This window comes from Saccharopolyspora thermophila (assembly GCF_014646075.1).
In the GTDB taxonomy this organism is placed as follows: domain Bacteria; phylum Actinomycetota; class Actinomycetes; order Mycobacteriales; family Pseudonocardiaceae; genus Saccharopolyspora; species Saccharopolyspora thermophila.
On sequence record NZ_BMMT01000001.1, the window covers coordinates 228,940 to 273,832 of the forward strand.

Below are 44,893 nucleotides of genomic sequence, written 5' to 3' on the forward strand. Positions count from 1 at the left end.
CGGGCTTCGTCAACACGGCGGCCTGCACCTCCGGCATCACCTACATCGACGGTGCCGCCGGCATCCTTCGCTACCGCGGTTACCCGATCGAGGAACTCGCGGCCAAGTCGAACTTCATCGAGGTCAGTTACCTGCTGATCTACGGTGAGCTGCCGACCCAGCAGCAGTACGACGCCTTCGCCGAGCGGATCCGCCGACACACCCTGCTGCATGAAGACCTCAAGCAGTTCTTCGACGGGTTCCCGCGTGACGCGCACCCCATGCCGGTGCTGTCCTCCGCGGTGTCCGCGCTGTCCACCTTCTACCAGGACAGCCTCAACCCGTTCGACAAGGACCAGGTGGAGCTGTCCACGGTCCGCCTGTTGGCGAAGCTGCCCACGATCGCGGCCTACGCCTACAAGAAGTCGGTCGGCCAGCCGTTCCTGTACCCGGACAACTCGCTGGGCCTGGTGGAGAACTTCCTCCGGATGACCTTCGGTTTCCCCGCCGAGCCCTACGAGGTCGACCCCACCATGGCGCGAGCCCTCGACCTGCTGTTCATCCTGCACGCCGACCACGAGCAGAACTGCTCCACGTCGACCGTGCGGATGGTCGGCTCGTCCGAGGCGAACCTGTTCGCCAGCATCTCGGCCGGCATCAACGCCCTGTTCGGGCCGCTGCACGGCGGCGCCAACAGCGCGGTGCTGGAGATGCTCGAGGGCATCCAGCGCAACGGTGGGGACGTCGACTCCTTCGTCACCCGTGTCAAGAACAAGGAGCCCGGTGTGAAGCTAATGGGCTTCGGGCACCGGGTGTACAAGAACTACGACCCGCGCGCGGCGATCATCAAGAAGACCGCCGACGAGGTGCTCGGCAAGCTGGGTGCCAACGACCCGCTGCTGGACATCGCCCTGAAGCTGGAGGAGAAGGCGCTCGCCGACGACTACTTCATCGAGCGCAAGCTGTACCCGAACGTCGACTTCTACACCGGCCTGATCTACAAGGCCATGGGTTTCCCGACGAAGTTCTTCACCGTACTGTTCGCGCTCGGTCGGCTGCCCGGCTGGATCGCGCACTGGCGGGAGATGCTGGAGGACCCGGCCCGCAAGATCAGCCGTCCGCGGCAGGTGTACACCGGCTCGACGGAGCGCGCCTACAAGCCGATTAACCAGCGCTGAATCGAATTCTGAATCCTGTCGGTGGCGACCTGCTGCCACCGGCGCATCCGCGGCCCCGGACGCCGGCCACCACGGCCGGTCCCCGGGGCCGACCCGTACCTGCGGGTGCCCCGGACGACCGCGGTGTCAGGTGCAGCGTGGGCACCGGTCAGCTGGGGTCCCGGACGCCTTCCAGAGCCCGCTCGACGAGTCGTTCGACCGCCGGGCGGGCCGCTTCGCGTTCCGCCGGGTTCAGGCCGATGCGGCTGCGCCGGTCGAGGACGTCCGCGGCGTCCAGGGCGCCCTCGTGGCGGACGGCCCACAGCACCTCCGCGGCGGTCAGCCGCAGGCCGGGGCCGACCGGGGCCGCGAGGTCGGCGTCCAGTTCGGCCAGCGCCGCCACCCGGGCGGCCTCGGTGCCGTACCTGGCCACCAACCGCGGCGGCGCTTCGACATCGGTCAGGTGCCGCCGCGGAGCCGCGCCGACGAGGGCGATCGCGGTGGTGCGCGACGGCCCGGCGGACAGGCCGCTGACGCGGACCGCGGCGTCCACCGCGTCGGCCGCCATCTTCCGGTAGGTGGTGAGCTTGCCGCCGACGACCGTCACCACGCCCTCCGGCGAGGTGAGCACCGCGTGCCGCCGGGACAGATCGGCGGTCTCCGTGCGCCCGGGTTGTTCCAGCAGCGGGCGCAGGCCGGCGAAGGACCCGAGCACGTGGCTGCGGTCCAGCGGCTGGCCGAGCAGGTCGCGGACCGCGGCCAACAGGAAGTCCACATCGGACGGCGGGACGTCCGGCACCGACGGGATCGGCCCGGGCACCGGCTCGTCGGTCAACCCGAGCAGGGCCCGGCCATCGGGCTGCGGTACGAGCAGCAGGAACCGCCCGCAGCCGCCGGGCATCGGCGCGATCAGCGCGGTCCCGGCGATCCCGGCGGCGTCGGCGTCGACCAGCAGGTGCGAGCCGCGCGACGGCCGCAGCCGCACGTCCGGCGCCAGTTCCCCGGCCCACACGCCGGTGGCGTTGACCACCGCCCGCGCGCGGATGCGCAGCGACTCGCCGCTGACCTCATCGACGGCGTCCGCGCCGCCACCGTCGAGCCGGTTCACGCGCACGCGCGTGAGGACGCGCGCCCCGAATCCGGCCGCGGTGCGCGCGAGCGCGACGACCAGGCGCGCGTCGTCCACCAGCTGCCCGTCGAAGCCCAGCAGGCCGCCGCGCAGCCCGGCCGGGCGCAGGCCCGGGACCAGGGCGAGCGCCTCGGCGGCGGGGATGCGCCGTGGGGGCGGGAGCACGTCAGCCGGGGTGCGGGCGCTGCGGCGCAGCACGTCCCCGGCGCGCAGCCCCGCGTTGAGGAGGAGTTCGCTGCGTCGGGACACACCGTCGTGCAGCGGGATGAGCTGCGGGAGCGTGCGCACGAGGTGCGGTGCGGTGCGCGTCATCAGGACGTTGCGCTCGACGGCGCTCTCCCAGGCCAGCGCCACGTCGCCGTGCGCGAGGTAGCGCAGCCCGCCGTGCACGAGCTTGCTGGACCAGCGGGACGTGCCCCACGCCAGGTCCTCGGCCTCCACCAGCGCAACCGACAGGCCCCGGGCGGCCGCGTCGAGGGCCGCTCCGGCGCCCGTCACGCCTGCGCCGACGACCAGCACGTCCAGCACGTCGTCGGCCGCCGCGGACAGCTCGGCAGCGCGGCGCGCGGCGTTCAGCGAGGTGGCGCGCAACGATCCAGCGGGCAGCGGGGTGGTGATCATCGCGACTCCGGTCGGGTCGGGGGCTCCGGACGCAGTGCGGCGTCCAGGACCCTGGCCAGTTCGTCGGTCAGCGCGGACGGGTCGACGCCCGCGGCGGCCGGTCCGATCGAGACGACGAAGGACTGCGCGAGCAGCAGCAGCGCGCGTGCCTGCACGTCGGGGTCGCCGGGGCGGATGGAGCCGTCGGCGTGGCCCTGCACCACGTACTCGCGCAGAAAGCCTTCCGCGGCGAGCTGTGTGCTGCCGAGCCGCTCCACCAGGTAGGGCAGCAGGAGTTCGGCGTCGGTCTCCAGGACCCGCTGCAGCAGCGGCGCGGACTGCAGCAGTCGGACGCCGTGCGCGGTCGCCGAGACCAGACGGTGCCGGACGGTGCCGCTGGTGGCCTCGGCGCGGGCCTGCCGCAGGATCTCGCCGAACTCGGCGGTGATCAGCGCGGTGACCACGCTGCCGACGTCGGGGAAGCGCCGGTACAGCGTCATCCGGCTGACCCCCGCGCGGCGGGCGATCTCGGTCAGGGTGGTGCGCCGGACGCCGTGGGCGAGCACGCAGTCGCGCGCGGCGCGCAGCAGGTCGGCGTCGCCGACCCGATTCCCCGTGCGGGTGCCGCCCGGGGAGCTGTGACACTGCGATGTCATGTGTAACACTGTACTGGTGAGCGGCCTGATCGAGCACACCCTCCGCGGCAGCTGGACCCCATCGGGTGCCGCCGCGGCGCCGTTGTCCCCGCACGCCCTGCGCTGGCTGCGCCAGCGCATCGGGCTGGCCGAGACCACGACGCCGGCGGTGCCCGCGTCGCTGGTGGAGGCGCCCGCGAGCGCACTGCCGGACGCGGCCCGCGCCGAGCTGGCGGATCTGATCGGCGAGCAGCACGTGCGCACCGACGCCGCGGCCCGCCTGGGACGAGCAGGCGGCATGTCCTACACCGACCTCGTGCGCCGCCGCAGCAGCGCGGAGTTCGCGGTGCCCGACGCCGTGCTCCTGCCAGCCGACCCGGAGCTGGTGCAGCGGGTTCTGGAGGTCTGCGTCCGGCACGACGTCGCGGTGGTGCCCTTCGGCGGCGGCACCTCGGTGGTCGGTGGCGTCGATGCGCTGCGCGGCGGGAAGACCGCCGTGGTCGCGCTCGACCTGGCCCGCCTGGACCGTCTGGTCTTGCTCGACCCCGGTTCGCGGATCGCCGTGCTGCAGGCCGGGATGCGCGCCGCGGAAGCGGAATCCCTGCTGGCCGCACAGGGTTTCACCCTCGGCCACTTCCCGCAGTCCTTCGAGCGCGCCACCATCGGCGGGTTCGCCGCGACCCGCTCGGCGGGCCAGGCGTCGGCGGGCTACGGGCGCTTCGAGGACATGGTGGAGGGCGTGCGGCTGGCCACTCCGGTGGGTGAGTGGCGGATCGGTGTGGCGCCCGCGTCGGCCGCGGGCCCCGACCTGCGGCAGCTGGCGATCGGCAGCGAAGGCGCGCTCGGCGTGATCACCGAGGTCGCGCTGCGGGTGCGCCCGGCTCCCGCGTACAGCAGGTACGAGGCGGTCGTGGTCGACGGCTGGCAGGCGGGGCTCGACGCGGTCCGCGCGCTGGCGCAGGGCCGGGTGCTGGCCGACGTCACCCGGTTGTCCGATGTGGAGGAAACCGCGGTGCAGTTCGAGCTTGCCGGTTCGACCAAGGCACGCGCCCTGCGAACACTGCTGCGCGCCAGCGGGGTCCGCCAGCCGTGCCTGCTGGTGCTCGGCTGGGACGCGGCGTCGCGCGACGAGCTCCGGCGGCGCCGGGCCGCGGCCGCGCGAGCGCTGCGTGGCTTCCGGGCGGTGCGGCTGGGACGCCCGGTCGGCGAGTCCTGGCGGGCGCACCGGTTCTCCGGACCCCGGCAGCGCGACGCGCTGCTGGACCGCGGAGTCTGCGTGGAGACGCTGGAAACCGCCGCGCACTGGAGCGGGCTGAGCGAACTGCGGTCTGCGGTGCGGACCGCGCTGCACCGCAGCCTGCGGGTCGACGGCCGGGCGCCGGTCGTGATGTGCCACGTTTCGCACGCCTACGAAACGGGTGCCTCGCTGTACTTCACGGTGCTCGCCGCCCGCGACGAGCAGGACCCGATCGGCCAGTGGCGGCGGGCGAAGCACGCGGCCTGCGACGCCATCGCCGGGCGCGGCACGATCACGCACCACCACGCCGTCGGCGCCGACCACCTGCCGTGGTTGGGCGCGGAGATCGGCGACGTCGGCACGGCGGTGCTGGCGGCGGCCAAGGACGCCGTCGACCCGACCGGCATCCTCAACCCCGGCAAGCTCATCCGGCCAGCGCGGTGATCGAGCGGTAGCGGAAGCCGAGCCTGCGGTACACCTTCAGCGCGGGCGCGTTGTCCGCGTCGACCATCAGCGCCACCGCGCCCTCGCGCGCGAGTTCCCGGGCCAGGAACGCGCACACCTGCGTCGACAGGCCGGTGCCGCGGTGGTCCGGGTGTGTCGCCACGCCGGAGATGAAGCGCAGCCCGGGCGCGGGCCAGGAGTCGCCGCCGACCGCCACCAGCGTGCCGTCGGCGTCGCGGACCCCGGCCCAGCGCCGTGCCCCGGGGTCGTCGGGGAACACGTAGGAGCGCGGGTTGGCCTTGTGCAGCAGGCTGCTGATCGCCTGCTCGTCGTCCGGGGACAGCCACTCGACCCGCGGCGTCGGCGCGGTCGGCGGTTCGGCGGCCAGATGCATCCACCCGAAGGTCGCCCGCACGTCGAGGCCGAGGAGCCGGCCGACGCGGTGGGCGAGCGCGGTGCTGGCCAGCGGCCGCAACTTCGGGCTGTCCAGGGCGGGGAGCACCCGCGCGAGCAGCTCCGCGGCGTCGTCGGCGGTGCCGGTGAACAGTAGGCGGTCGTTGCGGTTGAGCGCGGGCGCGAACACGGCGACCGCGCTGCCGTGGCGCCACGCGGACCCGGCCGCGTGCGGATAGTCCGGCAGCAGCGCCTGCGCGCCCCAGCGCACCAGCAGGTCATCGGTGGCGGCGATGACCTCGTCGGCGGAATGCAACTCGTGCATGCCTCGATCATGCCGCGCGCATTCCCCGCGGTGGAAAGGGTTTTCGCGCAGCCCAGCCGGTGCCCCAGCGCCGGGTGGCGGTCACTTCCTGCGGCGCGGGCGGAAGCTCACCGAGAAGCGTGGTTTCTCCAGGGCGGTCTGCAGCGCCGCACGCGCCTCCTTGACCACCTCGACCGCCTCGTCGACCTGGGCCGTGGTGGCGCGGTTGGGCGTCGGCTTGCCCCTGACCTGGAACCAGCGCTCGTCCCACAGCCCCTTGACGGCCTCTTTCCACTCCTGCAGCACGAACTCGACGACTTCGTCGCGCTTCTTCTCGGCCTCCTCGCGGCGCTGTCGCGCGGCCGCGACCACCTCGCCGAGTTCGCGCACCCGCTCGGTCTCGTGCCTGCGCATCCGCTCCGTCGCGGCGTCCGCCAGCCCGGTGATCTCCCGGTAGCGCACCGACGCCGGGGTCTGCTCAGTCACCGGCTTCCTCCCGGATCTCGTGCCGCAGGTCGGGTGCCGAGCGCTGGGCGGGCACCGCGGGCGCGGGCTCCGGCCCGCCGAGGTCGAACGGCAGCACCACCTCCGGCCGGGAGTGCACCGCCCGGTCGAAGAACAGCCCGCGCCGTTCCCGCGGCGACCAGCTGACCATCTGACCGGCCGCGAACTGCGACAACTCCTGCCCGTGCACGTCGAACGCGACCCACGCGCCGATGTCGTCGACCGGTCCCATGCTGAGGGTGTTCTTCACCCGCTGGACGCTGCGCCACCAGCCCACGACGTGCACCCGCAGCTCCGGGCCCTGCTTGAGGATCTTCCGCAGGTGGTCGAGCCCGCTCGTGCGGGTCGTCGGGTCCTTGCGCTCCAGCGTCGTCTGCGCCGCGTCGGCCGCGTAGAGCACCAGGACGTGGGGCACGTCCAGACCGGTGCGCTGGTCGATCTTCGCGGCCACCTCCGCCAGCGCGCCCTCGATGTCGTCCAGGCCCACCAGGTCCACGTCGTGGCCGTGGCCGCGCAGCGCCTCGACGACAGCCCGCACGTCGTGGTCGACGTCGTCCAGCAGGCCCGCCACGGTGAACTTGATGTCACCCGGCACGTGCTGCCGGGCCAGCGACAGTGCCGCCGCGCCCAGCACGCTCGTCGCGTCCCGCCGGACCGAGCCGATCACCGCGATGTTGCGGCCCGGTGAGCGGGCCAGCCGCACCGCCGCCGCGGTGCCGTTGACGTCGATGATCTGCCCCAGCAGCGCCTTGGGCGTGGACACCGGGGCGCGCAACCGCGCGTAGTCGTCCAGCGCGGACAGCACCGGCAGGTTCGAGCCGTCGAACAACCGCGGCGGCCTCGCGCCGGGAGGAAGCCGCCGCCACAGCTTCTCCTGCAGCGCGTCGAAGGTGCCCCTGGCCGTGGCGTCCGGGATGCGGGCGATCACGTTGCCGTGCTTGACGCCGGACTCGTGGTTGACCACCGCGTGCCAGCGCGGCAGCTCCAGTGCCGCCTGGTTCTGCTCGGCCAGCACCCGCCGCGCCTTCGGCAGCGCGATCCGCAGGATGAACTGCTCGAAGATGGCCGGTTTGCCCCAGAACGCCTCGATGCCCGACACGTCCTGGCTGGCCAGCACCAGGTGGATGCCCTGTGACCGGCCGCGGCGGGCGACGTCCTCCAGCAGCGCGGTGGCCTGCGCGGTCACCGGGTCGCGTTCGGCGAACAGGTACTGGAACTCGTCGATCACCGCGACGATCCGCGGCCACCGGCCGGTCGGGTCCTCGGCGCGCAGCTCCTCCAGCTTGGTGACCTCGTGCTTCTTGGCGGCTTCCGCGCGGCGGCGCATCTCGTCGGACAGAAACCGCAGCAGCGCCAACCCGAACTCGCGGTCGGTGTTGACGTTCACCCCGACCAGCTGCGCGTGCGGCAGCCAGCTCGGGTCCCGCCTGCCCGGTGTGAACTGGGCGAACGACACGCCTTCCTTGAAGTCCAGCAGGTACAGCTCCAGCTCGTCGGGCGAGTAGCGGGCGGCCAGCCCGCCGAGCATGCCGTACAGGAAGTTCGTCTTGCCGGAGCCGCTGGGCCCGCCGATCAGGGTGTGCGGGCTGCTGTCGCCGAGGGTGACCCACACCGGTTCGCCCTCGCTGAACCCGACCGGCGCCTGCAGGCCCGAGGCCGACCTGTGCGTCCAGAACTCGCTCGGCACCAGGTCCTGGAACGTGCGCACCCGGGCGCGGCGGGCCAGGAACGCCTCGGCGATCGCCGCGCACGCCCGGGTCACCTCGGCCCGCGACGGCGAGTCGTCCAGCTGCACCACGGCGTGCTCGCCGGTCATGCTGGTGCGCGCCCGGTTCTCACCGAGCAGCGTGATCGACTCGATGGCGCTGTTCACGCTCAGCGGCAAATCGACAAGGATGAGCACCACGCCGCAGGCCGGCCCGTTGCGGGCGATGCGCAGCAGCTGGTGGTGCTGCTCGTCGCGCAGCGGTTCGTTGTTGCCGAACAGCACCGCGATCCGCCACGGTTCCGAGCGGTGCCCGTTCTCGGCGGCGAGTGAGCGCAGCGACGGGTGGCCCCCGTCGGCCAGCGCGGTGTTGTGGATCCGCCGGATGTGGTCGGACAGCGACTCCAGCATCTCGTCCAACCGCGTCGGGTCGTGCGCGGTGAGCAGCCCGGCCCGGGCCAGCGGGTGCAGGCCGGGCAGAGTGCCGGTCAGCTGCGCGACGTCCCACACGTGGATGCGGACCATGCCGGGCGGGAAGTGGCTGAGCATCCGCAGCAGCAGGTTCTGCACCAGCGCCTCGGCCGGTTCCGGGTCCTTGCGGGTGGCGGTGGTGATCCGCAGGTGCGACTCGTCCAGCAGCGGCACCGCGGCCGGGAACGGTTGCGGGTTCGGGGAGTCCGGGAACGTCGCGGTGCCGATGCGCCACAGCCCGGGCGGGGTCGTGGCGTCCTGCGCGCCGATCTGCCCGAGCCACTCCGGCCAGGGCCGGCCCGCGGTGCCGGGTGCGGCGTCGGCCACCAGCGCGGTGAGCTGATCGGGGCCCTGCGCGCTCCACTCGGCGAAGATCTCCTCGCGGACCCGCTGCGCCTCCCGCAGTGCGGCGGCGAAGTGGGGATCGCCGGGCGGGGCGATCTCGTCCGGTTCGCGTTCCGCCGCGGCGACGCCCTGCTGCGCGATGCGCAGCGCGTACTCCTGCTGGGCGCACTCCGCGACGACCCGGTCGTGCTCGTTCTCCGCGGCGCCGAGCGCGGTGCCGACGCTCGAGCGCAGGCGCTCGAAGGCTGCTTCGACGCGACTCCGCCGCTCGTTGCGTTTACCCACACCCCACCTCGGAACGATGTGTTACGGACCGTGAGCAAAGTACCACCCGGAGGCGCGTCGAGCAGGACCCATGTGGGCCGGTCCACGTGGTGGAATTCGGCGCAGTGCGGGGCCGAACGCCGGATCACCCGGCTGCACTAGAGGCGGGTGACGAAGTCGCGCAGCGTGTCCGTGACGTGCTCCAGCATGCCCTGGATTCGCTCGACCTGGTCGTCCGCGCGGTGCAGGCCCGGTGGTACCACGGTCTCCGGATGGTCGGGGTCGAGCTTGGTCAGCGCCCGCTCCGCCTCGGTCAGCGCCGTGCGGCAGGTGACCAGGTGGGTGCCTGCTTCAGCCAGACGCTCCTCGACGGCCCGGATCGCCTGGGCCAGTTCCTCCAGTGCCGACACGGCGCTACAGCCGACCCGCGTAGCCCTCGGTGGAGGCGATGGTCGCCTGGAGCGTGCCCTGCACCCCGTTGATGGTCTGCATGGCCTCGGCGAGCATCCCGTGCGCGTGCTGCATCTCCTCCTGGGTGCTGCCCTGCGTGGCCGACACCAGCGCCTGTTGCGCCTCCTCCAGCACCAGGTTGGTCTGCTGCAGGGCGGCGATGCCCTCCTGCATCTTCTGGTTGGCCAACGCGATGCCTGCGCGAACTTCTTCCACGCCCGCCATCTGGTTTCCGGACCTCCGAGGTGCACGAGCCTGCTGCTGTACTGGTCCACACAAGTTAGCGCCCGGCACCGCCCCGCCCGCAGGCAGGTCGGCACCGTTGAGCATCGCCCGGTCGCGGTGCGTGACCGGCCCCGCGCCTCAGTGCCGGCCAGCCACGTCCACAGTGGAATCCGTGACGGCGGAGACCTCGATGGCGGCCACGCCGGACGGCGGCATCGGCGCGGCCGCCCAGCGGGCCACCGCGCGGCCCTGCTCGACCCGCACCCGCGTCCAGCCGTTGCCGCCGAGCGCGGCGGTCGCGGCCGCCACGACCTCCTGCGGCTCGCCCACCGCCGGCCCGAGATCCATGGCGACCTGCACCACCGGCGGGTCGATCGTGTACTCGGTGATCAGCGCGCTGCGGGACAGTCGGCTGGCCACCGCGCGCGCCGGCCACTCCGCGCCCGCGCGGCGCTCGGTGACCACGTCCACCAGCAGCCGCAGACGCGGCCGCGGCCTGCCCTGCTCGTCGACGTCCCCGATGCCTGCCGGGATCTGGGCGGCCGGCTCGTCGGGGTCGTCCGAACGGCCGAACAGGACCGGACCGCCGGCCCACGCCTCGACCAGAATCCGCTCGCCGCCGACGACCAACGCCTCCACCAGGTCCGGGTGCTCCACGACCGTCCACGCCGTCGGGGGCTCGCAGGACACCCGGTGCCGCGCGTAGTCCGGGCCGAGTTCGCGCAGGAAGTTCCGCACCGCGCGAGACAGTCCGGCCACGTGGTGCCCGGTTTCCGCGCAGCGGCGGCTGATCGTCACCGACCAGCAGCCGGGTTCCTCGTCGGAGCAGTCCCCGGCCGCCACGATCCGGCCGCCGATCCGGTTCACCAGGTCGCGGCACGCGGCGTGCGCCGACCGGCCGTCGTCGGCCCCGACGACCACGGTGATCAGCAGTTCGAGCTCGCTGTTCTCAGCCATCGCGGCAGGATTCTCCCGCATGATCACCGGGCGGCGGAATCTCTGCCCCGACAAGGACGCTGACGTGCCGTACCCGTCGCCGGCGCCGCTGCCGGGCCGGGCGCCGACTACTGGTTCGCGCTCTGGTCGAGGCCGTAGTAGTGGTAGAGGTTGCGGCCTTCCTCGTCGGAGAGGTGGCCGTGCTCGGCTTCAACCCGCGGGGCGTTCTTCACGAGGTCCTTCGTCACCCCCAGGTCGAGGCGGTTCTCGCCGGTGGTCGCGCCGTTGAGGGGGACGAAGGTCTCTCTGATGCCGAGCAGGCCGATCCGCACCGTGATCCACTCCGGCTGCAGCGTCGTGTCGTCGACGTAGACGTTGCCGACCCGGCCGATCCGGTCCCCGTTGCGGTCGAACACCGGAGTGCCGATCAGGTCCTGCGCGCGCTCGACGTCCATGGCAACCTCGCTCGTTCCACCCCCGTCCCGGCGGCCACCGCCGGGCGGCCGACGTACGCCGGCGTTCTCAAGCTGCCTGCGCCAGGGTGGGGCTGCAACTGCGCAAGCGACACGCCTCACCCGGTCGAGTATTAATGGCAGCTATTGTCGACGCGCACCGCTGACCGAGATGACGTGGATCGACTGCACTCGCGCGGAGACCACCCCGTCAGGTGTTGAGGGTGCGGCCGATGAAGGTGAGGACGTCGTTCATCACCTCGGCCTTGTTGGTCTCGTTGAACAGCTCGTGCCGCGCGCCCGGGTAGATGTGTTCGTGGAAGTCGTCGCCGCGGATCCGGTCGATGCCGGTGCGCGTGTCCGCCTCCGGCACCAGCTCGTCGTCCTCGCCGTGCACCCACAGCGTCGGCCTGTCCAGCGTCGGCCCCTCGTTGATCGCCAGCAGGCACTGGTCGATCGCCTGCAGAGTGGGGCGCCTGAACGGGCCGTGCCACACCAGCGGATCCGCCAGGTATGCGGCGCCCACCTCCGGGTCGCGGGACAGCGTCGCCGGGTCGATCGGGGTGTCCGGGATCTCGTCGTGCTCCAGCAGATCCAGCACATGCCAGGTGCCCAGCACCGGGGCGGACAGCACGACCGCCGCCAGGTGCTGCTGGTGGAGCTGCGCGTGGCGCGCCGCGAGCAGCCCGCCCATCGAGTGGCCGATCAGGACCACCGGGAGGTCCGGGTGCTCGGCGGTGACCCGCTGCCGCACGGTCTCCAGGTCGGCCACGATCGTCTCCGCGTCCTCGACGAGCACGCGCTCCCCGGGCGACCGCCCATGCCCGATATGGTCCGGGGCCCACACCAGCGCCCGCGCGCCGACCAGCTGCTCGGCCACCCACTGGTACCGGCCGGAGTGCTCCCCGTAACCGTGCGCGATCAGCGCGATCCAGCCGGGGTGGGGAGCCGACCACTCCCGCACCGCCAGCTCGCCATGACATCCGGTGATCTGTCGATCCGTTGGCTCGATCATGCGATCACCCCAGCACATCCTGGACCCGGCGGGCCAGCGGACTGGCGCATTCCGTGGCCCGTGGGTGGCCTACTGGTGGTATGCGCTTCCGTCGATCGAACCGAAACCGCACACCGGGCCGCCCTGCCAGGTGATGCTGAGCGGGTCGGTCTCGTCCGGCGGGATGACCTCGACGCGGGCCGGGGTCGGCTGGCAGGGGCCGTCCGCCGGTTCGCCCTCGTGCGGCACCGCCGTCCAGTGCAGCGTCTTGCTCGCGGTGGCACCGGGGGCCAGCGTGATCAGCGAGGGGCCCAGGTTCGGGGTGCGTTCCAGTGTGGTGGGCAGCGGCTTGCCCGACGCGTCGATCAGCTGCAGACCGCCGTAGCCGTACAGGGTGCAGGTCTCGTTGCTGGAGTTGCGCAGCACCAGCTCCGCGTAGCGCTGGCCGGCTCCGGCTTCCGTGGGCTGCAGGGAACCGGTGAGCATCGAGGTGTGGCAGCGCTCCACGCGGTTGGCCTGGGCCTGCGCGGTGGAGGTCCGCGGTGTCGCCTGGGCACCGGTGTTCTGCGCGGTCGTCGTCGCGGGGCGCTCGGCGGGCGTCGTGTCCTGCGTGACGCTCGTGCCCGGCGCGGTGGCCGGGGGCAGGCCCGGCTCGGCGTGCTGCGCCGGAGCCGTGATCACGTGTCCGGACTGACCGCCGCAGCCGGTCATCAACGCGGCGAGTAGCACTGCCCCGGACACCTGCATCGCCCGCAGGCCGAGGGTCCCCAGTCGGTGGGGGGTCACGGTGACCACCTCCCATTCCCCGCGCCGCCCGGCGACGGGGTCGTCGGAATTGCTCTGCTGTTGGGAAGACGTCCGGTTGCAGGGAGGGTTGCCCGGGAGCCGACGATTTCTCACCACCGCGGGTCCGCCTCCACTCTGCCTGCCGCCCGCGGCCCGCGCGACCAGGGTTCGAGTGCCCGGTAGATCACCCGAATAGCGGCACACCGGGGATCGCGGTGAACTCGATGTGCGCAATTCAGTGCGGCAGGAATGGGCTACCACTCGTCCGGATATAGACCGATTGGGTGGGTATCTTGACCCTAACGGCGGGAGTGCCCCTTTGCCCAACTTCGGTAGTTTGTGGCAACCAGCAGAAGGCCGCAGTCAGGGGGTCGATCATGGCCGAGCGAATTCCCGGCATTGACGTCGCGAGATATCAGGGGGAGCCCGACTGGGGAGCGGTTCGTGCGGCTGGGTACGTGTTCACCTACATCAAGGCGACCGAAGGTGTCGGCTACGTCAGCCCGACGCTGGATGCGCAGCTCGCCGGTGCGCGGGGCGCGGGGATGGCGACCGGGCTGTACCACTTCGCGCGCCCGGACACGAATTCGCCGCAGCAGGACGCCGCTGATTTCGCCGCCCAGTTGGCGCGGTTGAATTCCAGCGCGCCCGGGAATCTGCCGCCATGCCTGGACATCGAGACCGACGCGCCGAATCTCCCGGCCTGGGTCAAGGGTTTCATCGACGCCATCCGCGGTCACACCGGACGCAACGAGGTCGCCGTGTACGCCTCGACTTCGTGGTTGCAGAGCAAACTCGCCCCGGAAACCTGGGTGGACCCCGGTGTGTTCCTGTGGGTCGCGCACTACGGCCGGCCGCCGGGCGAGCCGGGGTACCTGACCGACCGCGTGGTGCTGCACCAGCACGCCTCCGACGGCAAGGTGCCGGGCGTCGCCGGGAACACCGACGTCAACGTGGCGATGGTGCCGTTGGAGGTGCTCACCGGCGCCGCGCCCCCGCCGCCTCCGCCGCCTCCGCCACCCGAGGAGACCTACGTCGTGCAGCCGGGCGACACGCTGTCGGAGATCGGCCAGCGGTTCGGCGTCGACTGGCGGGAGATCGCGCGGGTCAACGGCATCGCCGACCCGGATCTGATCTACGTTGGCCAGGTGCTCAAGATCCCGCGCTGACGCGTCCTGGCCACCGGCCGGCGGCGTGCCCGGCAGTGGCTGGCCACGAGAAATCAGACGATGACGGGGGCGCGGGAGAGCACCACACCGAGGCCGTAGGCCACGCCCATCACCCCGACCTCGACGGCGACCCAGCCGAGCAGGGCGGTGCGCTGGTGGCGCGCGATGCGGGGGAGCAGGCGGAAGCGCAGCTGCGCGGCGACCCCGCCGAGCGCCACCAGGCACCCCACCTTGGCCGTGATGATCTGCCCGTAACCAGTGCTGACCAGCCCCGACAGACCGACGCCCGGGGTGATGGCCAGCTCCATCAGGCCGTTGAACAGCCCGGAGGCGGCGACCACGAAGATTGCGATGGTGGCCAGCCTGGACAAGCGCGGCAGCGCCTCGGCGAGCAGCCCGCGGCGCGGCGCGACGAACAGCGCGACGGCCACCAGGCCCCCGGTCCACAGCGCCGCGCCGATCACGTGCAGCTCCATCGAGATCATGCTGAAGTCGTGGTACTGCCAGTCGGTGGCGTGCCCGGTCAGCGGCATCGGCAGCAGGCCGAGCAGCGCGACGATGGTGCGTAGCTCGGCCGGGACCGACTCGCCGAACCGCACCGCCAGCAGTCCCAGCACCGCGCACAGCAGCGCCGCGCCCGCACTGGCGAGCAGCCCAGGCCCGGCCGGAACGTTCGCCACGTAGTCAACCACCAGCTGCGTCGTCACCGGGCGGTCGGGGCTGAGCTCCGCGGCCTGCAGCACCAGGGACAGCAGGCCGCACAGCAGCCAGACCAGCGCGGTGACCACGGTGATCCGCCTAGCCAGCGCCATGACCGGCTCGGTGTGCCGGGGGCGGTCGAAGCCCAGCAGCTTCGGCAGCACGCTCAGGCCGACGGTGGCCAGCGCCGCGAGATCCAGCAGCACCCGCGCCACGGGCAACCCGAAGTGCACCAGCGGCGGCAGGTCGGGCAACCCGGGGATGGTGCCGACGGCGGTGTAGGCGGAGGCGACGACCGCGCTCAACAGCGCCCCGGCGAGCAGCGCCACCGCCACCGCGGCTTTGGCGCCGAGCACCTTCCGCACGTCGGTATCGGCGCGGTGGTCGGGGTTTGCCGTGCGGTCGCGGGGGACGGCGTCGGAGTCGGCAGCCACGGGTGCATCGTCTCACCCGATCGAGCCGGGCCGGGCGGTCGGTCGGCGGCCCCGGCCGCACCGATCACGGCTCGTGACTGTTTTGTTTCGGTGGGCAAGGGTTTTTCGTCGGACGTGATGCTGCTTGCGGTGTCGTCTGCGTCACCGTTTCCCGCGAAAAGTTGATCTTCATTTCCGGAAATCATCCCTGCTGGCCGCCGGGTTTTCGGTGGTGGCCCCGGGAATCGGCTGTTTTGCCGGAGCGGGGCGGTCGATCCGCGCGGCCGCGGTGGACATGTGTTGCTGACAATGTCCTCAGCATCCTTGTTCTACAGTCGTGCACGTGTATCCGGCGGACAGTGCAGAAGCGCACGCGGGGGGCGCGTCCGGCGCACCTCGATCGTGCACGCGTGCACCCATGCCGAAACCGATGCGGATCTTTCCGCACGATTCGATGCGCCGTCGGCTTTCGTTCACCGGATCGGTTCACGCTTATTCGCCGGCCCTTTCACCGCGAGTCGCAATTCCGTGCTTCGCTGTATTGCCCGGCCGGCGCGCCGGGGTGGTCGTCGGGGGCACCCGCACGGCCGCGCAGCGCGGGGACGACCCGCGTTCGCCCAGTCCAGCAGGGCTTCCGGGGGCAGCGGCCAGCCGCCGTGGCGGTCGTGCGGGGCGGTGGACGCCCTGGGGCGCGTGCCCGGATCGGCTCAGGGAAATTGGGGGTCCGACCCCGGATGTGAGCCGGACCCGCGAGACGCGAGATTGATCGGTGTGGACGGACAGCGAAGGCGGGGACGCGGAGCTTCGGACCCCGACCCGGATGGCAGGCCGGTGCGGCGAACGCCGCTGGGCTCGACGGCGGGAAGAGACATGGATCGCGCACTAGGGTGGTCGGTAGTCGGACGTTCCCGCAGCCCGGTGGAGAGGACTGACGCGGTCGTGCCCCACCATCCGAGCACCACCGCTGGGCGTGGTCCGCGATGACGGCGCTCGCGGTGCTCCTCGCGGCCCTGGGGGCCTGCGGGTACGCCCTCGGTGCCCGCCTGCAGCACGCGGCGGTGCACGACACCATCGACGGCCGCAGCCTCGGGCTGCGCCACCAGGCCCGACTCGTCCGCACCCCCCAGTGGTTGGCGGGCCTCGCCGCGCTCGGCAGCGGCGCGGTGCTGCACGCCTGCGCGCTGGGCCTCGCCCCGCTGAGCGTCGTGCAGCCGGTCGGCGTGATCGCGCTGCCCATCACCGTGCTGCTCAACGCCCGCCAGGAGGGCATCCAGGTCCGTGACCTCGGCCGCAACGTCGTGCTGGCGGTGGTGGCAGCCACCGGCGGCGTCGCGGCCTTCGTGTCTCTCGCCGCCGGGAGCGCCACGGCCACCCCGGTCGCCGGGGACGACCAGCTGCTGGCCACCCAGATCGTCGCCGCCGGGGTGCTGGCGCTGGGCGTACTGGCGGTGGCGACCCGGTCGAAGGTGCGCTGCATCCTCTTCGCGGCCGGATGCGCGGTGGCGTACGGGTACGTGTCGCTGCTGATGCGGGCCGTGGTCCAGCAGCTCGGCACGACCGACCTGCTCGACATCAACCCGCTCCCGCTGCTGGGCATCGTCGCCGCCATGCTCGTCGGCGGGTGGTTGCTGCAGCACGGGTACGCCAGCGGGCCACCGGACCTGGTGGTGGCCTGCCTGACCGTGGTCGATCCGCTGGTGGCGGTCGGCCTGGGCATCGGACTGCTCGGCGAGGCCGACCACGTCGGCGCCGCGACCGCCGTCGGGGAGGCCCTCTGCGCCGTGGTGGCCTGCGCGGGCGTCTTCGCGCTGGCCCGATACCACCCCGACACCCAGCAGCGACGAGTGCCCGCCACTGTGACCGGCAGCAGTGATCTTGCCGGACCAAGTTCGACAGATCGTACTGACGGGAGTTCCACGTGACTTCGCAACCGTTCAGCACGCGCCCGCTGCGGATCGTGGTCGGCGCGACCACCTACCCGCCCGACGTGAACGGGGCGGCCAACTTCGGGCACCGCCTGGCGACCGGGCTGGCCGGCCGCGGCCACGACGTGCACGTGGTCTGCCACTCGACGGATCGCGAAGCGCACACCGAGGTCGAGGACGGGGTGACGGTGCACCGCGTGGCCTCCTACGGTTCGCCGTTCCACCCGTCGATCCGCGGCATCCTGCCGTGGCAGGCCAGGCGCGCCGACGCGCTGCTGGACAAGATCCAGCCCGACGTGGTGCACGTCCAGTCGCACTTCTTCATCTGCCGCGGCCTGATCAACTCCGCGCGGCGCCGCGGCATCGGGCTGGTGGCCACCAACCACTTCATGCCGGAGAACATCTTCGGCTACATCAAGGTGCCCGGGCGGCTGCAGCACGCGGCGGGCCGCATCCTGTGGCGAAACCTGATCAAGCACTACCGCAAGGCGCAGCTGGTCACCGCGCCGACCCCGCGCGCGGTGCAGCTGTTGCAGGACAACGGCTTCGACGACGTCGCGCTGCCGGTGTCGTGCGGCATCGACGTCGAGCGCTACCGCCGGCACGCCCGCAGCCACCGCAGGCGGCACCGGCCCGACGAGACCCGCACGGTGCTGTTCGTCGGCCGCCTCGACGAGGAGAAGCACATCGACGACCTGCTGCGGGCGATGGCCCTGCTGCGCTCCGACGTGCCGACCCGGCTGGAGATCGTGGGCGACGGCAGCCGCCGGGCCGCGTTCGAGCGCCTCGCCGCGGAGCTCGGCATCGCCGAGCGGGTGCACTTCGCCGGGTATCTCAGCGACGACGAACTGCTGGACGCCTACGCCCGCGCCGACCTGTTCTGCATGCCCAGCATCGCGGAGCTGCAGAGCCTGGCCACCATGGAGGCCATGTCGGCGGGCACCCCGGTGGTGCTGGCCAACGCCATGGCGCTGCCGCACCTGGTGCAGCCCGGGCAGAACGGCTACCTGTACCCGCCGCGTGACGTGCACGCGCTGGCCGCCGCCATCGACGACGTGATCGCCGACCGCGCCACCATCGAGCGCATGGGTGCGGCCAGCGAGCGACTGGTGGCCCGGCACGACATCGACGAGGTGCTGGCCCGGTTCGAGTCGATCTACCACCACGTCGCCGGCACCGACGGCGCGGTGGAGCTCGACGAGATCCGCACCGAGCTGGCAAGCTGAGCGCCGGTCATGATCATCCCGGAACTGCGCCCGATCGAGCGGGTCGCTCGCATCAGCGGCTCCGACCTGCACTACTGGGTCTACGGCGAAGACCGCGTCGGCGGCACCGTGCTGATGGTGCACGGACTGCGCGGTACCCACCACGGCCTGGAGCTCGTGGCCGCCGGTCTGCCCGACCACCGCGTGGTGATCCCCGACCTGCCCGGGTACGGCGACTCCGGGCCGATGACCGGCCGACGCCACGACGTCGCCGGGTACGCGCACGCCATCACCGAACTGGTCGAGCAGCTCGACGGCCGGGACGGCCCCGTCGCGCTGGTCGGCCACTCCTTCGGTTCCATCGTGGCCGCTCATCTCACCTCCCAGGTTCCGGAACTCGTTCGGCGACTGGTGCTGATCAACCCGATCGCCACGCCCGCGCTGCGCGGCCCCCGGGTGGTGCTCTCCGGCCTGACCTCCGCCTACTACAGGCTCGGCAAGCGGCTTCCGCCGCGCGCCGGGCACTCGCTGCTGAGTAACCGGTGGGTGGTGCTCGCGGCGAGCCGGGCCATGACGCGGACGAAGAACAAGGAGCTGCGCAGCTTCATCGACGCGAACCACCTGCGCCACTTCAGCCGCTTCCACAGCCCGGCGCTGCTCAGCGAGACGTTCGAGGCGTCGGTGACGCACACCGTGACCGACTACGCGGATGCCCTGAAGGTGCCGACCCTGCTGATCGCGGGGGAGCAGGACGAGATCGCGCCGCTGGCCGGGCAACGCGCGCTGGCCGCGCGGTTGCCCGATGCCGAACTCGTCGTCATCCCGGGCGTCGGTCACCTGGTGCACTACGAGACACCGGCACCAGCGGCCGAAGCGATCCGCCGATTCCTCGGAGAGCCATGAGCGCCACCAGTACCGGCGACCGCGGGAAGCACCGCCCCGGGGCGGACGAGCACGGGACGATGAACATCGTCGTCGACGCCCGCTGGACCCGCACCGATCAGCACGACGGGATCAGCCGCTACGGGGCGAGCCTGATCGAGGCCCTGCACCAACTCCACCCGGTGACGATGCTGATCCACGACGAGCGGCAGCTACGCCTGCTGCCTGCCGGCGTGCCGCACGTGAGAGTCAACAGCCCGCTCTCGCCGCGGGAGCTGTGGATCTCGCGCACCCTCAACCGGCTTGGCGCCGACGTGGTGTTCAGCCCGCTGCAGGTGATCGGCGGATTCCGGCGCAGGTACCGGCTCGTTGTGACCCTGCACGACCTGATCTACTACCGGCACCCGCAGCCGCCGGGATTCCTGCCGCTGCCGGTCCGCGTCGCCTGGCGCCTGTACCACAAGGCGTTCTGGCCGCAGCGCGTCATGCTGAACCGGGCGGACGCCGTCGTGACGGTCAGCGAGACGACCCGTCGGCTCATCGCCGAGTACCGGCTGACCAAGCGGCCGGTGACGGTCGTGCCGAACGCGCCGTCGTCCGCTCCGCTCGACGGCGCCGGGCGCGGAAGCGGCGCCGCCGCGGAGTCCGGCGGCGGAGCGCGCGAGCTCGTGTACATGGGTTCGTTCATGCCGTACAAGAACGTGGAGACGTTGATCGCGGGCATGGCTCTCCTTCCGGGACATCGGCTGCACCTGGTGAGCCGGATCACGCCGCAGCGCGAGGCCGAACTGCGGGCCCAGGTGCCTGCGGGGGCTGATGTGGTGTTCTGGCGGGGCATCGACGAACGCGACTACCAGGAACTGCTCGGCAGGGCGAGCGCCCTGGTCACCGCGTCGCGGGACGAGGGTTTCGGGTTGCCGATCATCGAGGCGATGCACGCGGGGACGCCGGTGGTGTGCAGCGACCTGGAGATCTTCCGCGAGGTCACCGGCGGGCACGCGATGTTCTTCGACCCGGGGTCGTCGAAGGACTTCGCCGCCGCGGTGCGGGCGCTGCAGGACGAGGAACGGCGGGCGGACCTTGTCGACTCGGCGCGTGCCCAGGCGGCTCGGTACACGTGGGCCGGTTCCGCCGAGCGGTTGCTCGGGTTGATGCGCGAGCTGGTCCGCCGACCGCTCACCTCGGCCAGACGCGGATAGCCCGGGCCACGTACGTCGACCGTGGCATCTGCGAACCCGATGGGAACGTGGCGAAATCTGCTTGCGTGTCGCAGTACGGGTCCTGGTAGACCGTCACCGGGTGCCCGGTGTTGTTCACGAAGGAGCGCAGTTCCACATCCTGCCGGAGCGGGACGCACTGCTCCATCGTGGTCGTCTGGAGACCGACATCGTGTCGTTCGCCGGTGAAGTTCTCCTCCGGCCAGGCGCAGAAAGCTCCCGCAGGGCAAGGATCCTGCGCTGGCGCGGCCTTCGCGGGCGCGCCGAACAGCACCGCAGCGACGGCGAGAAGCGCCGCGGTGGCAGCGCGGAGTACCGCGCCGCGCCGCATTCGCGACCGGTCGGCGGCGTGGGCGACGTGGTCGGTGGCAGCGCACGAAGACATGCGAAAACCCTTTCCTGAGCGGATAATCGAGAGGTCAGCGCCGAATGTGGCGCGTTGGGACCAGATTCCCGAACGCCGGATCGAAACGCCAGCGAATTAGCTGGATACAGCCCGACCGGGTGGATTTTGCCGCGCGGCGACGGGTGCGGTGCAGCCGCGAATCCACCCGGGGAACCGACCCGTGAGCTGTCCGGGCAGCGACTCCCGCGACCCGGCCTGGCCGGACCGGCTCGGTTCGACCGGGTTCGACCGATCCGGGGACGCTGGCCGCACGCTGGGCGGCCTGGAGACCGCGCGCCCCGACAGCCCGGAATCCCGTGCCGCAGCGGTCAGATGAAGCAACCGCTGACGAATCCGCTCACCGAGGTGCGGCGATTCGTGATGTCGAACCATTCCGAATTCGCCGATCCGTTCGGGCAGCGGACCATTTCCCCCACCACCATCCGGTGAATCGTGGCGCGGTCGCCCGGATTGCCGAGGCCGCGGGCGGACGTCCCGGTGCCCGGTGCCGACCGGATCCGGACACCGGCTTCGCGGAAATCGCGCACCCGGCCGCGTTCGGCCTGGTCGACCAGCTTGACCAGCCGGTTCCCGATTTCGACGGCGATCGTGGCGGCCTGCATACCCAGGCCCGACATGGGCAGGATCGCGGCCACGACCGCGGACAGCAGCGCATTCCTGATGGTGCGCATCGAATACCCCCTCGCCCGCCGGAACGCTCCCCTGTTTCCCCCTGCTCCCGCGGGAGCGCACTTTTTCCCGGGCTGTGCCCAGTTTATGGAGAGCGGCGGTGGTGCGGCAGTATCCGATTGGGTAGAGCGGAAATGTGGGCCGCAGCCGTTCGGCCGGTGACGCGCGGCAATGGCCACCGCGATCCCGCGACCTCCTGTGGGTGAGTCGGCGGTAAAGCTGCGGCGGTGCGTGCAGACCGGTGCGCAGCGCCGAGACGCGCGGCGCACCGGTCCGCCGAACCCCGGTGCCTGTCTGCGAACACCGAAGGGGCGCAGCCGCTCGGCCTCACCCGAGTGAGTGGACACCCGCGAGAACCCCGACACCCCGGATTGGTGGGGAGCCCGGGAGTCCAGGCGGCGTCCGGGCTTCCGCAGGTGACCGCCTGCGCCGAACGTGTTCGACGACGCCCCGCTCAGCCCACGCGCGAACCGAGCCCGGTCAGCGAACGGACGTCCATCTCCGCCCGGCGTTCCTCGTTCACCTCTTCCCGGCCGCCGACGAAGGTGCCGATGATGCCGCAGACGAACGAGATCGGGATGGACACGATGCCCGGGTTCTTCAGCGGGAAGAACGCGAAATCCACGCTCGGGAAGATCGCGTCCGGCGCACCGGACACCACCGGCGAGAAGATCACCAGCAGCAGGCAGGAACCCAGCCCGCTGTAGATGCCCCACAGTGTGCCGGTGGTGTTGAAGCGCTTCCAGAACAGCGAGTACAGCAGCGTCGACAGGTTCGCCGAGGCGGCGAACGCGAACGCGAGGCTCACCAGGAACGCGATGTTCTGCCCGTTGACCAGGATGCCGCCGAGGATCGACGCGGCACCGATCACCAGCGCCGTCACCCGGGCGACCTTCACCACCGAGTCGGGGTCGAAGTCGCCCCGCCGGATCACGTTCGCGTAGACGTCGTGCGCGAAGGATGCTGATGCGGTCAGCGTCAGACCCGCCACCACCGCCAGGATCGTGGCGAACGCGACCGCCGAGATGATGCCCAGCAGCACCGGGCCGCCGATGCGGTAGGCCAGCAGCGGCGCCGCCGAGTTCTGCCCGCCCGGGGCATCCGCGATTGCCTCGGTGCCCACCAGCGCGGCGGCGCCGTAGCCGATGACCAGCGTGCAGATGTAGAAGGCCGCGATCGTCCAGATCGCCCACGACACCGAGCGACGGGCCTCCCGCGCGTTGGGCACCGTGTAGAAGCGCATCAGCACGTGCGGCAGACCACCCACGCCCAGCACCAGCGACAGCGACAGCGACACGAAATCCAGCTTGGCCAGCTCGGACTTCCCGTACTGCACGCCCGGCGCGAAGATGGCTTGGCCGTGCGGGTTGTTGTCCGCGGCCTCCAGCAGCAGGTCGCTCAGGTTGTAGCCGAACTTGCCGAGCAGGAAGATGGTGATCATCGCGGCGGCCAGTAGCAGCAGCGCGGCCTTGATGATCTGCACCCAGGTGGTGCCCTTCATGCCGCCGACCAGCACGTAGATCATCATGACCACGCCGACGACAGTGATCACGATGGCCTGCCCGTACGTGCTGTGGATGTTGAGCAGCAGTGCGACCAGACCACCGGCGCCGGCGATCTGGGCGACCATGTACATGATCGTGATGGCCAGCGTGGACATGGCCGCGGCGGCCCGCACCGGGCGCGCCCGCATCCGGAAGCTGAGCACGTCGCCCATGGTGAAGCGGCCGGTGTTGCGCATCCGCTCGGCGATCAGCAGCAGGTTCACCAGCCAGGCGACCAGGAAGCCGATGGAGTACAGGAAGCCGTCGTAGCCGTAGACGGCGATCGCGCCGGCGATGCCCAGGAACGACGCGGCGGACAGATAGTCGCCGGACAGCGCGATGCCGTTCTGCGCACCGCTGAACGAACTGCCCGCGACGAAGTAGTCACTGGAACTGCCGCGGCTGCTCACCCGATACACGATGAACAGCGTGATCAGCACGAAAACCGCGAAGACGGTGGTGTTGATGATCGCGCTGTCGGCAGGAATCAGCTGCGGTTGGTTCATCGGTCGAGTTCTCCCGCGTCCTGTCGGATCCTGTCGACCATCGGGTCGATCTTGCGGCGGGCGAACCGCAGGTAGAGCGCGGTGAGGCCCACCGTGGTGAGGAACTGGCCGACACCCATGACCAGCCCGACGTTGATCTCGCCGAACAGCCTGTGGGCCATGAATTCCGGGGCGTAGGCGGCGAGCGCCACGTACCCCAGGTACCAGATGAGAAAAAACGCCGTCGCGGGGAATACGAACAGGGCGAGGCGGCGGCGGAGATCGCGGAATTCTTCGCTCTGCTGGATAGTGGTGAAATCGGGCCGGTCGGATGCCCGACGAACGGCGCTCTTCTCGATTCCACCGAAGGCCGACCGCGTTTTTCCGGGCTGTTCGCGGGTGCTGCCGCGCAGCGCGGATTGCGTTGCGTTGCTCATGCGTCCTTCCTGGCACTTCGCGGTTGGCCACCCCAGCCGCGCGAGGGTTGGCGGTGGCGGGGAATTCTAACCATCCCGGGCAGCGGATCAACAGCGGTCCCGGGCGACGGGCCTCCCCGCCGGGGCGGGCGGGCTGCCGGCCGGTCGCGCTTGGTTACTGTCCGGTACCTCCAGGTCAGAGGTCGGGTCTGGGTGGATCGAAGGTCGCTGAGCTGGTCTTTTGCCTGGTCATCGGCCGAAGTCGAATACCCCTCCCTAGGCTGAATGAGTGAAAAAGGTACGCGCGTCACACGGCCTTTGAACACTCGGTGTTACCCCGCCTGTTTGTCGCAGTCCATTGGGAAAAAGCCCCCGGTGTGATGTTTGCATCCAGGGCTTATAGTGCTGAGGCACTGAAAGACAGTCGGGCGATCGGGAAAGGTCACGGTTCGGTATCGGTGTCCGAAATGCGCCAACCGGGAACGTCCGTGGTGACGCTGAGTGCCGCCGAGACCCCACGGGTACGGTGCGGTACCGCATGCGGTTTCCGGTCGCCGGGTGCCCGACCACGGCTGGATTTCACGTCAGACCGCCCAGACGACGATTGCGGGACACCACGCATGCGCCGTTCTCCGATGTTCAGTTCGCCCCGAAGGGGCCGCGCCCCGCGTGACCGGCACGCGCACCGGCCAGCCCAGCAGGGGAGCCGGCCATGACCGCGGGCAGAGTGGCTCGCACCCGCGACGCCCTGGTGCAGTGGCGCAACTGGTCGCTGCCGACCAAGCTCGCCGCGGTCGTGCTGGTGCCGGTGATCTTCGCGATCACCCTCGGCATCGGCCAGATCCGCTGGCAGGTCGACAAGGCGGCCGAGTACGACCGGGTCGCACGGGTGCTCGACGCCATGGAGCAGATCGAGCCGCTGATCGCCGGGGTGCAGCAGGAGCGGACCCGCTCGGTGGAATACCTGGTCGGCGACGCCGACGCGGCCGCGCTCGACGAGCCCACCGCCGCGACGGACCGCGCCGCCGCCGACCTCGGCCGGATCTTCGCCGAACCCGGCGTCCACGCCGCGGTTGTCGACGACCGCTACCGGGAACTGCGGCCGCAGCTCGACGGGCTCGCGCGGCTGCGCGAGCAGGTTCGCGCCCACCAGATCGACCCGAACCGCACCATCGCCGCCTACAGTGGAGTGATCACCGCGGTTCTCTCCCTGGACCGGGCGTTGACCAGCACTGTCGCCGACCGCACGCTGTCCAGCAACGCGACCGCGATGCAGGACATGCTCGGACTGGCCGAAGAAGTGCGGTTGCAGCAGGCATGGGTGCTTACCGGCCTGTCCGAGGGCAGCCTCGGCGAGCAGGCCCTGGACAGCCTGAACGGCTCCCGCGCCAGGCTGCTCGGCAAGATCAACGACGCCCGCTCCACCGTGGCGGCGCACTGGCAGCAGCGGCTGGACCGCACGCTGGTCGACCCGCGAATCCTGGGCCGCAACCAGATGCTCACCGCGATCATGGTGGAGAGCACCGACAACCGCTACACCGGCGGCTACTCGGTCAAGCGGGACGCCTGGAACGCCGCCAGCGACGCGTCGGTCGCGCTGATCGGGCAGGGCCACGGCGACCTCGCCACCGACGTGCGTAACACCGCCGCGCGGCTGGAGGACGAGGCCAGCGACGCCGCCGGCTGGGACTCGGTGCTGCTGCTGTCCGCGCTGATCGCCGCGGCTGCCGTCATCATCGCCATCACCCGCCAGCTGCTCGGCTCGCTGCGCGAACTGCGTCGCGCCGCGCTGGACGCGGCGGACCACGCACTGCCCGAGGCGGTCGCCAACATCCGTCGCGGCCGCACCGCCGACGCCACCGTCGCCCCGGTCCCGGTGGACACCACCGACGAGGTCGGCCAGGTGGCCCGGGCCTTCGACGAGGTCAACCAGCAGGCGCTGCGGCTGGCCTCGGAGCAGGCCGACCTGCGGCGCGGCTTCAGCGACGTGTTCGTCAGCGTGTCCCGGCGCAGCCAGAGCCTGCTGGAGCAACAGCTGCGGCTGTTCGAGGAGCTGGAGCAGGACGAGGAGGACCCCGACCAGCTGGCCCGCCTGTTCCAGCTGGACCACCTGGCCACCCGGATGCGGCGCAACAACGAGAACCTCATGGTGCTCTCCGGGCACGACCTGGCGCGCCGCTTCACCCAGCCCACCGACCTGGCCGACGTGCTGCGCGCGGCGGTCTCGGAGATCGAGCAGTACCCGCGCGTCATGATGCAGCCGCCGCCCGCGGTGAAGCTGCGCGGGCACACCGCCAGCGACCTGGTGCGGCTGGTCGCCGAACTGCTGGACAACGCGGCCAACTTCTCGGCCCCCGACACCACCGTCACGGTGTCCAGCTACCAGGCAGGCGACGGCACCGTCGTCCTGGACGTGCTCGACCAGGGCATCGGCATGGGGCACAAGGAACTCGCCGCCGCCAACGAGCGGCTGGCCCGGGTCGACGAGGACGACCTGACCACCTCGCGCCGCATGGGCCTGTTCGTGGCCGGGCGACTGGCGGTGCGTCACGACATCAGCGTGGAGCTGCACGGCGGCCCGGACGTCGAGGGCGTGCGCGCCACCGTGATGATCCCCGCCGAGCACGTGGTGTCGGTCGAGCAGAGCCCGGCCCTGCAGCCCCCGGCCGCGCAACCGGCCCGTCGCAACGGGCACGCGCACCCGGACCTGCCGACCTCCGGCATGCTGCCGAACCGCGCCGCCGAACCGGAACCGCAGCCCGACCCCGCGCCGCGGCAGGAACCCGCTGCGGCCAGCCTGTTCGAGCCGACCGAGGTCGACTCGCCGACGGCGCACCTGTTCGACGCGCCGCTGGACATCCCGGAACAGCCGCGGGCGGTGTCCAGCGACTTCGACTGGCCCGGCGCCGAACCGGAGCCGCCGCAGGACCGGGAAGAGCCGATCTTCCAGGAAGTGTCCACGCAGTGGTTCCAGCCGGCCAGCGAGAACCCGTACTTCCGGGCGCAGGCCGAGTCCGACGAGTTCAGCTGGCCGGGCGCTGAGGCCGAACCGCCCGCCGGCAGCGAACCAGCCGTCGACGACAGCCCGCGGTTCCCGTCGGCGGAACCCGAGGAACCGCAGGTCACCGCGGCCGGGCTGCCGCGCCGCAAACCCCGGTCGCAGGTGGCGAACCGCCGCAGCCCGGAGGACATCAGCCGGAGGCTGGCGGAGTTCCACAACGGCGTCCAGTTCGGACAGCGCACCGCCCAGCAGACTCCGGTGGAGACCTCCGACGCCGGGTCCTGGTCCGCGCCGGAACCCCCGGCCGACGACCGGCAGCCAGAGACGTCGACCGCGGACGCCTGGCACTTCGCCGCAGACAAGGCCCGGGAAGCCGCCGAGGCCGCGGCGAACCCGCAACCGACCTCGTTCACGCAGGCCGGACTGCCGCGCCGCACTCCGAAGGCGCACCTGGTCCCCGGCAGCGTGGCGAGTTCCGAACCGCAGAGCAGGAGGTCGTTCCGGCGGGACGCGGACACGCTCCGCGGTCGGCTGGCCGACTTCCAGAGCGGCGTGAGTCGTGGTCGGCATCGAGCAACCGACGAGGATTGAGATGGCACCTGCACCCCGAAGGCGTGATCACCTCGGCGACGAACAGGAGGTTGCATGACTGCTCAGGAGACTATTTCCCGCAGGTTCGGCTGGCTGATCACGAACTTCGTCGAGCGCGTGGCCGGGGTGGCGCACGCGATTGTCGTGTCCGCTGACGGTCTCGTGCTCACCGCGTCGAGAACACTGCCCCGCGACCGGGCCGACCAGCTGGCCGCGGTCGCCTCGGGCCTGCTGAGCCTCACCCAGGGCTCCGCCAAGTGCTTCGAGGCCGGGCGGGTGGTGCAGACGATCGTGGAGATGGAACGCGGAACCCTGCTGCAGATGGGCATCAGCGACGGTTCCTGTCTCACGGTCCTGGCCTCCCCGCACTGCGACATGGGCCTGATCGCCTACGAGATGACCATGCTGGTGGAACGAGTCGGCCAGATGCTCACCCCGGAGATCCGCTCTCAGCTGCAGGGTGCGCCGCAGGCCGCCACCGGCCAACTGGTGTGAGGACGGGATGACTAGACGCGCGCAACAACCGGGGCAGGGGCGAAGACGGGACGATTCGGCGGACAACGGCTTCGCCGACATCGTCAACGGATTCACCTTCGGCAGCCGGCGCAAGCGCCCCGAGCGCGACGAGGTGGGGGAACCGCCGGAGCAGCACGTCGAGCACCACGACGCACTCGACCACGACGACCGGGAGGCGACGGAGGAACCGGCGGCGCCGACGGCGTCCAGCATCCGCTCCTACACCTGGACCGGCGGGCGGACCAGGTCGAACCACAAGCTGGAGCTGGAAACGCTCGTCTCGACCAGTGAGAACTACCGGCCGGGTACGGCGCTGCGGCTGGAGCACCAGTCGATCGCCGAGCTGTGCCAGCATCCGCGGTCGGTAGCCGAGGTGGGGGCGTTGCTCTCGGTGCCGATCGGGGTGGCGCGGGTGCTGTTGGCCGACATGGCCGAACTGGGGTTGATCACCGTGCACCAGACGGTGAGCGAAAGTGGTAGCGCACCACACATGCTGTTGATGGAAAGGGTTTTGAGTGGACTCCGTCGGCTTTAGCTCGCCCCAGCTCGGCTCCGTGCCACCGCCGCAGGCCGTCAACCGGGCCGGCACCTCGTCAACCTCGGCAAAGATCGTGGTCGCGGGTGGTTTCGGAGTCGGCAAGACCACCTTCGTCGGCTCGGTGTCGGAGATAGTGCCGCTGACCACAGAGGCGGTCATGACAGAGGCCAGCCGCGGCGTGGACGACCTCGGCGCGACGCCGAACAAGACCACGACCACGGTCGCGATGGACTTCGGCCGTATCTCGCTGGCCTCTGACCTGATCCTCTACCTGTTCGGCACGCCGGGCCAGCAGCGGTTCTGGTTCATGTGGGACGACCTGGTTCGGGGTGCCATCGGCGCGGTCGTGCTGGTGGACACCCGGCGGCTGGCGGACTCGTTCTCGGCGGTGGACTTCTTCGAGGACCGCGGGCTGCCGTACCTGGTGGGCGTGAACTGCTTCGACGGCCAGATGCTGCACTCCATCGAGCAGGTGCGGGAGGCGATGGCGATCGGCCCGGAGGTGCCGATCGGGCCGTGCGACGCCCGGGACCGGGAGTCGACGAAGCGCACCTTGATCGCGCTGGTGGAGCACGCGATGCGGCACTGGAGCACCCGCCTGCCCAGCTGATCGACCGAACGGAGGGGGCGCCCTGCACCGAGCAGCTCGGTGCAGGGCCCCCCCTCCGCGTTGGATCAGGGTTTGCGGGCGACACCGCCGAGGAGGTTGTACTCGCCGTCCGCCGGCGGCTGCAGCAGCGGGCCGTCCGGCCACCAGTCGAACAGGTACGTCAGGCCCGGCTCGACGAACTCGGTGCCGCAGAACAGCTCGGTGATCTGCGACCGGGTGCGGTAGTAGCAGGTGCCCATCATCGAGTTGAACTTCTGCTGCGACTCCTCGGCCAGCTTCGCCCGTCGGCTGCCGTCCGCCGGGTTGTGCAGGTGCGAGATCGCGATGTACGAGCCGGGGGCGAGCGCCTCCACGTACTCCTGCATGATCCCGACCGGGTCCTCGTCGTCGGTGACGTGGTGCAGGGTGTTGCACTGGATCAGCGCGACCGGACGGGTCAGGTCGAGGTTCCTGGTGACAATCGGGTCCTGCAGGATCTCCGCGGGGTTGCGCAGGTCGCCGACCACGAAGTGGGTGTACTCGTTCTCCTCCAGCAGCGCCCGGCCGTGCGCGGCCACCGACGGGTCGTTGTCGACGTAGACGACGTTCGCCTCGTGGTTGACCCGCTGCGCGGCCTGGTGGGTGTTCTCCGCGGTGGGCAGCCCGGAACCCAGGTCGAGGAACTGGTCGATGCCCGCGTGCCCGGCGAGGAACCGCACCACGCGGATCAGCCACGCCCGGCACTGCCGGCCGACGTGGATCGCCTCCGGGGCGATCTGCTGGATCTGCCGGAGGACCTCCCGGTCAACCTCGAAGTTGTCCTTGCCACCGACGAAGGCGTCGTACACGCGCGCGATGCTGGGCTTGGTGGTGTCGATCTGCGGCTTCTGAACTGCTGACATGACAATCCGCTCGGTCCCGGGGTGCATGAGATCAACTGCAGGGTATTCGCGGAAACGCCGCGGGTAAACAGCTGTGGGGCAGCGGGAGTTGTCGCCTGGACCTCGTTGCGGTCGGCATCCGGTTCGGCGAACGCCGGCAGCGTCGTCGCGGCTGATCGGGTGCTGCGCGGAGGAGGCCGGGTGGCAGACTTGCGGCGATGAGCGGAACGGTACTGGTCCTCGGGGGTCGCAGCGAGATCGGCGGGGCCGTGGCGGAGCGGCTGGTCACGCGCGGGCACGGCACGGTGGTGCTGGCCGCGCGGCGGTCGGCGGATCTGGACGCTGAAGAAGCCGCGCTCCGGCAGGCCGGCGCCAGCGAGGTGGTGCGCGTCGAGTTCGACGCCGCCGACGTGGCAGCGCACGCCGAACTGCTTCGCGGGGTGTTCGAGCAGCACGGGCCGATCGACGTCGCCGTCACCGCCTTCGGCGTGCTCGGCGATCAGCAGCGCGCCGAGGTCGACGCCGCGCATGCCATCGACGTGGTGCATATCGACTACGTCGCCCACATCAGCGTTCTGACCCACCTGGCGAACCTGCTGCGGGAGCAGGGCAGCGGGCGGATCGTGGTGTTCTCGTCCGTCGCCGGGGTGCGGGTGCGGCGTGCCAACTACGTGTACGGCTCGGCCAAGGCGGGCCTCGACGGGTTCGCCAGCGGCCTGTCCGACGCGTTGGCGGGATCCGGGGTGAGGCTGCTAATCGTGCGCCCCGGGTTCGTCATCGGTCGCATGACGAGGGGCATGAGCCCGGCGCCGTGGTCGAGCACGCCGGACCAGGTGGCGGATGCGACGGTCGCCGCGCTGCGGCGCGGCCGTCGCGTGGTGTGGGTGCCGCCGATCCTGCGCTGGGTGTTCGCGGTGCTGCGCCTGGTCCCCCAACCCATCTGGCGCCGCATGCCCCGCTGACCACGCATTGTGGGTCCAGGCAGGCGCGGGTGCCGCATCGGTTGGCCTCCCGAGGCCCCCGCGCGGCGCTGCACGCCGCCGTCAGCACGGCGCGCAGCGTCCGCGCCGCGGGCGTCCCGCTCGGTCCAGGGCTACGTTGGTGGCCGCCGTCGGGGTTCCGGTGGCTTCCAGTGCCCGCCGCTGGGCCCGGTCGGGCGCTCGACGCCCGCGCCGAGGTAGGTGCGGAACCAGTCGGCCGCCAGCGACGTGACCTTCTCCAACGCGCCGGGTTCCTCGAACAGGTGACCGGCGTGCGGCACGATCTCGATCTTGATGTCGGTCAGCGGCAGTGCGGTGAGCAGCTCGGCTGCCTGCCGGTTGAGGTTGAGCACCTCGCGGTCGTCGCCGCCCACGATGAGCAGCGTCGGCGCCTGCACCGAGGCCAGCGCCTCGCCGCCGAGGTCGGGACGGCCGCCTCGGGAGACGACCGCGGCGACCCGATCGGGCCGGCGCACCGCGGCCTTCAGCGCGGCCGCGGCACCGGTGCTGGCACCGAACAGGCCGATCGGCATGCCCCGGGTGGGCTCCCACCTGTCCAGCTCGTCGATCGCGGGCACCAGCCGCTCGGCGAGCAGTTCGATGTTGAAGCGCAGTTCGTGGGTGCGCTGGTCGCGCTTGGCCTCCTCCGGGGTGAGCAGGTCCAGCAGCAGGGTGCCGAACCCGGCGCCCTGCAGGGACTCGGCGACGGCGCGGTTGCGGGGGCTGTGGCGCGAGCTGCCCGAACCATGCGCGAACAGCACCACCGCCTTGGCTGGCGGTGGCACGACGAGATCCCCTTCGAGTTCTCCTTCGGGGATGCGGACGGTCACCGGCTCGGTCGCGAGTTGAACCATCTGAGCCTCCTTGGGGTGCGTGCTCCGGCCACCCCGACGTCGGCGGGGCGGACGCGCCGGAGCAGGCTCGATCCCACTGTCCCCCTCCGCGCAGCACGCCGCGAGACGACCGTCCGCCGAGGCCGCTGTGTCGCGCACCGATCGCCAGTGGCCCGGCAGCTCGGGATCAAGGTTGGTCGACGACCACCGCGGTCGCGTTGTCGGTGCTGCCGAGGCTTCGGGCGGTCGTCACCAGCGCTGCAGCGGTCTCTCCGGTATGAGCGCCCTCCGCCAGCAGGGTCTTCAGGTGCGGTAGTGGGACGCTCTTGTGCACTCCGTCGCTGGTGAGCAGCAGCCTGCCCGGCCCGGCGCCGATCCGAGCCCGGCCGATGTCGGTGGGCCTGGCGGTGCGGACCGAGTCGGTCACGATGTGCTCCGTTCCCGCTGGCGGTACCACACCGTGACCACGCCAGAACTCGGCGAGCGTGTGGTCCACGGTGGCCTGGTGCAGGACCCGGCCGTTCCACCAGTACGCGCGGCAGTCGCCGACCCAGGCGATCTCGCCGTGCTGCCCCGGGCGGTCGGCGGGCGGCAGCACGGCGACGACGAGCACGCAGTTCGCCTCGGCCTGCGCGAAGTGCGCGCGCAGTTCCTTCTGGGCTCGGCGCAGTCCGCACAGCGCGCCGGTCCGCACCGCCTCCCGGGCGGTCGTCGTGGCCGCCAGCCGCGCGGCGCGGGCCGCGAGCAGGTGGTCGCCGATGCCGTCGGCGACGACGAACGCGCTGCGTCCGGTCGTGGCATCGGTGTGGGTTGCCACCGCGTCGGCGTTGATGTCGCGTGGTCCCCGGTCGCTGGCCGCGTGGGAGCGCGCGTGCGCGGTCAACGCCAGGTGCGGAGTGGTCAGCATGGCCGGGCCTCCTTACAGGGGTGGGCCGGCCCCCCGACGGCCGGCCGCTCACCTGGACAACGAAGGCACGGGCCCCAGAACTCCAAGAGAACCCTGTGAAAACGGGCCCGGTTCAGCGCGCCGTGTTGCCGAGGGTCGCCGTCAGGCGGTTGGTCCAGCTGAACAGCGCTGCCACGGCGAGCAGATCGCGCACCTCGTCGGCGCCGAGGCCGACCGCCGCCAGGCGCGCCAGGTGCCCGGCGGTCAGCGCCGCGGGGGTGGTCGCCAGCGCTCCGGCGGCGTCGATGATCGCGCGGTGCCGCGAGTCCGCGACCGCGGCCGGACCGGCCTCGGCCAGCGCCACCGAGGTGATCCGGTCCTGCGCCAACTGGGCGTGGCGACGGCCGTGCCGCGCGGCGGCGTAGCGGCACCCGGTCACCAGCGACGTCGCCAGCGCGACCAGCTCCCGGTCAGCGCGCGACAGGTGGCCCGGGCTCATCAGCACCGCGTTGTAGAGCGCGGTCTGCCGCTCCAGCACGTCCGGGTCGTGCCGCAGGGCCAGGTTGGCCGGGTTCTTCTCGTCGGAGCCCGCCGGATCGGCCACCGGCTCCACCCGCGGGATCCACCGCAACACCGGGAATGCCTCAGCCGGGCTGGGCAACGCCCCGCCGTCCGCGGTGGCACCGGCCTCGATGGTGGTCACCGGCTCGACGGGCGCCGATTCACCGCCAGCCGCCAGTAGTTCCAGACCGCGCAGCAACCGGACGCGGTAACTCGCGTACCCCACGACCTGAGAGGCGGCCACCACCTGCGCGGCGGTCAACCCCTGCGCCAGCAGGGACGCGATGTCGTCGGCCACCACGTCGGCCGGGTCGAGCGCGACATGCTCGCAGTGCGCCAGCAGCGCCTGCGTCGGCTCGGGCAGCTCGGACCAGCGCTCCACGCTGCGCACGACGCCGGCTGCTCCCGTGCCAGCCACGGAATCCAGCAGGTCGGCCACTTCCTCGGCATACCCCTGATGTTCGTTGACCACCGCCACGCGTAACGCGATGCGCGCCCGGTCGGCCCGGTCCAGCACGGCTTCGTCAGCGGGCCGCAACACGGCCGCCTCGACGTTCGCGGTGGCGTCCCGCACGTCCGCCCGGAGGGCGGCCAGGGCCGCATCGGTCCGGTCACTGCTGGCGATCGTCATGAACCATCCTCGTCGCAGTCGGAACGGTTGGCCCCTCACACGATAGTTTTGCGCCGCACCGGCCTGCGGTCAGGTGCGCAAACGCCGCACGCGACAAGGACTTTCCCGGCCGGCAACCTCCGGGTGACACCCGCGTGCGACACGCCGGGGCCTGTGGACAACGGGAGGATTCCCAAGAGAATCCCGGTGTCGGTTTCCCCAGAGTGCGGCAGCGGCACCAGGAGACGCCGCTCTCGTCCGTGACCAGGAGGAACCATGCCCGAAACCGTCCCGCTGGTGATCGACACGGACACGGCCCAGGACGACTGCATCGCCCTCCTAGCCGGCCTCCTCGACCCGGCGGCGGACCTGCGGGCGATCACGATGGTCGCGGGCAACGTCGACTTCACCCAACAGGTCCGCAATGCCTTCCTGACTCTCAACGTCGCGGGGCGCCTCGGCGAGATCCCGATCCACCTCGGCTGCACCCGCCCGATGGTCCGGCCGTGGGAGAGCGCGGAAAACGTCCACGGCGACGGAGTCGGCGGCCTGACGATGGACATGACGGGCTGCGACCCCAACCCGGAACACGCGGTGGACGCCCTGATCCGCCTGGCGGCGGAAAACCCGGGCGAGCTGAACGTCGTGGCGATCGGCCCCCTGACCAACATCGCCACCGCGGCCCTCAAGGACCCGATTTTCGCCCGAAACGTCCGAACTCTCCACGTGATGGGCGGCTCCAACAACGCCCGAGGCAACATCACGGCGGCGGCGGAGTTCAACTTCTACGTGGACCCGGAAGCAGCACAAGCGGTCTTCGCAGCAGGTTTCACCATCACCGTGATCCCCTGGGCACCGCTCACGCTGAACCAAGCGGTCTTCCCCCAGGAAGCCCTCGACGAGATCGCAGCTCTGGCCACGCTTCTGTCGGGTTTCTTCACCCGAGTCTGCGCAGCAACCCTCGAGTTCGACCGAAGCGTGGGAATCAACGGAACAACCCACCCAGACTCCCTGGCGGTGGCAACCCTCCTCCACCCAGACCTGATCACCAGCAGCGCCCCCTACCACGTGGACGTCGAAAGGGCCGGCACCCTGACCCGCGGCTACGCAGCAATGTCCTGGGGCGTCCACGGCCTAACCCCCAACGCCACAGTGGTCGAGGAGATCGACGCGGAAGGCTTCTACGACTACATCAAGACCCTCCTCGCCACCCCCACCACCCCACCGCGCGAGATGAGGTGAAGTCGCGCGGCCCAAGTCGTCCGGGTCGGATCAAGCATTGAGCCTCCCCTTTTCAGTGTCACTCGATAGGGTGATCGCTGGGGTGATGCCTGCGATGGCACGTGACGGTTCGGTGCAGTGGGATCTGGACGTTGACACGGTGCTGAAGCGCCAGGAAGTACACGACCGTTTCGGCGGATCACGACGAGGCGGGATCGCGTCCGCGCCGAAAGCGGACAGTGTGCTGCTCTTCGCGACGTCGTCCGGCAAGCACTACGGCTACGAAGACGGCTGGCAGGACGACGGTTACTACCACTACACCGGAGATGGCCAAGTCGGGGACCAGCAGTTCGTGCGCGGGAACAAGATCGTGCTCGAGACGAGCCGCCCGCTGCGGCTTTTCGAGGGGGTGCGCAAGGGCGTCGTTCGGTACGTCGGCGAGTTCATGCTCGATCAGGCAGACCCCTACTACAGGGCTGATGCACCTGACAAATTCGGCAACATCCGCAGTGTCATCGTGTTCCGGCTCAAGAGGTCGGGAAGTGCACAGCCCAACTCCCAGGTGCCATCCGGTGGCCAACCCCAAGAGACCGTGATTCCCGTTCAATCCCGACACGTGGACACATACGTCTTTAAGGCACCAGAAGCCGATGCCGTCGCGGACCGGCTGGAGGCAGCTCTCGTCGAGCGTTACGTGTACTGGCTCCACGAACGAGGCCGCGAGGCGCGCGGGCGTGAAATCAGGTTCCCAGGGCGGTCTACGAGGCTTTACGTCGATCTCGTCGATGAAGGACTGGGCGAACTGGTGGAAGCGAAAGCAGCTGCATCGAGGAACCACGTGCGCCTCGCCCTGGGCCAGCTCCTCGACTACTCGCGTCACGTGAAGCACAAGCAGCTCGCGGTCCTAGTCCCGACACGCCCGGAGGATGACCTGCTGGACTTGCTCGCCGAGCACGGCGTGACGTGCATCTTCGAAAATCCGCAAGGCCAGTTTGAACGCGTCGAAGCCGTCTGACCGCACCTCCGAGGTAGTGATCGATTCGGAGCTGTCCCTTTCGTGGCCTGACGTCCCCGAAAGGCTCAACAGTGCCATCCTCGCCACCACGTCGCGGACACCATGATCGACGTGGTGCGCGTGGGCAATCGTGTGATCAAGCTCGCATTATCGAGGGTGCTCGATCGGTGCGTGACAGTGTGGCGAGCCAGACTGTCGTCATGCAGTCCCTGAACGAGCAAGCCCAACGGCTCATGGAGCGAGCTGTGGCCAACTCAGCTGGCCGCAGCGCGGAAACGATCTACGCCGGTGCCCACCTGCGTCAAACGGTCATCGCGCTGAAAGGAGGTTCGACGCTGGCAGAGCATGACAACCCTGGCGAAGCCACCCTGCTGGTGCTTCGTGGGCAGGTCCGGCTACGCAGCGGAACGACGTCAACTCACGGGGCGACCGGTGACCTCCTCGTCATCCCGCAGGCCCGTCACAGCCTCGAAGCGGTGGAGGACGCCGCAGTGCTGCTCACGGTCGTGCCGCGCTGATTCACGACATCAGGGAGCTGATCCCGAGGGCGATCAGCAGGCAAACCTTGATGACTTCCAGCCCAACGTAGCTGAGGTGCTCGCGGGATCGCGGCAGCTGCTCGCCGCCGAGGATGCGATCGGACCGGCGGTTGAGCCGCGGCCGAACCACGCCGAGCTGTGCGGCGAGCAGCACCCCGGTCGCGACGCAGAGCCAGGCCACGATGGGCGACGCGCCACCCGCGAACGCGGCGACGACCACGACCAGGAACAGCACCACCTCGACGAGGTTCAACGCCCGGAAGACGAGCCGCCCGATGCCCAGGCCGATGCGGGTGGTCACCTCGGGCGCCCGGAACTTCAGTGGGGCTTCGAGAAAGGAGATCGCGAGCACCATCCCGAGCCAGGTGAAGGTGGCCGCCCCTGCGACGGTTGCTGCGGTCGCGTTCATCGCGCCCTCCTGCAACGGGAAACCGGTACCGACCTGCATCGTAGGAGGCGGGCCCAGGTGCGGCACCATGGTGCCATCGCACGTACGTCAGAGCGGTCCAAACGGAAGCAGCGGCCCGCCTCCTGACTTCAACGGAACTCGCGCCAAACAGCGGGGGTCTCCACCCTGGCAGCAAGAATTCCGCCACGTCACCGACAGGTCGCACGACACACGCGATCGGTGCCAGGCAAGCGACGGCGCCGCCGTAGGCGGTCGAAGCTCACGAGTGAGGCGTCACCAACCCCAGCTTCGGCGGTCCTGCCAGCCGGGATCTTTCCCGGCCACCCCCTGCTCCTGTCCCCGGCGCAGTGGTGATGGTCAGCCCGAACATCATCTTGCCGAGTTCGTCGAGCGGGATGCGGAGTTCGGCGGCGATGTCTGTCGGGAGGATGCCCTGCGACCGCAGGGACCGCAGAATCTTGGTCAACAGTTGTGAATCTTCGCGAACCTGGTCCGCTGCGGTATGATTTCCGCACGCGCTCAGTTGGATGCACGCGACTCGGTGCTGCTCGCTAGTCAGCAACCCGAGCTCGCGAAGCCGCGTGGCGAGCACCATCGCGGACACTCGCCAAAGCCCCTTCCCTTCGAGGATGTGGGCGGTCAAAGCTCCTCTCGACATGTGCGCGAACACGCTGGTGCGCGGCATGAGGAAGGCGCGTGCGAACGCGTCGGCTTCTTCCTCCGCATCGGAGGACGGCAACTCCGCACTGCCCGAGTGGAGTACCAGGTGCCCAAGTTCATGGGCCACGTCGAACCGGCCCTGCACACCTGGTGTTCGCGTGTTCAGAAAGATGAACGGTCGCCCGTCGTGCCAAAGCGAGAACGAGCCGACTCCCGCGTCTTCTGGCGCAAGGGCAAAAACCCGCGCCCCGTGCGCCTCCACCAGGTGAACCATGTTCGAGATCGGCTTGACTTCGATGTGCCAGAGCGCGCGCACCATCTCCGCGGCCAGTTCAGGCTCGGTTCGCTCCAGGTTCGGCACCTGCGGCGCTGCGAGCTCGAAGCGGTTCTCGAGCAACCGGTTGAACTCCATGGCGAGAGTCGCCCAGCCGAGCGCGGCGGCCCTCTCGGCCGCAACCATCTTCCCGGGCGCCCGGAACGACACAGCGCCGACCGCGACCTCGACGGGCTCAGGAAGACTGAAGAAGCCCACGGGATAATCCAGGGCTGCCGAGAGGGCCCCCATGGCTCCGGAGCTTGGCTCCGCCCGCCCACATTCGTAGTCTCCGACACGTCGCGTGGGTAGCCCAGCACGCCCTGCCAGCGCGACTTGGGACAGCCGGCGTCGCTGGCGGGCGAGTGCTAGGCGTCTAGGGCAAAACATGGCTGGCCTATTGTCCACCCAGCCACCGCGCGGCACTCAGGTCCGGTCTCCGCGCGCCTGAACAAAGACGTCGATGTCGTCGGGCTCCTCCGGATGATCCGGCATGACGACGGGACCGAACTCGAGAGGCGGGAAGATGAGGCGTTCACGCCAAGAGGTAATGTAGCTGTCCGGTTCGATGGGGGCCGCCAGCGAGACTTCTCTGCACACCACGAACTTGTCGCCCACCTCGGCCGGATAGGTCACGAGGAACCACACGTCCAATGCCGCGAGGGTCGCCACGTCCAGGTGGCCGCGTCTGCTGCGTTGCGTCAAGTCCAACTCCAGCGTCGGCTCGTCGCCGCCGTCTGCAGTCGCCTCCGCGATCATCGTCCCCTTCGGGTATTTGCTCCGCGGCCCCGACTTGGGCTTGTCTCTTCCTGTGTTTCGGTCGCCCAGCAGTACGCCGAGCGCGATCTGTTTCGTGGGCTCGTACACGAGAGGCACGTTGTACGGATCTGCGTAGTACCAATCAGCGCCGCTGACCACGAGCTCGCGTAGCTTGCCCACCCGGGCGATCCAGTCCTTTAATCCAGGAGCAGAGGGTGGCTCGAAGTCGTTTTTCGACGCCCTGGCCTCCACTCCGGCTCGAATGGCCTTGTCCACGTACTCGAGCTCTAGCCCCAACTCCTGAAGGCGACGTTCAGCATCCGAACCGGTCCGCACAACGTTCCCTGTCATCAAGCCCTCCCCACAGCCGAGAACTACGTTTACCGGAAGTGGATCTCCCTGGAACACCGCCGAACGGGCAGGGGACATGCAGCCCACCAGCGATCAAGGAGAGGGCGATCCGATGAACACCAGACTTGCCTGCGCTCCGCAAGGCACCATCCACGCCTACTACTGCGCGATGGTGATGCTGGGTCGATCACGTTTGCTAGATCACCGCGTACGGCGGTCAGCCAAGTTCGTGCCTCGTCGGTGGGGCTCACGTCCTGTGCTCGCCGTTGGGGACCGCACGTTGTGTTCGCGGACGATCATCGAAGATCCGCCCCGGTCGGTCTGCGAGGTCTACCTGTGGGACCGCCCGTGCCGGTCGTTCCGCGACCCGGATGGCCCGGCGTTTTCCGACTCCGGCCGTCTGCGTGTGTCCACCAACCCCGCGATCGGCTGGGGCGCCCTGAACTACCAGGGCCCGGACGCGAACCTCTCGGACTCCTACAACCCGGACGCCAGCGAACACAGCTTGGTGCTGCCGCTGGACACCGACGGGATCGACTTTCCGCGCTTGGCATCCCTGCCGCTGGACCAGGTGCGCGAAGCTGTCGCCCAGTACTGCCGCACTGGCCTGCGGCCGACGTGCGTTCAGTGGCAGCTCGGCGAGTGGTACTGACCGGAAACAACCACCGCGCCCCCGGCACCCGTCATCGGGTGTTCGGGGTCCGTCGTCGTTGACTGGCGGTGATCCATTCAGGGGGGCGCCCGTGGTGACGAGGTGCCGAGGCAGCACGGTGGATCGCGGCGTGGCGGCCGGACCCATGCCAGTGGCTCGTGGGCCCTTTGGAGCTAGGCGGACTCTCCAAGCCGAGGTGATGGCAGACACCACCTCATGGGCACCACACGATCTCGAGTCTTCCACCCAACCTGACCCATGATCAACTGGTAGCCGCGCCCATCTTCACTAGCCCCCACCAGGCAAGATCACGAAGTTCGGCTGGAGTACTAACCCACTTCGACCATTTCCCTCCAGCTGCCGCTGCTTGGACGGCCAAACCCTCACAGCAGCGCGAGCGGCGGGAGAACGTGGTGACTCACGAATCAGCAAGCGAGAGCCCCGCAGTGCCCAGAATGACTGTCGAAGGCTCACAAGCGAGGTGTCACCAATCCGAGATCCGGCTGTTCTGCCAAAAACTCTGGGCCGTGTCGACCGACAGATCACTTTCAAGGCAGTGAAGCCATTCACGATACGCACCGCTCGACCTTCTGCCCTGGAGCTGAGGCACCATGGTCGACCGGATTGGCCGCTGGAGCACCCTGTGTTGGGCGACTCTCGCCAGTGTTCTTGCGGAGTTCGTGTAGTTTGATCACCTAGGCTAAGGAGCCACGTGTAGATCAGCAACCGGGAACGCGCATGAACGGTAACGGGCAGCGTAGGCGCGACACACCACTACCGAGGGAATTGATGAGCCGGAGTCGGATTGGGACGCTGCCCTCGATTAGGTACCTGACCACGTGAAGGCGGTGCTGGCCAATCTGATTTTCTTGACGGACCGTCTGTTTGGCGAGGGAAGTTACGTGACTAGCACCTTTGCCAACGAGCACCGCTGTCGGCAGTTGGTCACTGGTGTGTTGCGGGCTCTTGAGGATGGAGGGGAGCGGCCCCTCGCGAGCTGTCGGCCTTCCAGCAGCCGGACCTCGTCAAACCGCAGCGTCGACCCAACACGGTCTCGTTGCTTATCGACCATGAACGCATTCCGGATGGAACGCGTTTGCGATATAATCCTACTTCCACGGAGGTGCAGGCGATTGGCGAATGGCTAAATTCGGACCCGCGTCGATCCTTCGCTACTTGGACCAACGACCGTAGGAAGCCGCTTCTGTGGGAGGCAGATAAGGAGCGTTACTCGCCAAGCGGGCTCGTTACGCACATCTGGCGCCAGGCCAACTGGCAGGAAGCTTGGAGTGCTGTCCAGGGTCCGAAGCAGTGGGAAATTCCGGGCGAGGGAACACTGGTGGAGATTGCGGAGCAGCTCTGGCGGCAGGTCTTGATTGAAGAATGAGCCGCAGAGGACAGCTCTCGCGAATCGATCTAGGTTGAGAATGCGTGTCTCTGCTGCAACGGCCCTGACTCGATCGTGGTGTGATCCCTTGTCGGCTCGCCTGTCGCGCTTCCGCGCGGCAGGCGCCGCTGGGGTTCTGCGCCCCCGGCAGGATTCGAACCTGCGACACCCGCTTTAGGAGAGCGGTGCTCTATCCCCTGAGCTACGAGGGCTCGGTCTTCGACCTCTTCGGAGGGTACCCCCTCCTGCTCCGGGGCTCCGCACCTGGTCCCTCGTGATTGTCGGGGCTGGTGGGGCTGCTGTGGTCGCGTATGGTCAGGTGATCGTTACCGTCGGCTTCACTGGGGGTGGGTATGGGCAACGTGAACAGGGGGCCGGTTCAGCAGCTGGCGCAGGTCGGGGCCGTTCACGGCGACGTGCACTTCCACGGGGCCCCAGTGCAGGAGTCCGGGGCCGTGCCTGGGCAGCTGCCCGCTGCGCCCTCCCACTTCGTTGATCGGGACGAGGCGCAGGCGTGCCTGGATGCCGCTTGGGCCTCGCGGCGTGGGGATCGGGCCGTGTGGGTGGTGATCAGCGGGCCGAGCGGGGTGGGGAAGAGTGCGCTCGGCGCGTACTGGTCCTATCGGGTGATCAAGGATTTCGAGCACGGTCAGGTCTACTTCGACTTCGGGCGTCGGCGGCGTGGGCTGGACGAAGCTGTGGAGTGGTGCCTGCGGTCGCTCGGGGTCGGGGGCGAGCGGATCCCGCTGGACCTGGACGACAAGATCGCTCTGCTGCGCAGCGAGGCCCGGGGTCGCCGACTGCTGTTCTTCTTCGACAACGTTGCTGATCTGCGCAAAGTCGCCGAGCTGCTGCCCGCCTCCGGGGACAGTCTGGTGCTCTGCACCAGTCACGACGACGCCGCGGAGCTCGCACCTGACGGGGCCCGGGCGATCCGGCTTCGCGAGTTGGAGCCGGACGACGCCGTCGAGTTCCTGCGCAGCGAGCTGGGCGAGCGCGTCGACACCGAACCCGACGCTGCCCGGGAGCTCGCGGCGCTCTGCGGGAATCTGCCCATTGCGCTGCACGTCGTGGTCGGGCTGTTGAGCAGTCACCCGAAGTGGCGCATCGGGCGTGCGGTTCGGGAGTTGTCGGACCAACATCGGCGGCGGAGTCGGTTGACGAAGGTGTTCTCGGCGCTGGACGTGGCTGTGGGATATCTGGAGCCGGGGCAGCGCGAGCTGTACGTGCTGCTCGGTTGCTTTCCCGGGGCTGCGTTCGGGGCCGGGGCGGTGGCCGCTTTGGCCGGGCTCACCGACGCCGATGCCGAAATCCGTCTCGAGCAGCTGCACAGGACTTGTCTGGTGGAAGAGAACGATCAGGAGCAGTACCGGTTCCACGACCTCGTGCGGGAGCACGCCGTGGAGGCCGCTGGGCGGGAGCTCGATGCTGACACGCGGGACTACGCGTTGCGGGGGTTGGTCGAGTGGTATCGGCGGCAGGGGGCTTACGCCGATCGGAAGGTCACCGAGCCCAGCCGGTTGCGGGTCAGCGATGACGAGGTGACTGGGGAGAATCCGTTCACCCGCGAGGAGGCGTTGGAGTGGCTGGAGCGGGAGCGGACCAACCTGATCGCGATGGTGCGGGTCGCCGCCGAGCACGACTGGCACTCGGCCGTGATCAGTCTGTGCGAGGGGCCGCTGTGGGCGCTGCACAACCAGCACAAGCACTACTCGGAGACGCTGCGCGCCTTCGAGACGGCGGTTGCGTCTGCCAGGGCGGAGCAGAACGGGGTTGCCGAGGCTCGGATGCGGAGTCTGCGGAGCCAGTTGCTCGTCGAGTGCGGCCACGTGGACGAGGCTTTGGACGAGTCTTCGCGGGCCGTGGAGGTTGCTGAGCGTGCCGGGCATCGGCGGGTTCTCGCTTCGGCCCTGGAGTTCCACGGCAAGGCTCTGCATGCGCGGGGCGCATTCGCCGAGGCCATCGGGTTCTTCGAGCGGTCGCGGCGGCTCAACGAGGAGTTGGGGCGGCCTCGTGGCGTGGCGTTGCAGGAGTACCTGATCGGGAAGGCGCTGTGCGGCGCCGGTCGTTACGGCGAGGCGTTGGCGGTGTTGGAGGCCGCGTTGGAGGGGATCGCCCAGTTCCCCGAGGACACGCGGACTCCGGCGCGCATTCGGGTTGCTGCTGCGCGGGCGCATCAGGGGCTCGGGCAGCACGAGGTGGCCATCGAGCTGTTGGAGGCCGCCATCTCGGCCACTCGGGAGCGGCAGGCTTCCTTCGACCTCGCCGAACCATTGGTGCTGCTCGCCGACGCCCTGGCGGCCTGCGGGCGGGACGGATCGCGGGAGTGTCTGGAAGAGGCGTTGGCCATCTACGAACAGGCGCACAGCCCCAAGGCCGACGACGTGCGGCACAAGCTCACGGAGTGAACGGGTCCACCGGCTCCGGGTGGGCTGGCCACGGCGGTTCCGGCAGCTCCAAGCGTTGGTAGATCAGTGTGCGGAGGCGCTGGTAGGGGCGGTCCTGGAAGGTCAGCTCCGCCAGTTGGCGGTGACCCGGCACCGGCCTCGCCGCGTCGATCTGCGCCCGCAGGTCGCCCGGTTGCAGGCGGCGGGCGCGTTCTCCCAGCAGCTCCATCGGGGAGCCCGGGACCACCTCGTCGTGGCCGAACGCGCCGAGCAGCAGGGGTTTTCCAAGAGCCGCCGCGTAGAGCGCCAGGGAGCCGTGGTCGGACACCACCACGTCCGCCGCGATCAGGGCGGCCTGCCACTTGCGTAGTCGCGGCACGAGGATCAGGCCGCCGCGGCGTGCCGAGCGCGTCCACGAGTCGATCTGTAGGCCGTCGTACTTGTTCCAGATGTTCGGGTGGAGGACCAGGGCCACCTGGTAGTCCGCGGGCAGCGTGGCGACCAGCTCCCTCGCCAGGTCACCGCGGCGGCCGAACAACGAGTCCCGGCCCCAGGTCGAGGCCAGCAGCACCAGGGTGCGGCGGCCCGTGCCGAGGGACTCGCGGTACTGCTCGCGCATCGGCAGGCTGACCTGCAGGCGGGCGAAGCACGGGTCACCGATCAACGCCGCGCGCGGCACCGCTTCCGGGCAGTTGCGGCGGAGTTCGGCCAGTTGGTCGGAGTGGGACAGACCGACGACCGCCGGGACGACTCGACCCTCGTGCATCAGTTGGTCGCGGGAGAGGCCCGAAACCTCCTGGGCGACACCTGTTTCCGTGGCCCGGAGCTTGTGGTGGCCGGCGCCGTGCGGCAGCGTCACGACCGGGACCTCCAGCTCGTGCAGCGGGCCGTTGCTGCTCGGGGAGATCGCGAGGTCGAAGTCCTTGCCGGTCGCCTCGTCCCAGGTGACGACCTGGGCCTGGCAGCGGTGCAGTTCGTCGGCGAGGTTCCTCGCGAACGCCGACCCCTCCGCCACCGCGAAGCGGGTCTCCACCCGCATGTCGTCGGCCAGCACCGGCAGCACGTCCAACAGGCGGTCCAGCGCCGTCAGCGTGCGGACCACCCCGAGCACCCGCCGCTCGACCGGAACCGTGTCCCACCTGCCCGCGCGGCCAGCCTCAGGTTTCCCGGCTCT

General features: G+C 70.2%; 41 protein-coding genes, 1 tRNA gene and 1 pseudogene (1 of these 43 cut by a window edge). 17 read left to right on the forward strand and 26 right to left on the reverse strand.

The genetic code is table 11. The features are described from left to right. A protein-coding gene (locus IEY17_RS01025) for a citrate synthase (protein ID WP_188984410.1) crosses the window boundary here: on the forward strand, positions 1-1,157 show its 3' portion. It extends 148 nt beyond the left edge of the window; 1,157 of the gene's 1,305 nt are visible here — the last part of the coding sequence; its start codon lies off the left edge, out of view; it ends in the stop codon at positions 1,155-1,157. Between the two features lie 148 nt (positions 1,158-1,305). On the opposite strand, the gene IEY17_RS01030 is transcribed toward IEY17_RS01025, so the two are convergent. Both IEY17_RS01030 and IEY17_RS01035 read right to left on the reverse strand, forming a co-directional pair. Continuing rightward, complete coding sequence (locus tag IEY17_RS01030) at positions 1,306-2,886, reverse strand: glycerol-3-phosphate dehydrogenase/oxidase (protein WP_188984412.1); 1,581 nt, start codon at positions 2,884-2,886, stop codon at positions 1,306-1,308. Then, positions 2,883-3,521 carry a TetR/AcrR family transcriptional regulator gene (locus IEY17_RS01035; protein WP_188984414.1) on the reverse strand — a complete coding sequence of 213 codons (639 nt, stop codon included), beginning with the start codon at positions 3,519-3,521 and terminating at the stop codon, positions 2,883-2,885. The genes IEY17_RS01030 and IEY17_RS01035 overlap by 4 nt, the downstream gene beginning before the upstream one ends. A gap of 16 nt (positions 3,522-3,537) precedes the next feature. Here IEY17_RS01035 and IEY17_RS01040 point away from each other — a divergent pair, with 16 nt between their 5' ends. Beyond that, positions 3,538-5,181, forward strand: a complete 1,644-nt coding sequence (locus tag IEY17_RS01040; RefSeq protein ID WP_188985282.1) for an FAD-binding oxidoreductase — start codon at positions 3,538-3,540, stop codon at positions 5,179-5,181. Here the strand turns inward: IEY17_RS01040 and IEY17_RS01045 are convergent. The 9 genes from IEY17_RS01045 to IEY17_RS01085 form a co-directional block, all read right to left on the reverse strand. Continuing rightward, positions 5,162-5,899, reverse strand: coding sequence for a GNAT family N-acetyltransferase (locus tag IEY17_RS01045; protein WP_188984416.1), 738 nt, complete (start codon positions 5,897-5,899; stop codon positions 5,162-5,164). The genes IEY17_RS01040 and IEY17_RS01045 overlap by 20 nt on opposite strands. Positions 5,900-5,980: 81 nt before the next feature. Beyond that, positions 5,981-6,364 carry a hypothetical protein gene (locus tag IEY17_RS01050; RefSeq protein WP_188984418.1) on the reverse strand — a complete coding sequence of 128 codons (384 nt, stop codon included), beginning with the start codon at positions 6,362-6,364 and terminating at the stop codon, positions 5,981-5,983. After that, positions 6,357-9,188, reverse strand: a complete 2,832-nt coding sequence (locus IEY17_RS01055; protein ID WP_188984420.1) for an FtsK/SpoIIIE domain-containing protein — start codon at positions 9,186-9,188, stop codon at positions 6,357-6,359. Before IEY17_RS01055 ends, IEY17_RS01050 begins: the two co-directional genes overlap by 8 nt. 137 nt (positions 9,189-9,325) lie before the next feature. Further along, entirely contained in the window at positions 9,326-9,577 is a 252-nt protein-coding gene (locus IEY17_RS01060; RefSeq protein WP_188984422.1) for a hypothetical protein, read from the reverse strand. Between the two features lie 4 nt (positions 9,578-9,581). Further along, on the reverse strand, positions 9,582-9,842 hold the full coding sequence (locus tag IEY17_RS01065) for a hypothetical protein (RefSeq protein WP_188984424.1): 261 nt from the start codon (positions 9,840-9,842) through the stop codon (positions 9,582-9,584). Positions 9,843-9,980: 138 nt separating this feature from the next. Then, positions 9,981-10,799 carry a hypothetical protein gene (locus tag IEY17_RS01070; protein WP_188984426.1) on the reverse strand — a complete coding sequence of 273 codons (819 nt, stop codon included), beginning with the start codon at positions 10,797-10,799 and terminating at the stop codon, positions 9,981-9,983. Between the two features lie 107 nt (positions 10,800-10,906). Next, the gene (locus IEY17_RS01075) at positions 10,907-11,233 is read right to left on the reverse strand and encodes a PRC-barrel domain-containing protein (protein ID WP_188984428.1); all 327 of its coding nucleotides are present in this window, start codon (positions 11,231-11,233) and stop codon (positions 10,907-10,909) included. A gap of 208 nt (positions 11,234-11,441) precedes the next feature. Further along, positions 11,442-12,245 carry an alpha/beta hydrolase gene (locus IEY17_RS01080; RefSeq protein WP_188984430.1) on the reverse strand — a complete coding sequence of 268 codons (804 nt, stop codon included), beginning with the start codon at positions 12,243-12,245 and terminating at the stop codon, positions 11,442-11,444. A gap of 69 nt (positions 12,246-12,314) precedes the next feature. Continuing rightward, the gene (locus IEY17_RS01085) at positions 12,315-13,010 is read right to left on the reverse strand and encodes a DUF4232 domain-containing protein (RefSeq protein ID WP_229679734.1); all 696 of its coding nucleotides are present in this window, start codon (positions 13,008-13,010) and stop codon (positions 12,315-12,317) included. 377 nt (positions 13,011-13,387) lie between these two features. Here IEY17_RS01085 and IEY17_RS01090 point away from each other — a divergent pair, with 377 nt between their 5' ends. After that, a complete protein-coding gene (locus tag IEY17_RS01090) occupies positions 13,388-14,179 on the forward strand; it encodes a GH25 family lysozyme (protein ID WP_188984432.1) in 792 nt (263 codons plus the stop codon). A 53-nt stretch (positions 14,180-14,232) separates the two neighbouring features. Here the strand turns inward: IEY17_RS01090 and IEY17_RS01095 are convergent, their stop codons facing one another. Further along, the gene (locus IEY17_RS01095; RefSeq protein WP_188984434.1) at positions 14,233-15,312 is read right to left on the reverse strand and encodes a copper resistance D family protein; all 1,080 of its coding nucleotides are present in this window, start codon (positions 15,310-15,312) and stop codon (positions 14,233-14,235) included. 959 nt (positions 15,313-16,271) lie between these two features. Here IEY17_RS01095 and IEY17_RS01100 point away from each other — a divergent pair. From IEY17_RS01100 to IEY17_RS01115, 4 genes are read left to right on the forward strand one after another with little or no spacing between them, the layout of a single operon-like run. Continuing rightward, positions 16,272-17,213 carry a DMT family protein gene (locus IEY17_RS01100; protein ID WP_188984436.1) on the forward strand — a complete coding sequence of 314 codons (942 nt, stop codon included), beginning with the start codon at positions 16,272-16,274 and terminating at the stop codon, positions 17,211-17,213. Continuing rightward, on the forward strand, positions 17,210-18,442 hold the full coding sequence (locus tag IEY17_RS01105; RefSeq protein WP_188984438.1) for a glycosyltransferase: 1,233 nt from the start codon (positions 17,210-17,212) through the stop codon (positions 18,440-18,442). The genes IEY17_RS01100 and IEY17_RS01105 overlap by 4 nt, the downstream gene beginning before the upstream one ends. A gap of 9 nt (positions 18,443-18,451) precedes the next feature. Beyond that, the gene (locus tag IEY17_RS01110; protein ID WP_188984440.1) at positions 18,452-19,324 is read left to right on the forward strand and encodes an alpha/beta fold hydrolase; all 873 of its coding nucleotides are present in this window, start codon (positions 18,452-18,454) and stop codon (positions 19,322-19,324) included. Beyond that, positions 19,321-20,502: a glycosyltransferase family 4 protein gene (locus IEY17_RS01115; protein WP_229679735.1), complete on the forward strand. Its 1,182-nt coding sequence runs from the start codon at positions 19,321-19,323 to the stop codon at positions 20,500-20,502. The genes IEY17_RS01110 and IEY17_RS01115 overlap by 4 nt, the downstream gene beginning before the upstream one ends. Here IEY17_RS01115 and IEY17_RS25985 read toward each other — a convergent pair. The 4 genes from IEY17_RS25985 to IEY17_RS01135 form a co-directional block, all read right to left on the reverse strand. Continuing rightward, positions 20,480-20,905 (reverse strand): peptidase inhibitor family I36 protein, encoded by a 426-nt coding sequence (locus IEY17_RS25985; protein ID WP_188984442.1) that lies wholly within the window; start codon positions 20,903-20,905, stop codon positions 20,480-20,482. The genes IEY17_RS01115 and IEY17_RS25985 overlap by 23 nt on opposite strands. A gap of 329 nt (positions 20,906-21,234) precedes the next feature. Continuing rightward, the gene (locus tag IEY17_RS01125; RefSeq protein ID WP_188984444.1) at positions 21,235-21,561 is read right to left on the reverse strand and encodes a hypothetical protein; all 327 of its coding nucleotides are present in this window, start codon (positions 21,559-21,561) and stop codon (positions 21,235-21,237) included. A gap of 488 nt (positions 21,562-22,049) precedes the next feature. Continuing rightward, positions 22,050-23,645: a solute symporter family protein gene (locus IEY17_RS01130; protein WP_188984446.1), complete on the reverse strand. Its 1,596-nt coding sequence runs from the start codon at positions 23,643-23,645 to the stop codon at positions 22,050-22,052. Continuing rightward, entirely contained in the window at positions 23,642-24,061 is a 420-nt protein-coding gene (locus IEY17_RS01135) for a DUF485 domain-containing protein (protein ID WP_188984448.1), read from the reverse strand. The genes IEY17_RS01130 and IEY17_RS01135 overlap by 4 nt, the downstream gene beginning before the upstream one ends. Positions 24,062-24,752: 691 nt before the next feature. Here IEY17_RS01135 and IEY17_RS01140 point away from each other — a divergent pair. From IEY17_RS01140 to IEY17_RS01155, 4 genes are read left to right on the forward strand one after another with little or no spacing between them, the layout of a single operon-like run. Continuing rightward, positions 24,753-27,632: a sensor histidine kinase gene (locus tag IEY17_RS01140; protein WP_188984450.1), complete on the forward strand. Its 2,880-nt coding sequence runs from the start codon at positions 24,753-24,755 to the stop codon at positions 27,630-27,632. Between the two features lie 54 nt (positions 27,633-27,686). Further along, on the forward strand, positions 27,687-28,127 hold the full coding sequence (locus IEY17_RS01145) for a roadblock/LC7 domain-containing protein (protein WP_188984452.1): 441 nt from the start codon (positions 27,687-27,689) through the stop codon (positions 28,125-28,127). Between the two features lie 7 nt (positions 28,128-28,134). Further along, positions 28,135-28,683, forward strand: coding sequence for a DUF742 domain-containing protein (locus IEY17_RS01150; RefSeq protein ID WP_188984454.1), 549 nt, complete (start codon positions 28,135-28,137; stop codon positions 28,681-28,683). Further along, positions 28,664-29,296: a GTP-binding protein gene (locus IEY17_RS01155; RefSeq protein ID WP_373289826.1), complete on the forward strand. Its 633-nt coding sequence runs from the start codon at positions 28,664-28,666 to the stop codon at positions 29,294-29,296. The genes IEY17_RS01150 and IEY17_RS01155 overlap by 20 nt, the downstream gene beginning before the upstream one ends. 65 nt (positions 29,297-29,361) lie before the next feature. Here IEY17_RS01155 and IEY17_RS01160 read toward each other — a convergent pair whose 3' ends face one another. Then, the gene (locus IEY17_RS01160) at positions 29,362-30,177 is read right to left on the reverse strand and encodes an SAM-dependent methyltransferase (RefSeq protein ID WP_188984459.1); all 816 of its coding nucleotides are present in this window, start codon (positions 30,175-30,177) and stop codon (positions 29,362-29,364) included. 197 nt (positions 30,178-30,374) lie between these two features. Here IEY17_RS01160 and dprE2 point away from each other — a divergent pair, with 197 nt between their 5' ends. Then, on the forward strand, positions 30,375-31,118 hold the full coding sequence (dprE2, locus tag IEY17_RS01165) for a decaprenylphospho-beta-D-erythro-pentofuranosid-2-ulose 2-reductase (RefSeq protein WP_188984461.1): 744 nt from the start codon (positions 30,375-30,377) through the stop codon (positions 31,116-31,118). 131 nt (positions 31,119-31,249) lie between these two features. Here the strand turns inward: dprE2 and IEY17_RS01170 are convergent, their stop codons facing one another. The 3 genes from IEY17_RS01170 to IEY17_RS01180 all read right to left on the reverse strand — a co-directional run bounded on the left by IEY17_RS01170 (position 31,250) and on the right by IEY17_RS01180 (position 34,047). Next, a complete protein-coding gene (locus tag IEY17_RS01170; RefSeq protein WP_188984463.1) occupies positions 31,250-31,990 on the reverse strand; it encodes a dienelactone hydrolase family protein in 741 nt (246 codons plus the stop codon). 166 nt (positions 31,991-32,156) lie between these two features. Continuing rightward, entirely contained in the window at positions 32,157-32,876 is a 720-nt protein-coding gene (locus IEY17_RS01175; RefSeq protein WP_188984465.1) for a PP2C family protein-serine/threonine phosphatase, read from the reverse strand. 112 nt (positions 32,877-32,988) lie between these two features. Next, complete coding sequence (locus IEY17_RS01180; protein ID WP_188984467.1) at positions 32,989-34,047, reverse strand: peroxidase-related enzyme; 1,059 nt, start codon at positions 34,045-34,047, stop codon at positions 32,989-32,991. A 255-nt stretch (positions 34,048-34,302) separates the two neighbouring features. Between IEY17_RS01180 and IEY17_RS01185 the strand changes: the two genes are divergently transcribed. From IEY17_RS01185 to IEY17_RS01195, 3 genes are all read left to right on the forward strand, one after another. Then, positions 34,303-35,268: a nucleoside hydrolase gene (locus IEY17_RS01185; RefSeq protein ID WP_188984469.1), complete on the forward strand. Its 966-nt coding sequence runs from the start codon at positions 34,303-34,305 to the stop codon at positions 35,266-35,268. Positions 35,269-35,362: 94 nt separating this feature from the next. Then, entirely contained in the window at positions 35,363-36,262 is a 900-nt protein-coding gene (locus IEY17_RS01190) for an SRA domain-containing endonuclease (RefSeq protein WP_188984471.1), read from the forward strand. 200 nt (positions 36,263-36,462) lie between these two features. Next, on the forward strand, positions 36,463-36,780 hold the full coding sequence (locus IEY17_RS01195; protein WP_188984473.1) for a cupin domain-containing protein: 318 nt from the start codon (positions 36,463-36,465) through the stop codon (positions 36,778-36,780). Position 36,781: 1 nt separating this feature from the next. Here the strand turns inward: IEY17_RS01195 and IEY17_RS01200 are convergent, their stop codons facing one another. The 4 genes and pseudogenes from IEY17_RS01200 to IEY17_RS01210 all read right to left on the reverse strand — a co-directional run bounded on the left by IEY17_RS01200 (position 36,782) and on the right by IEY17_RS01210 (position 39,293). Further along, a complete protein-coding gene (locus IEY17_RS01200; protein WP_188984475.1) occupies positions 36,782-37,210 on the reverse strand; it encodes a hypothetical protein in 429 nt (142 codons plus the stop codon). Positions 37,211-37,469: 259 nt separating this feature from the next. Further along, positions 37,470-38,402, reverse strand: coding sequence for an ImmA/IrrE family metallo-endopeptidase (locus IEY17_RS01205; RefSeq protein ID WP_229679737.1), 933 nt, complete (start codon positions 38,400-38,402; stop codon positions 37,470-37,472). Between the two features lie 3 nt (positions 38,403-38,405). Then, positions 38,406-38,573: pseudogene (locus tag IEY17_RS25990) on the reverse strand (helix-turn-helix domain-containing protein); the annotation flags it as partial. Positions 38,574-38,609: 36 nt separating this feature from the next. Next, positions 38,610-39,293, reverse strand: coding sequence for a hypothetical protein (locus IEY17_RS01210; protein WP_188984479.1), 684 nt, complete (start codon positions 39,291-39,293; stop codon positions 38,610-38,612). A gap of 280 nt (positions 39,294-39,573) precedes the next feature. Here IEY17_RS01210 and IEY17_RS01215 point away from each other — a divergent pair, with 280 nt between their 5' ends. Beyond that, positions 39,574-39,945: an Imm1 family immunity protein gene (locus IEY17_RS01215; RefSeq protein ID WP_229679738.1), complete on the forward strand. Its 372-nt coding sequence runs from the start codon at positions 39,574-39,576 to the stop codon at positions 39,943-39,945. Positions 39,946-41,471: 1,526 nt separating this feature from the next. On the opposite strand, the gene IEY17_RS01220 is transcribed toward IEY17_RS01215, so the two are convergent. Then, positions 41,472-41,544: transfer RNA gene (locus tag IEY17_RS01220), tRNA-Arg, on the reverse strand. 345 nt (positions 41,545-41,889) lie between these two features. Here IEY17_RS01220 and IEY17_RS01225 point away from each other — a divergent pair. Beyond that, positions 41,890-43,740: a tetratricopeptide repeat protein gene (locus IEY17_RS01225; protein WP_188984481.1), complete on the forward strand. Its 1,851-nt coding sequence runs from the start codon at positions 41,890-41,892 to the stop codon at positions 43,738-43,740. Here the strand turns inward: IEY17_RS01225 and IEY17_RS01230 are convergent. Further along, a partial coding sequence (locus IEY17_RS01230; protein ID WP_229679739.1) for a hypothetical protein occupies positions 43,730-44,893 on the reverse strand: 1,164 nt, incomplete at its 5' end. The two genes, IEY17_RS01225 and IEY17_RS01230, sit on opposite strands and share 11 nt — an antisense overlap.

Coding starts and splice junctions, on each gene's coding strand:
- IEY17_RS01145 (WP_188984452.1), top strand. CDS start 27,687: ATGACTGCTCAGGAGACTATTTCCCGCAGGTTCGGCTGGCTGATCACG.
- IEY17_RS25985 (WP_188984442.1), bottom strand. CDS start 20,905: ATGTCTTCGTGCGCTGCCACCGACCACGTCGCCCACGCCGCCGACCGG.
- IEY17_RS01150 (WP_188984454.1), top strand. CDS start 28,135: ATGACTAGACGCGCGCAACAACCGGGGCAGGGGCGAAGACGGGACGAT.
- IEY17_RS01090 (WP_188984432.1), top strand. CDS start 13,388: ATGGCCGAGCGAATTCCCGGCATTGACGTCGCGAGATATCAGGGGGAG.
- IEY17_RS01160 (WP_188984459.1), bottom strand. CDS start 30,177: ATGTCAGCAGTTCAGAAGCCGCAGATCGACACCACCAAGCCCAGCATC.
- IEY17_RS01200 (WP_188984475.1), bottom strand. CDS start 37,210: ATGAACGCGACCGCAGCAACCGTCGCAGGGGCGGCCACCTTCACCTGG.
- IEY17_RS01070 (WP_188984426.1), bottom strand. CDS start 10,799: ATGGCTGAGAACAGCGAGCTCGAACTGCTGATCACCGTGGTCGTCGGG.
- dprE2 (WP_188984461.1), top strand. CDS start 30,375: ATGAGCGGAACGGTACTGGTCCTCGGGGGTCGCAGCGAGATCGGCGGG.
- IEY17_RS01210 (WP_188984479.1), bottom strand. CDS start 39,293: ATGACAGGGAACGTTGTGCGGACCGGTTCGGATGCTGAACGTCGCCTT.
- IEY17_RS01100 (WP_188984436.1), top strand. CDS start 16,272: ATGACGGCGCTCGCGGTGCTCCTCGCGGCCCTGGGGGCCTGCGGGTAC.
- IEY17_RS01035 (WP_188984414.1), bottom strand. CDS start 3,521: ATGACATCGCAGTGTCACAGCTCCCCGGGCGGCACCCGCACGGGGAAT.
- IEY17_RS01110 (WP_188984440.1), top strand. CDS start 18,452: ATGATCATCCCGGAACTGCGCCCGATCGAGCGGGTCGCTCGCATCAGC.
- IEY17_RS01195 (WP_188984473.1), top strand. CDS start 36,463: ATGCAGTCCCTGAACGAGCAAGCCCAACGGCTCATGGAGCGAGCTGTG.
- IEY17_RS01170 (WP_188984463.1), bottom strand. CDS start 31,990: ATGGTTCAACTCGCGACCGAGCCGGTGACCGTCCGCATCCCCGAAGGA.
- IEY17_RS01080 (WP_188984430.1), bottom strand. CDS start 12,245: ATGATCGAGCCAACGGATCGACAGATCACCGGATGTCATGGCGAGCTG.
- IEY17_RS01130 (WP_188984446.1), bottom strand. CDS start 23,645: ATGAACCAACCGCAGCTGATTCCTGCCGACAGCGCGATCATCAACACC.
- IEY17_RS01180 (WP_188984467.1), bottom strand. CDS start 34,047: ATGACGATCGCCAGCAGTGACCGGACCGATGCGGCCCTGGCCGCCCTC.
- IEY17_RS01175 (WP_188984465.1), bottom strand. CDS start 32,876: ATGCTGACCACTCCGCACCTGGCGTTGACCGCGCACGCGCGCTCCCAC.
- IEY17_RS01115 (WP_229679735.1), top strand. CDS start 19,321: ATGAGCGCCACCAGTACCGGCGACCGCGGGAAGCACCGCCCCGGGGCG.
- IEY17_RS01190 (WP_188984471.1), top strand. CDS start 35,363: ATGGCACGTGACGGTTCGGTGCAGTGGGATCTGGACGTTGACACGGTG.
- IEY17_RS01075 (WP_188984428.1), bottom strand. CDS start 11,233: ATGGACGTCGAGCGCGCGCAGGACCTGATCGGCACTCCGGTGTTCGAC.
- IEY17_RS01140 (WP_188984450.1), top strand. CDS start 24,753: ATGACCGCGGGCAGAGTGGCTCGCACCCGCGACGCCCTGGTGCAGTGG.
- IEY17_RS01045 (WP_188984416.1), bottom strand. CDS start 5,899: ATGCACGAGTTGCATTCCGCCGACGAGGTCATCGCCGCCACCGATGAC.
- IEY17_RS01185 (WP_188984469.1), top strand. CDS start 34,303: ATGCCCGAAACCGTCCCGCTGGTGATCGACACGGACACGGCCCAGGAC.
- IEY17_RS01030 (WP_188984412.1), bottom strand. CDS start 2,886: ATGATCACCACCCCGCTGCCCGCTGGATCGTTGCGCGCCACCTCGCTG.
- IEY17_RS01065 (WP_188984424.1), bottom strand. CDS start 9,842: ATGGCGGGCGTGGAAGAAGTTCGCGCAGGCATCGCGTTGGCCAACCAG.
- IEY17_RS01135 (WP_188984448.1), bottom strand. CDS start 24,061: ATGAGCAACGCAACGCAATCCGCGCTGCGCGGCAGCACCCGCGAACAG.